Below are 47732 nucleotides of genomic sequence, written 5' to 3'. Positions count from 1 at the left end.
AGTCGTTCCTAAAAGCACACGGCCTGGAGGGGAGCATGAGCCGTCGCGGTAACTGTCACGATAATGCGGTTGCAGAAAGCTTTTTCCAGTTGCTGAAACGCGAACGGATAAAGAAAAAGATCTACGGAACGCGGGAAGAAGCCCGCAGCGATATTTTTGATTACATCGAAATGTTTTATAACAGTAAGCGTCGGCATGGTTCGAGCAATCAGATGTCACCGACAGAATATGAAAAGCAGTATTATCAACGGCTCGGAAGTGTCTAGATTATCCGTGGCGATTCATCTGGTCGAAATCTGAACAATCAAATGGGGATTCTTTCTATCTTTACTTCGACACCGCCACGGGTGAAGTTTAGCTGACCAAAATGTTGAATTACTAAGTTAACATACTACCTATCGATTAGCTTAACGCGATGAACAAGCAATGTTTTTTCGTAATATTCCATTCAGCCATGTCTCATCCCTGTCCGGGCGGTTATCTTGAGTCGCCCACAGCGAAGCTATTTCCATCCCCGGAATCGCCTTCAGCAACTCCTGCAACCCCTCTTCATCCAGATCCGTAAACCGTCTTTCACCCTGCACGCGCTCACCGCTGCCATACTTAAAGGACACGTACCAGACGCCGCCAGGCTTAAGCGCATCCGCAAGCTTCTGCATGACCGCAGGCAGCTCAGAAGAGGGGACATGCAGCAAAGAGGCACAGCACCAGATCCCATCATACTGCGCTTTATAGTCGATATCTGAAAACGTTATCAGCTGCACGGGTAACCCGGTATGTTGCCTTGCCAGTTCCACCATTGCGGAAGAGGCATCAAAAGCATCCACCTGATAACACATCTCATAAAATGCTTTTGCGTCTCGTCCTGAACCGCAGCCAGCATCCAGAACCCGGGCACCGTGAGGCAGGTGTTGGGTAAAGGCCTCGTAAAGCGGAGTCATATCGACATTGACCGTGCCATCGAAGAAATCCTGCGCGTGGTTCTGATAGTAGTGAAGAGTCATTAAAATGTTGCCTCGCCTTCCGCGTTGGGTCTCCAGGTATGGATAAGTTTGTTCAGCGCGGCCTGCCAGTTACGCTGAAGAAAGCTTTTCCGTACTTCAGGACGTTGCCCTGTCTGTTGAACAATCGTCTCATGTAACGGCAGTTTGCTCTGAATAAAATACTCATTGCGGGTGTGTAACCGCTGCAGGAGCCTGAGGTCGGGAATGCGTGCAGATTTGCCTTCGGCGCCACGGTTACAACACCGACAGGCCAGCACTAAGTTCCATACGCCGTTAATATTGCTCACTTCATGGCGGGCAGCCCAGGGAATAAAGTGGTCGACGTCTGCAAGTGCTGCGTCTCCCGGTACCAGGCTGATGGGTTTGAAGCAGTAAAAACATCGTCCTTTCTGGTATCCATTCAGACTGTCGCGGCAGCTGGTGATGTCTACGCGACGCGCGTTCACCCTCGTGAATAACAGCTGATTATCTTCGTCGAACTCCACGCCCACAAGGTTACGTGAAATCCCCATCGACCAGGCCTGTTCCACCAGGTTCCATCGGGCATTGGTTTCAAAGGCGAGGTTTTTATACTGCAGGCGTTCGCCCAGTTTAAAGAAGTTGTCCGTCAGGCGGATCCCGTTGTGGGTTTTGCGCTCATCAATGAAAAAACGTTTATCGATCTCGCCCTGGTTCACGTAATGAAAGGCATCAATCACGTTGTTAAAGCCAAGGCGCACCGTCGCTTCAATGAGCTGGGCATGGGTGATTTCACCTCTGTTGAACTTCAGACAGGTTTCCAGAAATCGGCTGCTGCGGGAGGTGATCTGTTTTGGTGCATGCTCCAGGTGCTCGCAAAGATAGTGGCTGAACGGCACGGCAAGCTGGTCTAGCGTTATCAAATCGCTACCTGACTTATCCACTTCATACAAGGCAGACGCCAGCGCAAATTTGTAAGATGCGACGTTCCTTCCAAAGAGGATCACACCACGCCAGTAGTTCTCAAGCGTCGGATCGGCCTGATAAAATTCCATCGATGAAGTCCTGTTACGGTTGGCTGGGCAGGGCGTTACTTAAGCCTGTAACAGGATCACATAACAAAATCAGGGTGATGTAAATCGTTAATCTATAGGTTTGGTGAATTTTGAGAGGTCTGAGAGGACAGGGAGAGGTGAGAGGAAGTGTTGCTCGGGCAAAGCATTGTCGCTTCTGTAATTAAAAAACAACCAACCCTCTTTCCTGAATCCCCCTCGCAAATTCCAAATTTACCCCACGCCAAACCGCTGTATTTATATTCAGCACGGTATAATAAGCACCAGAAATTACGCCGAACGGCCAAAGGAAGTATCGAAGAATATTTAACGAGGAATTCGCGATATGAAGGTGCTGCAACACCCCCATACCGCTAACCACTACCAACTACTGAGGAGTTGAAAATGGCTGCGATGAATTTTAAGCCAGAGTTTACCGTTTGCAAAACAGAATCAGACGCTTTCACCGGCATGATTGAAAACCGCGAGCGGGTACGCAAAAACAGCCCCCGCCGTCTGCACGGCAACCGCCCGGAAAGCGCACCCGTGCATCCACGGGCAGCAACGCCGGAAGAGAGCGCAGCCTGCTGCGAACTGTATGCACGCGTGGAGAATAAATTTCTTCCTCTCGGCGGCGGTTGGTTAACCCGGGCGGGCTTTATCGACGGCATGCCAGTGAAAATCAGAGTGATGAAAGACTGTATTGTGATTACGCCACAACATACAAGAGAATTATGGGGATGCCTGGAAGGCATGAGTATGACGAATATAAATAAGCAAAAAGTTGCGCAGTGGTTAATCACATTTCCCGGGGCGCTGAATGATACGGGTGATATCCCGATTGTGAAACGGGGAATTGGGCCGGCGATGTCTGAGTAACTGTGTTTCCCGCCTCATGTAATCCTTGAAGCAATAAAACGATACGGGCATGTCATCCCATGCCCGTTTTAAGCAAAATTTAACCGCGCTTTACTTGCTGTTTGACCGCGTTAACCAGCACAGCGTGAAGTTCGCCAACGGTTAAATCGCGGATAACCGGTTCGGGTATGCCGCGCACCCAGCGCATAAATCGACAGATGCCAAAAAAATCCAGGCCTTCGCCCGTAAACAGATACTCATTCTCCGCTAGAGAGAACGTTTTCATATAGCCATCTTCTTCCGTAGCAAGCTGAACGCCAAACGCTTTTTCGCAGTCTTCCAGTAGGTCTTCGCCGTCCATACCGCAAATGTGCAAATCGGCCTCAATCCAGGTGTTGCTGTCAATAGGCTTACGATGCTCGCTTGAGGAGTTCCGAACAACCTCAATGACTTGTGAGAGAGTGGGTTCCATTTAAAATATTCCGTATTCGTTAGTTTCAATTGGCTATCCGGAACTTAACAGTCACCCTCTATTCGATAAGGTGTGAAGTAGAGTACAGGTCCAGCAAGCGCGAATAACTTTGCTATGGTTTGAAACCGGGTTTACCATTTGCGCTACGCCACTCCTTATCTTCTCTAACAATGCCTTCCGGACTATAATCTTTGCCCTCTTAAGGATAAAAAATCAGGTCAGAGCCTGCGGGGTGCTCGGTAAGCCGTTTAAATTCTCTAACCAATCGATTCTCATCTTCTTCAGTTTGACCTTCTGCATGACAGATTTTTCTGACTAATTCTAAGAAATCACTCTCCGTATCATCACACAACGTTTTCATTATATTCATCTCATTAATTATTATGCCTCTTCGTTCTTCAGCCTTTACCAATTCATCTCAGAAGTAAGGATGAAAGCAACTTCTTCAACACGTCATCCATGCCATAATCGACTTGCATGCTCACGGGTACCCTAAAACCTTCCAAATTATATTTTTCGACCCAACCAAAAGCTCGGTTCATTATGGTCTTAGGCGAAACATATCCTGCCGGGTGACCAAAAGTGCTGTGGACCCATTCGCGAGGCATATGCTGGCGAAGTGGAGTTGGAAGAATGTTTGGAAAGTTCCATTTGGAATTCTCCCTTTTACGAATTTCAAGGTTTATCTCAACAAGGGTTTGTGTTTCTCTTAAAAAACTTAAATTGATGCCTTCTATTTCCATGTTCAGGTGCATGTTCACAGAGCCCGAATGCCCCTTTGGATATGATTTTTTTGAAATAAAACCTGCATCTGCTAGTTCGATATTACTTTTCCCCAAATATCCAATTATTGCATCAATATTTATAGTCATCTTTATAATTCCGTTCTATGGTTTAATAGTAAATCAGCTCATTCGTTCCGTGCACTTGAATCACGAATTACCGACCAGATGAGTCTCCTTAAACTCCGTCGAGAAAAAAGGAACTATAGATATTTAGTTTTGTTAAATCTTTCCCCCTGAAAGCTGAAAAATTAGATCTTCCGAGTAGAATGATCTTCCTATGAGTTTTTCTAAGAGATGTGCCTGTTTCTCATTTATATTATAAACACCGATGCCATACGAGAAGTCGGCTTCATCTTCATCTGAAATACCCATAATGTCATACAGCGCAGCTACATTTCGCTGAGAGATTATGATTTCATAAAGTAAAAGTTCATCTGTTTTACTGTATATATCTATAGAGTAAACGATCATTGTTTTAATCCTAAAAAATCACTCAGACTTGAAGCAAGGTTTACCACGACGCTGACGCCACTCTTTTATCTTATTGAATTTTTTTGCATACAATCCGCGCCCGAAAGCGCGGCATTGTTTTTGGTTTTTATTCCTTGAATCCGGATTTGCCATGTTCTCTGCGCCATTCCTTCACTTCTCGAACAATACCTTCCGGACTGTAATCTTTACCTTCCTCTGGATAAAAAATAACATCAGATCCATTAGGATGTTCAGAAAGACGTTCAAACTCTAAAACCAATAAACTTCCTTCTTCTTCTGTATCACTTTCGGCAGTACAAATTTTTCTTACCAAGTCTAAAAATTCTTTTTCAGTATAATCGCTGATGGTTTTCATCCTAATTTCCTCGATGTATATCAATATGATGTTTAGGTGTTGTTATGCTCATATTATCTAGATCATATACAGCACCGCCCTGACTTATAGGATTAATGTGATGTATCTCATACCGATTTCTTTTACCGACTTTATCTATTGCTGGGGTAAAAGGAGAAGCTCCGCTCTGAATATTTGATTGATTGTTAATGATAAATTGCTCCAGCAGCACTGGCTCCCTCGACACCTCCAGCCAAAACGCCTTACGAAACTGGTCAAAGTCCGTAAATGTCTGCCCACGTAACCGATCCGCTATCTGGCTCGGAATGGGAGACCCATTACCCGCATTCGCATCAGATAACCAAATGCCGCTAATTTTCTGCCCCTTGCCTGTGACCTGTCCGGGATTATGGCGGATATAGATATAAATCGGCGGCACCCCGCCTACCGGCAGAATCAGAATGTAATCCGCAAACGTCCTCTCTTCCGGTGTCGGGCTGGTCGTCGCACCAATCCTCGTATCCTCCGGCAGTGGATCAACCACAACCGGGTTCGGTATCCGCACCGGGTTGTGATTGCCCGTATCCCACGGCTTATTCTCTCCGGTACGGTCCGGGGTCCAGATGAGGGTGATGCCGGGATCTTCTTCGGTGGTAAAGGTGTACGCCTGGCGGCGGCTATCCCACTCCATTCTGCGAACACGCACGCTGTCTTTGCCCGGTGGAGTATGCCAGCCGCGCGGTGTCGGGTTACCGCTGGCGTCGTTCTCCCAGGTGAAGCGAACGCGGGTAGGGGCTTCCCGCATCTGCTCGGCGCGCATCCGGTCGATAAAATCCTGCTCGCCGTCGTTCAGCTTGCCGGGGTACATCCCTAACAGCAGCCCTGCAACAGGTGCGCCGAGGCCTCCATTGGCTATTTCGCCAAGTGCCGCGCCGCGCACGGCCCAAGTGCCGGGCGTGACGGTGCGCCCGCCAACAAGGGCAAGTTCGCTGGCATCGGCTATTGCGGTTCGTGCAATCCAGGCCCTTTCTTCTGCTGAAACGGCGGCCTGATAGTCCATCTCCTCGTGATGCCCATTCCACCAAAGATAGAGCGCACTACGTTGCTTCGGCTTTGGGATCGCCTTACGCTTTGCCGCCTGGGCGTGCTGAGCGGCGTCGTTGGGCATGGCCTGATAAAATGCCATCTCGGCGAAGTTGGTATGCGGTTCACTTCCGGTGCCTGCATCGTTACAGCCTTCACCGCGCAGGCAGGATTTCGCAAAGACCCGGTTGCGTTCGCGTTCTTTTGCTTGACGCTGCGCTTCGGCCTCTTGCTCTTTTCGGCGTGCTGTGAGCATAGCCTGATGCTTTTCCTGTGCGATCTGTTCAGGAGAGGGACCGGAGCCGAGCCACTCTCCTGATGGGGCGATCACGCGGTTGGTTCCGTGCGGGCAGCCACAAATGACAACAGAACCATCGACGGCTGAGGTTTGTCCCATCCAGTTAACGCGAGGTTCGCCGTCAGCAATAACGCCCTGCTTACCGCATTTAGGGCATGCTGTGGTTTTATCGCCAACGCGGATAACGCCGCGACCGTACTCGGTGCAGTTGGGCAGGGTGCTACAGCATATTGCGCCAGTGGTCGTTCGGTCGCCTTGCAGCGCCTGACCGCGGCCGTAGTTGGTGGAGCGGTAGCCCATGGCCTATTCTCCGGGCCATGTTAAGAAATCCTCATGAGGTGGAATACCTTCGCGGGTGACCAGATAAGTACTGCCGAGCGGCGTGCAAATTATTTCGTCATCGTTATCAAGCAGACTACCTACCAGCGCAACGCCCTGACGTCTCCAGGAAAACGCTTCGCCAGCTGAGGTCATAATCGTGGCGAGCGTTCCATCCGAATAGGCCACAAAGTCTCCTTCGACAATCACGCTGGTGTAACTGCCATCATCCATGAGCATTGTGGCTTCACGATCGACAGGAAGAACAACGCCGCCCAGTCGGGTCTGGCTGCCAGCCGTGGCAATTCGCCAGATGGCGGTGACGGGATGTTGCCGATGAAAGGCTTCTTTTTCGGCAACGATAGCGCGTGCGTCCTCAGGCATGGCAGCAAGTTCTTCATCGGAAAAAGATGAACGATCTATTTCCGTTTTTAACGCAGCCGTGAATTCATTGGTATAAAACTGCATGGCAATTCCTTGTAGGGGAAGATGAGTAAATGCAGCAATGCTAGGTTTTAGGCGGTATGGCGAATATACATAAAGTGATTAATAGGCCGGGCTAAAATCTGAATGAAATATCCGGATTGATATTGATCATATTTTAAGGAAGGATAATAACGGTTGTCGTTATTTAAAAATGTAATGCTCGTTGCGTTGCTGAAATGTAATATTATGCAGCGTATGTAATATTTAAATACGCACGCTGCAGGGCGTTATTTTAAAACACCGGCACCCCCAGCCCAACCTTCACCTCCCTCAACGTCCCTTGCGTCACTCCCTGCGCCCGTTCGGTCCCGCGCTTGAGCATCGCCATCAGTTCCCCTTTATCCTGCATGTACATCGCTCTCCGCTCCCGCATCGGCGCAATCAGCTCCTGCAGGCACGCCTCCAGCTCGTTCTTACACATACGGTCCCCAAGCCCGCCCGCCTGATAATGTGCCTTCATCGCCGCCACTTTGGCTTTATCCGGATGAAACGCGTCGAGGTAAGTAAACACCACGTTTCCTTCAATTTGCCCCGGATCGCTCACCTTGAGGTGGTTCGGGTCGGTGTACATCGCGCTGACCGCACGGTGGATAGTCTCTTCGCTGGCCGAAAGGTGCAGCGTGTTGCCGAGCGATTTCGACATTTTGGCGCTGCCGTCGATGCCGGGCAGGCGGCTGGTGTCGCTCAGCATCGCCTTGCAGTGGCGTAGCACTGGCGTCGGCAGCAGGCTGTTCATCTTTTGCACAATCTCGTTGGTCTGCTCAATCATCGGCAGCTGGTCGTCGCCGACGGGCACGCACTCGGCCTTAAATGCGGTGATGTCCGCCGCCTGGCTGATGGGGTAGGCCATAAACCCGACCGGCAGCGAGCGGGCGAAGCCCTTCTGCGCAATCTCGTTTTTCACCGTCGGATTACGCTCCACGCGGGCGACGGTGACGATGTTCATATACAGCATCGTCAACTCCGCGAGGGCGGGCAGGGCGGATTGCAGGCAGATCGTGGTCAGGTTCGGGTCGATGCCCGCCGCAAGATAGTCGGCCAGCACTTCAGGGATGTTATCGCGGATCTTCTGCGGGTTGCTGCCGTTGTCGGTCAGGCCCTGCAGGTCGGCAATCAGTACGAACTGGTTATGCGTCTGCTGGAGCGCCACGCGCTGGCGCAGCGATCCGACGAAATGGCCGAGATGCAGCGGGCCGGTTGGACGGTCGCCGGTGAGGATGGTTTGCGCGTTCATAAAGACTCCTTAATGGGCAGTTGCCGAAAGGGGTCTTAGAAATGTGAAAGCCGCCTTTCGGCGGCTATCTGAAAATGGGAAAACAACTCCGTGCCGCCTTTAAGAAGGCTGCCACCAACGTTTCACAGTGAGTAATGCGGAGTATATGTTCATCCCTTTAACCTATCACGCGGTTACGCAGGGGTAAAGCGGCTGGTTGATGCCCGCACCTTCAGTCGGCCCGCCAGCGTCACGTGCGTGGCGGCATCTTCCTGATTACACAGGTACTCCACCGCCAGCCGGCCCAGTTCGCTGTAGGGCAGTTGAATACTGGTCAGCGGCGGGGTGAGCTGCTCGGAGATCTTCTGGTCGTCGTAACCCGCCAGCAGCATATCCTGCGGGAGACGAACGCCGTTCACCGCCAGCGCCTGATAGCAGCCGATCGCCAGCCAGTCGCTGGCGCAGAAGATGGCGTCCGGGCGTTCGGCCATCTCAAGCAGGGAGGCGGTAGCGGTAAAAGATTCGCTGAACTGCCAGTTGGTCTGGCGCACCAGGCTCTCGTCACATGTTAAACCGGCCTGCTGTAAGGCGGCCTGGTAGCCTGCCAGACGCTGGCGCGAGGCCTCCATCCAGCTCTCGCCGGTGATGTGGGCGATGCGCGTCGCGCCGCAGGCGATGAGGTGTTTCGTCACCTGGAAAGCGTTGGCGAAGTCGTCCGGGACAAAGGAGGGCAGCAGCGGCGAGCCGGGGTCGCGCTGGTTGAGCAGCACCAGCGGAATGCGGGTACAGTCCTGAAACGCGGTCATGTCCACCAGCGTAGTGACGGGGGAGGCGAGGATAATCCCGATGCAGTTGCGCTTCTCCAACTGGCGGATGATGTTCAGGGCCAGCTCAATGTCATCCCCGTAATCGTACACCGTGAGCAGCGCTTCGTTGCGCCACGCGGCTTCCCGCGCCTGGCTAATGGCGTCGATAAAGGGATCGTAGCTTTGCAGCGAGCTCACCAGCAGGGCGATCTCTTCCTGGTTGCGCGGGGCGTGGACGGCGGGAAGACGGTCGTAGCCCAGGTCGGTGGCAATGCCGATCACCCGCTGGCGGGTCTCGTCGCTGAGCTTGATGTTGCGCGACTGGCTAAGCACCAGCGATACCGTCGCCTGCGACACCCCCGCCGCCCGCGCAATATCGTTCATCGTCACTTTTGTCTTTCGCTTCATTCGTCCTCTCCCTCTCGCGAATTCGCATCATACCTTAACCGTCCGCTTCCGCGCCGCCGATCACGTTTCTTCTTCAACGAAGCGTGAACTTTGTGAGAAGCATCGCTTTTCTCATCACCGTGATTTGCTCATTTATCCCACAGCTAATATTTATTAGCTAAACATTATCAGTGTGAGGATACGCAATGAAAGAGCAATGGAGCAAGGACCAGGCGCAGGCGTGGTATCAGCAGCAAGGCTGGCTGTGCGGGTTTAACTACCTGCCCTCCACGGCGGTGAACTGGACCGATATCTGGCAGCAAGAGACCTTCGATGCCGACACGATCGACCGCGAGCTGGGCTGGGCGGCCGACGCAGGGTACAACACCCTGCGCATCAATCTGCCGTTTATTGTCTGGGAGCACGATCGCGACGGCCTGATGGCACGCATCGACCGTTTTCTGACGATTGCCGATAAACGTGGGTTCAGCACCATGCTGACCCTGATGGACGACTGCGGTTTCTCCGGCGATGAGCCGTACCTCGGCCCGCAGAAGCCGCCCGTGCCGGGCAAGCATAACAGCCAGGCGGCGGCGAGCCCGGGGCGCGATAAAGTGTGCGATCGCGACTGCTGGCCGCAGATTGAGCGCTATATCCGCGACGTTGTTCGCCAGTTCCGCGACGACAAGCGCGTGCTGCTGTGGGATCTGTATAACGAGCCGGGCAACCGCGGCATTTTCGCCACGGGCACGGAAGAGGTGCTGTACGACGAGAAGCTGGAAACCTGCGCGCACGAGTTGATGAAGCTGGCGTTCAGGTGGGTACGTGAAGAAGACCCGACCCAGCCGCTCACCGTCTGCGCGTGGCGGCTGCCGGCGGAAGAGGAGGGCGAGACGTTCTACCAACATCCGCTGGACCAGACCGCGCTGGAACTGTCGGACGTGGTGAGCTACCACGCCTACACCAATACCGGGCGCATGACGGCGATTATCCAGCAGCTGCAGGCGCTGGGCCGCCCGATCTTCTGCACCGAATGGCTGGCGCGCCACGTCGGCGGCACCATTGAAGAACAACTTCCGCTGATGTACATGGCGAAGGTCGCGCCGTACCAGTGGGGCCTGGTGCGCGGAAAAACCCAGACCTGGCTGCCGTGGCCGGTGGTGATGAAAGAGTCCACGGACTACTGCCGCCTGTGGTTCCACGATGTGTTCGAGGAGAACGGCATCCCGTTCTCGCGCGCGGAAATCGCGCTGATGCAGAAGCTGCGTAAAATCGCCCCGAACGTGCAGGGCTAATAATAACGACCCGGCGGTCCACCGCCGGGCAACAGGCAGGCATATGACGATGGCAATGACAATGAAAATACCGTCTCGCGAGTTATGGTCTTACTTTGGTTATGGTTTAGGTCAGTGTTTTAGCTTTGGACTAGTGGGTTCGTTTATCAACTATTTTTACACCGACGTGCTGGGGATCTCGGCGCTGGCGGCGAGCACCATCTTCCTGATTGCCCGGGCGTGGGATGCGGTCCACGACCCGCTGTTTGCCAGCATTATGGACACCATTAACACCCGGTTCGGCAAATTTCGCCACTTTTTGCTGCTGGCACCGCTGCTGATCACCACGGTTACCCTGCTGGCGTTCTATAAAATCGAAGCGGATATGACCACCAAAATCCTCTACGCCGGGGTGACGTACATCCTGTGGGGGACGCTATATGCCATCTCCGATATCCCGTTCTGGTCCATGTCCTCGGTGATGACCAACGACTCCGGCCAGCGCACCCGTGCGGTTCGGCGGCAATGCTGGGAGTCAACGCCGGGATTGCCTGCGCCAACATCTTCTTCCCGAAGCTGGCGGCGTTCTTCGCCCAGTACAGCAACGATAAAGGCTACTTTATGGCGGCGCTGGTCATGATGCTGGTGGGCCTGCCGCTGATGCTTAACGGCTTTATGCAGATCAAAGAGCGCGTGCCGCCCAGCCCCGAAAAGGTGACGATGCGCGATACGTTCCACAACCTGCGCCAGAATAAGCCGCTGTTTATCGTCCTGCTGTCGTTCTTTTTCTGCGTGTTCCATAACGTGGCCAACGGGATTTACATCTACTTCTTTATCTACAATCTGGGCGACGGCAGCCTGCAGATGGCGATTGGCATCATGGGGATAGTGGCGGCGGTGGTGTGCCTGGTCGCCCCGATGCTGACGCGCAGGATGCAGAAGCGAAAGCTGTTTATGATCCTCTGCGGGCTGGACGTGGCGGTACGCGTGGTAATGTGGTTTGCGGGCTATCAGCACACGGCGCTGCTGTTCATCCTGCTCGGCCTGAGCACGCTGTTCGTGATGATGACCAACATCCTCACCTCGTCGATGATTGCCGATACCATCGAGTACGCCGAGTACCACACCCACAAGCGTTGCGCGGCGATCACCTTCTCCGGGCAGACCTTTACCGGCAAGATGTCCGTCGCGGTGGGCGGCGGGTTAATCGGCGTGTTCCTGACGATGATTGGCTATGTGCCGCAGGCGCAAACCCAGAGCGACGGCGTGCTCACGGGGCTGTTCTTCGGCATCTGCCTGCTACCGGCCATCGGCTCGCTGATCCGGCTGGGTTGCATGTCGCGCTTCACCTTTACCGAGGAGAAGCATGCGGAGATTTGCCGCCTGCTGGCGGAGCGGAACGCGTCTGCGAAAGCGCCGGGAGGCGGCTGCGCCTTACCCGGCCTGCAAAATCAAACCTCACAGGGCTGATAAGCGAAGCGCCAACAGGCTGCGCGTTTATGCCCCGACAAGTTCTATGCGGTTGCCGTCGGGGTCGGTAATCACCGCTTCGTAAAAACCGTCCCCGGTCAGGCGCGGCGCACCGAGCAGGGTGCCGCTTGCCCGCGCCACCGCCGCCATGCTATCGACGTTCGCTTTGCTGCCAACGTCGATAGCAATATGCGCCCAGCCGATAAACTCCGGGTACGCGGGCGCGTCGGGCAGGTCCGGCAGCGTCATCAGCTCAATCGTGGGGCCGTTATCGAGCGTAATAAAATGTGATTCAAACCCCGGACGGTTTTGACTGACATAGCGTTCGTTGCTGCGCCCGCCAAAAACCGTTTCCCAGAACTGAACCTGTGCATCGAGATGACGGGTCCAGAGTGCGACATGCGCAATATGCATAAACTCCCTCCGTGTTTGTGTCTGCGGACTTTAACAGGTAAAACAGGCTACACTCTGGTTTTGAGCGCGACATGCTGAGGAAACAACAATGCACTACACACTGAAAGAAAGCGACAAGGAAAAAGCGGAAGGGTCAAACGGCGCGGGCGCTCTGCAGCAAAAACTGCTGGAGTCCCGCTCCATTGTGATCTCCGGTGAGATCAACCAGGAGCTGGCGCAGAAAGTCATCACCCAGATGATCCTGCTGCAAAGCGTGAGCAACGATCCGATCAAGCTGTATATCAACAGCCAGGGCGGCCACGTCGAAGCGGGTGATACCATCCATGACTTCATCAAGTTCATTCGCCCGGAAGTCCACGTCATCGGTACCGGTTGGGTGGCAAGCGCGGGGATCACCATCTTCCTGGCGGCGAAAAAAGAGCACCGCTACTCGCTGCCGAATACCCGCTTTATGATCCACCAGCCGCTGGGCGGCGTGCGCGGCCAGGCAACGGATATCGAGATTGAAGCGCGCGAGATCATCCGCATGCTGGATCGCGTGAACAAGCTGATCGCCGACGCCACCGGCCAGCCGCTGGAAAAAGTGAAAAAAGATACCGACCGCAACTTCTGGATGTCTCCGGCAGAAGCGCTGGACTACGGCATTGTGGGCAAAATGATTACCCATTACGACGAACTGAAGCTCGATTAAGCACTCCCGCCGTGTATGTGTCGGGTGGCGGCTTCGCCTTACCCGACCTACATTCCCAGGCATTTTATCCTCGCTTGACCCACGACAAAGCAGCCTGTCTCGCTCTCTTCCATAATCGCGCCTGTCTACCCTCTCAATGGTGCTACCCATGGCGTATCAACTGAACCTGAACTGGCCGGAATTTCTCGAAAAATACTGGCAGAAACAACCCGTTGTGCTGAAAAATGCCTTCCCGAATTTTGTCGATCCGATTACGCCGGACGAGCTGGCCGGTCTGGCCATGGAGTCGGAGGTGGATAGCCGTCTGGTGAGCCATGCCAACGGTAAATGGCAGGCCAGCAATGGCCCGTTTGAGCATTTCGACGATCTTGGCGAAACCGGCTGGTCCCTGCTGGCGCAGGCGGTAAACCACTGGCATATGCCTGCGGCAGAGCTGGTGCGTCCGTTCCGCGTGCTGCCGGACTGGCGTCTTGATGACCTGATGATCTCCTTCTCTGTGCCGGGCGGCGGCGTGGGTCCGCACATTGACCAGTACGACGTGTTTATCATTCAGGGGATGGGCAGCCGTCGCTGGCGCGTGGGGGACAAGCTGCCGATGCGCCAGTTCTGCCCGCATCCTGCCCTGCTGCACGTCGATCCGTTTGAGCCCATCATTGATGAAGATCTGGCGCCGGGCGATATCCTCTATATTCCGCCTGGATTCCCGCATGACGGTTTCACCCACGAAACCGCGCTGAACTACTCCGTCGGTTTCCGCGGGCCAAACGGTCGCGATCTGATCAGCAGCTTTGCCGATTACGCCCTGGAAAACGATCTTGGCGGCGAGCACTACAGCGATCCGGATCTGACCTGCCGTGAGCATCCGGGCCGCGTTGAGCAGTACGAACTCGATCGCATTCGTCAGATGATGATCGACATGATCGCCAAACCCGATGATTTCACAAAGTGGTTCGGCAGCTTTGTCTCTACGCCGCGTCACGAGCTGGATATCGCTGCGGCGGAGCCACCGTACGCGCCGGAAGAGGTGCTTGATGCCCTGCAGGGCGGAGAAACGCTGTCCCGTCTGAGCGGTCTGCGCGTGCTGAACATTGGCGAACGTTTCTTTATCAACAGCGAGTTGCTGGAAACGGTGGATGCGAAAGGGGCAGATGCGCTGTGCCGCTACACCGAGCTGGGTCAGGCCGAGCTTGGCGAGGCGCTGAATAACCCGGCGTTTGTAGAAGAGCTGACCGACCTGATTAACCAGGGCTATTGGTTCTTCGACGAGTAAAGCAAAGCGGCGTTTAGCCAGGCTAAACGCCGCGTCAGTCAGACCAGCATATTACAGGCTTTCCAGTAGTTCAGGAGCCGTTCATCGTCACGCTCTCTTTCCGCTTTGATTTTCATAGCCTGTGCCAGATTTTCTCGTGAAACTTCATGGCCTTTTTGCACGATGTCTAATACCGCTTCACCAAGAGCCAGCGAAATTTCTGCGCGATTATGGTCAATCGTCATTAATACCTCCTCATGGGTTGCGAAAGAGTAATTATAAAAGATGGGTCAATGCGCAGGGATAATTCACATAATTCTTATTCCCCCGCTATTAATAGTTGCGCGCTTAAGTAGCCCTCAATTTATAGCCTGTCAATGTTGTTTCAAAATGCTAATAAACGCCTGGAAACCCAATTTATGGACTACAGTTAATTCCGTGCAACAGCCAAATAACCGAAACAGGAGAAACAACATGATTAATAAAAGCGAAATTAAGGATCATACTCAGGTTGTAGCCAGCTGCGGAACGCACGTCGGCGTAGTTGACCATCTGGACGGTGAGCGCATCAAGCTCTCGAAAAGCGACCCTGAATCAGGCGGCAAGCACCACTTTATTCCTCTCGGCTGGGTCGACAAGGTTGAGGATAATAAAGTCGTGCTGACCAAAAACCATAAAGAGGTTTTCGCTGAGTGGCAAGAAGCATAAAAACGCTTTGTCGCAGAGAAATATCTATTTTCGCTCCGGCTTCGTCCGGAGCGTAATAGTGTCTGCGGCCCGTGATTGCTGCCATTGCAAATGAATGGTACTGTTTTGCCTGTCCTTTCCCCGATGCAGGCACCGAATTATGCTCCAGAGTGAAAATAGATCAGCGAAGCGCATTTTTTTTGTTGAGGATTTTCAGCTATTCGGCGAGCGCTACGGCATCGATTATCGTTTCCCGCAGTTAAACAATGCGCATAACAGCGGCAGCCCCGTGTTGCAGGGGAATGTGGAAGAGATGACGCTTTCGTCCGGCATTTCTCTCACCCATTCCGATGTGCGTGTATTACAGCCCTATGAAACCACCTCTCGGCACAGCAGCCCGCTCTATATGCTGGTGGTGCTGGAAGGGTGCGTAACACTCACGATCAATGGCATCGACTACACCGTTCGCCCCGGCATGGCATTCAGCTCAAGGCTGAGTGAAGAGCAGGTAATGTGCGCGCGTCATGAAGCCGACAGCTCGCTGAAAACGCTCTCGTTTGGCGTATACCCGCACGATGCCGGACGTGAAGCCCTACTTGAGTCGCTGCTTGTGGAATGGCACGGCCTGAATGCACCTACCTTTGTCTGGCATGTTCCCGAGTATGTTATGTCAGGCATTCAACATGCGCAGCAGCATGGAGGAAGCGCGCTCTCACGCAAGCTGTTACTGGAAGGGCTGATGTATCAGTTGCTAGGTCATGGCCTGAGCCACCGCCAGCAGCCTGGCCCGAGCCGGCCTGAGTATGCGCGCCTGGAACGCGTGCGGAGTCTGCTGGAACAGTCTCCTGAACGCGATCATACGCTGGCGCAGCTGGCAGCCCTTGCCGCCATGAGCCCAAGCAGCCTGCGCAGCAAGTTCCGTCAGCGCTACGGCTGCACGCTCTTCGACTACCTGCGCGACTGCCGCCTTGCGCTGGCGCGTCGCTATCTGCTGGAAGGCCACAGCGTGCAGCAGGCGGCGTGGATGTGCGGGTATCAACATGCCACCAACTTCGCCACCGCCTTTCGCCGTCATTACGGGATTTCTCCGGGTGACGTGCGTAAACTCCGCTAACGTAATTTCGCTTATCGCGCGAACGTATTCCGTGCGCTTTAGCATCGCGCATACATAACCTGGCGGCGCGCATAGCCGTTTGCACTCTCAAAAAGGTAATAATTCTTATTAACAATAAGAAATATCTCTGGAGAGAGTTATGTTTGCTAAATCGCGTCTGGCACTGCTGGTGGGATGGGTTACCGGTAGCGTCGCTTTTCCGTTACTGGCGCAGGATGCGCAAAAAACAGATACCGTGGTGGTCACGTCGCAGATGCAGTCTGCGGCCACCAAGCTTGAAACGCCGGATATTGAAACCCCGCAGTCGGTCTCTATCGTCACCCGCGAGCAGTTCGAAGAGCAGGGCGCAACCAGCGTGCGTCAGGCCGTGAGCTACACGCCGGGGGTGTACAGCAACCAGATTGGTGCATCAAACCGCTTCGACTACATCGTCCTGCGCGGCTTCTCGGATGGCAGCCTGGATAACGTCTACCTCGACGGCCTGAAGATGATGGGAGACACCAACTCCCACAGCTCGCTGGTGGTTGACCCGTGGTTCCTGGACAATATCGAAGTCGTTCGCGGCCCGGCCTCCGTGCTGTATGGCCGTTCATCGCCGGGCGGAATTGTTGCGCTCACCTCCCGTAAGCCGTCGTTCGATCCGGGCGGGGAGATCAAGCTCTTCGCCGGGAACAATAATCAGCGTGGGGCGATGTTCGACGTCACCGGCCCGGTTGATGATAACGATCGCGTGGCGGTGCGACTCAGCGGGATGACCCGCTACGCCGATTCCCAGTTCGATCCCCTGAAGGAAGAGCGTTATGCGCTGATGCCGAGCCTGACCTGGCGCATCACCGACAACACCCGTCTGGAGCTGATGGCCTACCTGCACCGGGATCCTGAAGGCGGCAGCCACTCCGGCCTGCCGTATGACGGCACCGTTGTACCGCACAGCGGTAAGAAAATATCTAATACCTTCTATGAAGGTGAAGACGATTACGATAAGTACGATCGTCGGGAAAATATGGTCGGCTATAACGTTGAGCACATGTTTGAGAGCGGCTGGTCCGTGCGCCAGAAGCTGCGCTACCTGCACACCAACGTGGAGCTGAACCAGGTGTATGCCGCAGGCTGGCTGAACGACACCGAGTTGAACCGCGGCTATTCCGGCTCCGACGAGAAGATGAACGCCATCACCCTGGATAACCAGGTCGACGGCAGCTTCGATACCTGGGCTGTGAACCACCGCGTGCTGATCGGTATGGACTATCAGGACCGCACCAACAACGTGACCGGATATTACGGCGGCTTCCCGCCGATTGACGCTTTCCACCCGGTCTACGGCGCGAAGCCGGACTACATCACCCAGTACAGCAGGGAAAAGCACAAGCTGCGCCAGACCGGCTATTACCTGCAGGATCAGATGTCCGTTGACCGCTGGCGCCTGACGCTGGGCGGGCGTTATGACCAGGTGAGCGTGTCGAACGTCGACAACTTCAACCACACCCGCAGCGACCTGGATAAGAACAACTTCAGCAGCCGCGCGGCGCTGCTGTATCTGTTTGATAACGGCGTCGCGCCGTACGTGAGCTACTCCACCGCCTTTACGCCGACCAGCTTTGCCGACGAGCAGGGCAACATTCTTGATCCCATGAAGGGTAAGCAGTGGGAAGCGGGGGTGAAGTATGAGCCGGAGGGGATGAACAGCCAGTTCAGCGCCTCGGTGTTCCGTATTAACCAGAAGAACATTGCCACCAAAGAGGAGCCGACCGATCCGTACCGTTCCATCGGTGAAATCGAGTCCGAAGGCGTTGAGCTGGAGGCGATCGGTCAGCTGACCGACAGCCTGCGCATGCAGGCGGCCTATACCTATACCGATATCCGCTACAAGAAAAGTAGCCCGGAAGAGGAGGGCAAACGCGCCGTCTATGCCCCGCGTAACATGGCCAGCGCCTGGCTGAGCTACGACGTGAAAACCGGTCCGCTCGATGGCCTGACCGTGGGTTCCGGCGTGCGCTATGTCAACGGGATCACCAGCGATCGCCAGAATACCCATACGCTGCCGTCGTACACGCTGGTGGATATGGTGGTGGGGTATGATCTGTCGAAAGTCGGGCTCACGGGCGTAAGTGCGCAGCTCAACGTCAATAACCTGACGGACAAGAACTACGTGGCGGCGTGTAATTCTCTCTCTTACTGCTACTTCGGGGCAGAACGCAGCATTGTGGGTAGCGTTTCATGGACGTTCTGAGCCGCTGATTTTGCCCGGTGGCGGCTTCGCCTTACCGGGCCTGCTCGAACATGTAGGCCGGGTCAGGCGTAGCCGCCACCCGGCGATTTCAGCTCAACAGCGCAAGCGTCTGCCGTTTCGGTCTTTCCAGTAAATCCAGCGCCTCCTGATACGTCCGCACGTTGTTATAGCCCATCACCAGCCCGTAACGTTTGCCCGACCCGCGATACCACTCGGAGAGCGCATTGACCTGCAGCCGCTGTTCCTGCCAGCAGCGCGCGATCTCCCGGTCGCAGCTTCCCTTCGTCAGAAACGCCACGATATGCATCCCGCCGTCGTTTTGCTCGGTGAAAAACCGGTCGCCATACACTTCACGCAGGGCGGCAATCATCCACTCCCGGCGGGTCTGGTACAGCGTACGCATTTTCTTGAGATGCCGGAAAAAATGCCCCTCGTTCAGAAACGCGGTGAGGATCTTTTGTGTCAGCACGGGCTGGCCGCTGGTGACGATGTCTGCGCAGTCGGTAAAGGCGTCGACGGTGCTGGCGGGCATCACCAGGTAGCCCAGGCGCAGGGAGGGCATAATGGTCTTGCTGAAGGTTCCCATAAAGATCACCCGGTCGTGATGGTCGAGGCTTTTCAGCGAGGGCAGTACCTTGCGGGTGTAGTGAAATTCGCCGTCGTAATCGTCCTCAATAATCCAGGCTTCGTTCTGGCTCGCCCAGTCCAGCAGCTGCTGTTTGCGCGGCAAAGAGAGAGTTACCGCCAGCGGGCTTTGATGCGAGGGCGTAACGAGGGCAAAGCGCGCATCGCGATGGTTACGCAGCAGGTAATCGATATCCATGCCCGCGCGGTCGACCGGCACGGTGTGCAGGCGCGGCACGATGCGCTTGAGCAGCTGCTGTCCCATAAAATAGCCGGGATCTTCAAACACCACTTTGTCGCTGCGGCTGGCGAGGGTATCGAGGATCAAGCGCAGGCTGCCGCTGTAGCCGCTGGTGATCAGCACCTGTTCCGGCGTGCAGGCCAGCCCGCGTGAGATATTCAGATAGCGGGCAATGGCCTCACGCAGCGGATACCAGCCCAGCACGGGCGGGCTGAGCATCTCCTCCTGACGCATCGAGCGCGTCGCCTGGCCCGACAGCAGCAGCCATTTTTTATAGGGAAAACTGTCCAGAGAGGGGATGCCGGGGCGCAGAAAACCGGCGCGCTCGCGCTGGCTAATCAGTGATTCCGGCAGCGTGCCGGTGGTCTGTTCGGCAGGCGCATTTTTTGCGGGCAGCAGAAGATCCGGATTCACTTTCGTGCCGCGCGCGCCCTGGCTCACCAGATAGCCTTCGCCGATGAGAATGGCGTAGGCCGTTTCGACGGTTTTGCGCGCCACCTTCATCTCTTCGGCCAGCACGCGAATGGCGGGGACCTTATCGCCGGGTTTAAGTACGCCGCGCGTGATGTTGTCGCGATAGCGGGAATAGATATCGTGATAGCCCGGCTTCATGTCCTACCTCGTTTTACAGGTTTTGTATCTTTTTACTATGTCATGTTGCGGATACATTTACCTCACCGCATGACCTGTCCCGCACAAAATGAGGAAAGACAATGAGCACCCGCGTAAACCACCACAAAGCAACACCTGCCCTCGCCAACGCCCTGTCCGCCCTGAGCATGGAAGTGGCGAAAACCTCCATCGACCCGGCGCTCAAGCACCTGATCGACATTCGCGTGTCGCAGCTTAACGGCTGTACTTTCTGCCTGGATATGCACTCGAAAGAGGCCAAAATCGCCGGCGAGCGCGAGCTGCGCCTGTACCATCTGGCCGCGTGGCGTGAGTCTCCGTTGTTCAGCGCCCGTGAGAAAGCGGCGCTGGCCTTCACCGAAGCGTTAACGCAGCCTGGCGTGCATGGCGTGAGCGACGCGCTGTACCGCAGCGTGGCCGAGCATTTCTCAGACGTGGAGATTTCAGAGCTGAACTTCGCCATCGTGGCGATCAACGCCTGGAACCGTCTGGGTATCACCTCCCGCATGGAGCCAGGCTCGCTGGATGTGGCCTACGGGCTGAATAAAGCTAACCTAGAATAACCCCGCGCTCGCGGACCATCGCCACCAGCGCCCGTAACCCTGGCGGGACGTGGCGATGACCAGGATAGTAAAGGCGCAGCCCGGCAAACGGCTGCGTCCAGTCGTTTAAAACGCTCACCAGTTCCCCGCTTTTTAGCTCATCCTGAATATAAAGTTCCGGTAAAAAGCCGACGCCAAGCCCGGCTTTTACCGCCGCGATCGACGCAAAAAGATCCGACGTCGCAAAGCGCGGCGGCACCGCCAGAGTGCAGGTCTCACCGCGACGTGCCAGCTCCCAGCGGTAGATCCCCCCGTGGGACATACGCATGCCAATCCCCTGATGTTGCAGAAGATCGTCCGGCGTTTGGGGGATCCCGTGCTGCGCGAAATAGCCCGGCGTGGCGGTAACGAGCTGGCGGATATCGGCCGTCAGCGGCACGGCGATCATGTCCTGCGGCACGGACTCCTGGAGGCGGATCCCGGCGTCATAGCCTTCGGCGACGATGTCGATCATTCGCGCTTCGCTCACCGTCTCCACGCGCATCTTCGGGTAGCGGATCATAAAGTCGATCAGCAACCGATCCAGAAACAGCGTGCCGATATGGTTCGGTACGTTCAGGCGCAGCGTGCCGGCAGGTTCTCCGGTATCGCTGTGGATCTCCTCGCTGGCCTGGCGAATTTCCTGCAGTGCCGGGCCAATGCGCGCCACATAGCGCTGCCCGGCGTCGGTAAGCGCCACGCTGCGGGTGGTGCGGTTAAAGAGGCGGGTATCAAGACGGCTCTCCAGCCCGGCGACGGCGTTACTCACCGCCGTGGCGGACATCCCTAACTCCTGCGCCGCGCCGCGAAAGCTGCCGCGGCGCACGACGGCCATAACCACTTCCAGCTCGGTCAAACCTGAACGATGCATAGATTATCCTGAAAATCGAAACAACCCTTGCAGCATAGCGTGGATTATCGCAACGGCGTAGTCGTGCCAGACTGTGTTCATCCAGCCTGAGGAGGTTTATATGCACAACATCGAACAGATTTTTATCAACGGTGAGTTTGTTACCCCGCACGGTACCGAGCGTTTTGATTTGTACAATCCCGCCACGGCGCGGGTTATCGGCCAGGTGCGTCTGGCGGATGAGGTCGATGGCGAACGCGCCATTGCAGCTGCCAAAGCTGCTTTTCCGGCGTGGTCGCAAACGTCCAAAGCGGAACGCATCGCGGCGCTAAAACGGATGCATGCCGCCGTAGTGGCCCGTCATGACGAACTGCTTGAGGCCGTTATTGAGGAGTATGGCGCACCCGCGTCGCGCTCGGCGTGGATGGCCAGCTATCCGGCGGAGGTCATCGCTCAGGCCATTGCGGCGCTGGAGGCGTTCGAATTTACCTCTGCCGCGGGCGCCGCGACGGTACAGATGGTGCCGCTTGGCGTGGCGGGGCTTATCACGCCGTGGAACAGCGATGCTGGCTTTATCTGCGGCAAGCTGGCCGTTGCGCTGGCGGCAGGTTGTACGGCGGTGATCAAGCCGAGCGAAATGAGCGCGCTGCAAACCCGGGTCATCACCGAGGCGCTGGCTGATGCCGCCCTGCCGCCGGGGGTGTTTAACATCGTCACCGGGCGCGGCGACAGGGTCGGTGAAACCCTCAGCCGCCATCCCGATGTGGCAAAAATCTCGTTTACCGGTTCGACGGCGACAGGTAAGGCGATCCTGCGTAACGCCGCAGAAAGCTTTAAGCGCGTCACCCTGGAGTTAGGCGGCAAATCCCCGACGATCCTGCTGGAGGATGTCGATCTTACCAACGCGATCCCGCTGGTGGTGCAGGCCGGGTTTATGAACAGCGGACAGGCCTGCGTGGCGGGCACGCGCATTCTGGTGCCCCAGTCGCGCAAAGCGGAAATCGAAACCGCGCTGGCCGACGCGGTGGCGGCGATGAAATCCGGCGATCCGCGCGATAACGCCACGGAAATCGGCCCGATGGTCAGCGAAAAGCAGTGGCAGCGGGTGCAGAGCTATATTCGTAAAGGCATCGACGAGGGGGCACGCCTGCTGGCGGGCGGTGAAGGTCGCCCGGAAGATACGCAGGACGGCTGGTTTGTGCGCCCGACGCTGTTCGCGGACGTGAATAATCAGATGGCGATTGCCCGTGACGAGATTTTCGGCCCGGTGCTGTGCGTCATCCCTTATCGCGATGAGGCAGAGGCCGTCGCCATTGCTAACGATACCGACTATGGCCTGAGCGCGATGGTGCTGGGCGGCGATGTGGCGCGTGCGCACCGCGTGGCACAGCAGATCGTTTCCGGTCGGGTGCTGGTAAACACCCTTGCCCATGAACCGAAAGCACCGTTCGGCGGGTTCAAACACTCAGGTGTTGGGCGCGAGATGGGCGAGTGGGGAATTCGCGCGTTTATGGAACCCAGGTCGGTTGTGGGCTAAACCCTGCCCGGTGGCGCAGCCGCCCCGCTTGCCGGGGCGTTACGTGCCGGGTTCACTCTTCAAACATGCTTTCAAAGGTTTTCGTCGGTAAGAAGAGCGTGAATTCATTCTCGGCCAGAAGCGGTATGAACCCCAGTTTGAGGTAAAAATTTCTGGCTGTATCGTTCAGCGCTTCAACAAACAGACCATGAATGCCGACGGCAAAGGAGGCCAAATAGACAGTCTTCATAGCATGGGTGACAAGTAACTCACCAAAACCTTGCCCCTGAATGCGTTTATCAATAGCCAGACGCCCTAAGGTTACGCTCGGCACATTTTTATAAGGAATGCGCTTCTGCTGAGTTTTAGAGGGCAGGTAAGCTTTTTCAAAGCAACTCCCGGAGAGCGTGTAATAACCCAGAACTCGCGGGTTTTCCTCGCGGGTCGTGAGAACGTAGGCACGCAAAAACTTCCCGCGATGCTGGCGTTTAAGGTGTTCCGCAAGGAAGGTGTTAAGGCTTACTTCTCCGCAATCGAACTGGCTCAGGTCGTACTCAACGTCTTCTGAAAAAATCCCTATCTTCACATCGTTCACCTATTACTCCATATCCTGGAGACGCTTCGCCGCGCGTTTCAGGCGGTCATTTGGTGCCGGCGGGTTGCTGATGGCCTCCATTACCGTATTCCAGGAGGCTTCATTAAGGATCATGCGACGGTGTCGATCGATAACTTCCGCAGCGCGTTCAGAAGCCGTGCTGACCATGAACTGCGAAATTGACTGGTTGGTCATTGCTGCAGCTTCTTCGATCAGGCTTTTATCGTCTTCGCTTAACCTCAGATCGATGCGCTGTTTCTTCAGTGCTGTCATGATGTGCTTCTCAATTGTTTTTCAGCTTTATTTGAATTGTACGGTGTTAATCCGTACATTTATGATAGGTGTGCCTTCAACATAATTCAATGAGAAATTCAGCGTAGCGCCCTCCGGCACAACACTTCGCTCTTTACCGAGTGGTGGTAACGGCTTCGGGAAACGTTGCCATTAAGAGACTGTTTAGCCGTTAATAAAAGCCCGGTGGCGCTGCGCTTACCGGGCCTGTGGGTATGTCACCTCTGGCAGTGCCTTTCGCAATTCCTGCTCTTTTGTCCATCGTTTCTTGATACTTACCCTGATAACTATTATCCTGAATGCGTACTACGAGAGGACTCCCCATGAGTGAAGACGAACTGTTTAGCCGCCGGCCAATGGGCATGCGGATGGCGATGGTCGTGCGCCAGTGGCGTGCGGTGATCGACGATGCCATTCTCGATACCGGGTTAACCCAGTCGAGCTGGACGGTAATGATGCAGCTGCAACAGCTTGGGGATAACGTCTCGGTAAGCGAACTGGCGGAGGTGCAGGGTATCGAACTGCCGCCGCTGATGCGCACCCTGACACAACTGGAAAAGCAGGGCTACCTGTTGCGCACCGTATCGCCTTACGACAAGCGTATCCGGCTGCTAACGCTGACGCCCGAAGGGAAGAGCGTTCTTGAAACGCTGACTCAGGTTATTGAGAACTTTCAGGCTCGCGTCTCGCACAATATCGCGCCGGAACATATCGCCATTTTCAGCGCCACGTTGAATCAAATCGCCTGCAATTTGCGGACAATCCGCGAAGAAGATAACAAGACCGAAAAATAATGACTCCTGAACAAAAGTTTGCCCGCTGGGTAAGGGTAAGTATTGCCTCTTTCCTGCTGATGTTTGTCTACTTTATCGTCGCGGATATCTGGATCCCGCTGACGCCGGACTCCACCGTGATGCGCGTGGTGACGCCGGTCTCTGCGCGCGTCTCCGGCTACGTCGCGGCGGTACACGTGCACAACAACAGCCAGGTTAAAAAAGGCGACCTGCTGTTTGAGCTGGACGACACGCCGTTTCGTAACAAAGTGGAAGCGGCGCAAATCGCGCTGGAGCAGGCCCGCCTGTCCAACGAACAGCTCGATGCGCAGATCGCTGCCGCCCAGGCCAGCCTGAAAACTGCGGTGCTGACCGCGCGTAACGACAAAGTGACGTTTGACCGTTATCAGAAGCTGAGCGCGCTGCAGAACGTCTCGCAGTCTGACCTCGACAAGGTGCGCACTGCCTGGCAGAGCAGCGAGCAGTCCGTCAGTTCGCTTCAGGCCAACATCCGTAACCTGCGCATTCAGCGCGGCGAGCGCGATGAACACCGTAACGTGACGCTGCAAAAATACCGCAATGCGCTGGATGACGCCGAGCTGAACCTCGGCTGGACGAAGGTCTATGCCGAAGCGGACGGCACGGTGAGTAACCTGCAGCTCAGCCCCGGATTTTATACCTCCTCCGGCTCTGCCGCGCTGGCGCTGGTGAACAACCAGACCGATATCGTGGCCGATTTCCGCGAGAAGAGCCTGCGTCATACCCATCAGGGAACCGACGCCGCCGTGGTGTTCGATGCCTTTCCGGGGCAGGTTTTCCGCGCCCACGTGACCAGCAGCGATGCCGGGATCCTCGCCGGGCAGGAAGCGGTAAACGGCGAGCTGTCCCAGCCGGAGACCTCTAACCGCTGGGTACGTGACGCGCAGCGTATGCGCATCCACGTGGCGCTGGATGAAGCGCTGCCGAAGCACCTGCCGACCGGCGCCCGTGCCACGGTGCAACTGTACAACAGCGAAGGGCCGTTCGCGCGCTTCTTCTCCGGGATGCAGATCCACCTGGTGAGCCTGCTGCACTATGTCTATTAACACCCTGGCGAGGGTCTTTACCCCGCACGGCAACATCGTCTACACGGCCAACGACTTTCGCCAGACCCTGCGCATCGTCTTTGCCGGGATGATTGCCCTCAGCGTGTCGAGCTTCTACAACACCAGCTACGGCGTGTTCTTCGTGGTCTACCCGATCATGTTGCTGTCGCTGGTACCGGTGTTCAACCGCCACGTGGCGAAGCAGTTTGTCTTTAGCGCCGCGCTGAACTGCGTTGAAATGGTGATTATCATCGGCTTTTTGTCGCAGTGGCCGGTGATCATGACGCTGGTGGTCTTTGCCCTGTACGTGATGCGCTTTCGCTTTATGAGTAAGGGGCCGCTGTTTCTGTTCGGCTCCATGGGCGTGGTGTGCCAGAGCGTGATGCTCAACTTTATGAGCTACCCGACGACCAACTGGCACACGCTGTTATTTTCCAACATCGAAGCGAGCGTGATGGCGGTGTGCCTGAGTGCGCTGATGAACTATCTGCTGCCGGACGTCGAACCTCGCAAGCCGCCGCCCCTGATTGAGAAAGACGATGCCCGGGTGCGGCACGAGTCGTTGCTTTCCGGGACGGTCGCCACGCTGATCTTTGTGGTGTTCCAGATAAGCGACCTGAGCGATTCGCTCTCGGCGCTGATGGCGGGTGTGCTGATCCTGTTCCCGATGCACTATCGCGGCGCGGTGATGAGCTCGGTCTGGCGCGTGGTCGGCGTGGTGCTGGGCTGCCTGTATATCCTGGTGGTGCAGCTTATCCTCTACGATCACAGCAGCCACATGCTGCTGATGATGCCGTTGATTGGCCTCGGGCTGGCGTTTGGCGCGCGGCTGCACGTCATGGAGAAGGTGGGGGCGGGCGTCGGCTTTGCCAGCATCACCACCATCGGCATTATGTTCGGGCAGAACATGCACCCGGACAGCGACCTGGTGTTCAGCGATTTATACCGCATCACGTCGGTCACCTTCGCGCTGGTGACCACGCTGACGCTGGTCTTTCTGGTGCACCGGGTCCTGAACTGTTTTGCTCCGACGCGCTACGTTATCGCGCCGCCGAAAGCAGAGTAGTGCGCAAGCAGGCTGGGCAACTGCGAGAGTAAAAACAGGATCAGCCCAATCGTCCCACCGACCAGCGTGCCGTTGACGCGGATAAACTGCAGGTCTTTGCCGATATTCAGTTCAATCTGGCGCGACATATCTTTGGCGTCCCAGCTTTTTACCGTGTCGCTGATATGGCGCGTGAGGAACGCGGCGAAGTCCGGCGCGACGCGGTGCGCGGCCTGCTCCAGATGCTCGTTCAGCGACGCGCGCAGGCTGGCATCGGCGTTCAGCGTTTCGCCAAACCACAGCCCGGCGTTGGCGATGCGCTGCTTCACGCGGGAGTCTTCACTGTGCATATCCGCTTTCAGCCATTCGCGCAGGTCGGCCCACATCTCGCCCAGATAGCGGTTAAACGCCTCGTCATTCTTCAGATAATGCTTGATGTTGTCGGCTTTCGCCGCCATGTCCGGATCGTTTTTCAGGTTGTCGATAAACTTGAGCGTGGCGCGGTCAAACGCCTGACGTATCTGGTGCGTGCGGTCGTGGCTGATGTCATCCAGCAGGGTATTCACCGCGTTCGATACCATCTCCGCGCTCTGGTCGCCCAGCCACTCCGTCGGCAGCACCATCGCTTTGCGCGGATGTTCTGTTTTGAGCCAGTGGACAATCTGACTGGCGATGAAGTCCCGCGTGCTTTCCCGCTGAATCAAGGTAATCAGACGGTTGATGATCGTATCCAACAGCACCTGATGGCGGTTGTTTTTGGTCATGCTTTCCAGCATGACGGCGCTGGTTTCGGTGAAATCGACCTTGTCGAGCGCCTTATGTACGGCGCGTTTAAGCAGTCGCTGAATACGCCCGTCATCGGTAAGTTCCAGAAAACCGCTCATAACCTGGATCAGGTGCTGCCCGACGCGCTGGGCGTTGTCCGGTTGACTGAACCAGGTGCCAATCATCTGAGCCGGTTCATAGCGGCGGATTAAGTCCACCAGGGATTGCGTATCGAGGAATTTTTCCTGAACAAACTGGCCCAGATTTTCGCCGATCCGATCTTTATTGCGCGGAATGATCGCCGTATGGCGCGCGATAAACGGAATGGGCACCCGGCGGAACAGGGCAACCACGGCAAACCAGTCTGCCAGCGCGCCCACCATTGCGGCCTCGGCGATGGCCTTGACGCCGCGCACCCAGAAGGTCTGCGGTAGAAATAGCGTGGTAATAAACGCCGCGGCAGCAATCAGCAGCAGCGACAGCGCCAGCAGCTTGGCGCGTTTGAGTTCGGCTAATTTTTCCATGGCTTAAGGATAGAGGGAAGCGGGGGGAAAGTGCAAAAAACGGCAACCGTAAGGTTACCGTCGGTCAGACATGGCTTAAAGCACGATGTCTTTATTGCGCCATTTGATGCTGCTTAAAATGTTCAGCCTGCGCCAGTACGCCCATATAGACATCATCATTCGCTACCGGCGGGAACTTATGCTTGTGCAGCAGCAGAATCAGTTCAACCTTCAGCTTCGCTTTAATATCATCACGCTTGCTCCAGTCCGGGTACTTCGACGTATTATCCACCACCGCCTTCATCTCTTTCGCCAGCGCCAGCATTTTATCGTCTTCATAAGTGAACTGATATTTATCACGCATATGCGCCAGAATGTCGTAGAAGGCTTTCTCTTCCATATCGATCCCGAGATCGGCATAGGTGCCCATCTCGGTCTTTATGTCGTAGATGATATCCGTCATTTCCTGGCTGAACTCATCAAACTCTTCGCCATTAAGAATGTCATCTTCCCGGCGCTCATTATATTTATCCATAATGGACTGGAACCGACGGGTGAAGTTGATCCCCTGCAACTGGTTAATCTTTTTAAAGTCGCCGATCGCTTTTTCCAGCAGCTTTTGCAGCAGCTGGATTTTAGTGGCCGGCAATTTGATCTTATTGATGCGATCCAGATAATCATTGTCAAAGATATCGATTGATTCAGCTTTCTTATCGCCGAGGAAAAACAATTCTTCCACGCCGTCGGCCTTGAGCGCTTCGGCGATCATCTCGCGCACGCGGGCGTTCATCTGCGTGACGTCCGGCGCATCGCCTTTGGTCAGCTTGAAGACAATGGAACGCACGGCAAGATAAAAGTGGATATGATCGCGTTCGGCCTGTGAAAGTGCTTCGCTACCGCAGCAAACGTCATAGGCGGCTTTCAGGCGTTTTACCAGGCCCATAAAGCGTCGTTCTACCTTTTGCGTTCGCATCACAAATTCTGCCGCGTTGTTCAGGCAGGCCAGTTGCGCCTGCGGCTCGCCGCTGAAGTAAGCTTCGCTGTCAAAATCATGGAAGGCCTGCGCCAGCAAATCGAGGTGGTTTTTTACCTCAATCACCGACTGCTGAATATCTTCAAAGTTATTGGCATCAATGCGCGAATACATTGCCAGCGCCTGGTTCATCTGACGCTTAATGCCGATATAGTCGACGACAAGTCCTTTGCTTTTGCCTTCCAGCTTGCGGTTAACGCGGGAAATGGTCTGGATCAGGTTGTGCTTTTGCAGCGGTTTATCGATATAGATGGTGTCCAGTTCCGGCACGTCGAACCCGGTCAGCCACATATCCACCACGATGGCGATCTTGAAATTTGACTTCGCGTTTTTGAACTGTTTATCAAGCTCCTTGCGGTACTCCTTGCTGCCGAGTAGTTCATACAGCGTGGCGTTATCATCTTTACCGCGCGTCATCACCATCTTCACCATTTCAGATGGCGGTAACTCTTTTTGCTCCTGCTCCGTCAGCGCGATACCGTCTGGCACCTGTTTGACCTCAAACCACGCCGGACGGAAAGTTTTAAGCTGGCGATAGAAATCCCAGGCAATCTCGCGGCTGGCGCAGACGAACATCGCCTTGCCTTTTACCGTCGATCCTTCTGCAACCCGTTTTTCATAGTGTTTGGCAAAGTCCTCGGCAAGCGCCTTTAGTCGGTCTTCATCGCCCAGAATGGCGTTCATGGTAGCGCTGGCCTTTTTGCTCTCGTCGATTTGCCATTCGTTGGTTCCGGCGCTGGCGCACTCGTCGTAATATTTTTCGACCTCTTCCAGCTTGCTGCTGTCGAGGATCACTTTCGCCGCGCGGCCTTCGTAGACGATACGCACCGTGATCTCATCCAGGACGGATTCGGTCATGGTATAGCTGTCGACCACCTCCCCGAAGACGTCGAGCGTGGCGTCGATCGGTGTCCCCGTAAAGCCGACGTAGGTGGCGCAGGGCAGCGAGTCGTGGAGATACTTGGCGAACCCAAAGGTTTTGCGTACCTTGCCGCTCTCTTTATCGACCAGCACTTTCTGATCCAGATTGACCTGGCTGCGGTGCGCCTCGTCAGAGATACAGATGACGTTGCTGCGTTCGGTAAGCAGTTCGGTATCTTCGGTAAACTTATGGATGGTGGTCAGGAAGACGCCGCCGCTGTTGCGACCGGCCAGCTTTTCCCGCAGATCGTCACGGCTGGTGACGGGGGCCACGGTCTCGTCGCCAATATAGTTTTTGGCATTGCACATCTGTGTTGAGAGCTGATCGTCCAGATCGGTGCGGTCGGTGATCAGCACGATCGTCGGGCTGGCGAATTCGACGCTTTTCATCAGCAGGCGGGTTAAGAACTGCATGGTGTAGCTCTTGCCGCAGCCCGTGGCGCCAAAGTAGGTGCCGCCTTTACCGTTACCGTAAGGTTTACGCGCCCGTTCGATGCTATAGTAGAGCTTGCGCGCCGCATAGTACTGCGGGTAGCGGCAGCAGATTTTCACTTCATGTTTGGCTTTATCCGGGAAGCAGATAAAGTTTTTGATCACGTCCAGCAGGCGTACCGGGTGGAATAAACCCTGAATCATCGAGTGCAGAGAGGGGATGCCGTCCTGCTCGCGGTTCTCATTGCCGCTGACCTTGCGCCATGAGTAGAAATACTCGTGTGGCGCAAACAGGTTGCCCATGCGGTTATTGACGCCGTCGCTGATAATGCACAGCGCGTTAAAGACAAACAGCTGCGGAATATCGCGACGATAGCGGGTGCAGAGCTGTTTATAGGCGTCGCCAATATTGGCTTCCTGCTCGCGCACCGCGCTTTTAAATTCGAATACTACTAGCGGCAGGCCGTTGATATACAGGATTGCATCCGGAATGCGCGGCTGGTTTTCTTTGCCGGTGATGGTCAACTGATTGACGATTTTCACGCGGTTTAGCGGCTGGATAAGATAGCTTGCCGGCGTTTCCGCGGCCTGTTGCAGCGGCACGTCAGCTTCAAACAGTTTACGCAGCGCAGCGGGCAGGTGCCGGGTGTCGAGCAGTTCGATATAAAGATCTTTCTGCTGGCGATCGTCGCGTTTAAACAAGAAACCGTTGGCCAGCCAGGTGCAGAAGGTTTTATTGCTTTCGTAGAGATCGGAAGCGGGCAGGGTGGTGAATTGCTTGATCAGCCGCTGGATTTCGTCTTCCGTAATACCGTCGGCCTGATAGCGTGCCGCGAGGTAGTGGCGAAGATCGTCTTCAATAATCACCTGATCGAGGCTTGAACGCGGCACATTATCGCCTGTCAGGTGCTGGTAGCCCTGCTCCTGTAACAGTTCAATTATTGCCTGTTCTAACTTCGCTTCACTGAATGAGAGATGCATATCCCGCTCCGGCCCTGGCTGGTTTTCTGGTAAGGGTTCCTGTAAGAGAAGAAAACCTTACCAGAAAGCCCCTGATATTTCAGGGGCAAAAAACGTTATGCGGGTTCGGTTTGTTTGACTAAATCTGGTAGATCTTCCAGGGACAGCTCGCCGGAGATGAGTTTGGGGAGTAGGGTGTCGCGGAGGGCGGTTAGCTGATTGTTTAATAATCGTTGATTTTTAATTTTGGCAAAATACTTCCCAACGATATTATCATATTTATTGACTAACAATGATGGAGGAACTAAACATAAAGAGTTACTTAAATCACCTTTTTTTATGTGGCCCATTGTTACAGCTTTTGCTTCTGCAATATGTTGAAATCTTGAAAGATGCTGCTTTGTCCACATCAGATAAAAAGATTGAGGATATTTTTGTGATGTTACTTTGTATAAATGCTGATTCAATGCTGCATTACCGCCAGTCCAAATATCGATCATCAAAGTCCCTGACCATGAGAAAATCATATCGCCGTCATAGACCTTGCAGCTATCAACAATATCAAACGTCGCGCGTTCGTCATTGTTTATATAACCAGCACGTAAATCTGCTATTTTTAAAACAGGAAGATAGTTTTCTTCATTATTTTCTGGCCTAAATTTTTGTAATGCTAGACCATTTTGAAAATTAGCAATATTATCTAATGCTTCAATATTCCAGGTTTTTGGTGCCCAGCCTAACTCTGTTTCTTCAAATTCCGCCGGGAATAGAGCACGAATATCCGCCGGAAGTGGTTTGAAATCTACACTATTGCGTATTTTTTGACGCAATTCGGCGCGAGATTGCAGCGTTTCCGGGATTGGACTTCCCGCATCCAGCGCGTTATCAATCACCGGGTCGAAGTCCACAAACCAGGATTTGAACAGGGTTTGGGACATTTTTTCCAGGGTTTGGTTGATTTCTAAATTCAGATTAATTTTATTCTCTAAATCAAAATAGATTTTTTCAAGGTTTATTCTCTCTTCAATAGGAGGTATCGGTAATGGGATTTCCTTTACATCTTTTAAATTAAGGGTTTTTTGAACAGTTGTATTAGCTCTTGAATCTAAGAAATATTTTGTATAAGGAGATTGAAGACAAATATGTATCCACTCGGCGCTTATTTCATCGGATGGTCTAATCACTGCGATAGCACGAGCAACATTCCACCCATGTAAGTCTTTAGACGTAATAGCACTTAAGCCTGTCGAACCAACTAATGTTAAAAGTACTTCCCCACCTTCTAATCGCGTCTTCGAAAATTTACTTTCAATATCGTGAGAAACTTTTAATACATCGACAACGGAAATTTTCCCATTTTCTATGTTATTTACACGAATTATTCCAATGCCATCGTCCTGATGTTGGCCAGGCTGAACAATACCATAAGAAATATTTCCACCTTTTGTGCAATCAACAAGGCTTTTACAATACCATCCTGGTGGTAGTTTGAAGTTTTCATTCAACATAACCCAGCGCCTCCAGGTTCTGACGAATCGCCTTATCCAGTTCTTCCGCCTGTTTCATCTGCTCAAACAACGTCTTCGACAATTCACGCATTTTGTTCTCAAACGCCACGCCGTCGTCTTCCTGCTCGGCTGCGCCGACATAGCGGCCCGGCGTTAGCACGTAGTCGTTAGCCTTCATCTCTGCAATAGTCGCGACCTTGCAGAACCCAGCCTGGTCTTCATATTGCGCCAGCTTGCTGTCACCGCGCTTAACGCGCTCGGCCAGCTCTTCCGGCGTGCTGCGCCATGCATGGTAGGTGTCGGCGATGGTGGCGATATCGTCCGACGTCAGTTCTTTGGTGGTGCGGTTCATCATGGTGCCGAGGTTACGCGCATCGATAAACAGCGTTTCGCCCTGACGGTTGCGGTAGCCTTTGGCCGGATCGGCCGCCTTCGACTTGGTCATAAACCACAGGCACACCGGGATCTGGGTGGTATAGAACAACTGGCCGGGCAGGGCAATCATGCAGTCGATCAGATCGTTTTCGATCATTCGCGCGCGGATCTCGCCTTCGCCGCTGGTGTTGGAACTCATCGAGCCGTTTGCCAATACAAAACCGGCGGTGCCGTTGGCCGACAGCTTGGAGAGCATATGCAAAATCCAGCCGTAGTTGGCGTTGCCGGTCGGCGGTGTGCGGTAGCCGGCAAAGCGCGGGTCTTTGGTCAGCTCGGCGTCGTTACGCCAGTCTTTCAGGTTAAACGGCGGGTTCGCCAGAATGTAGTCGGCCTTCAGGTCCGGGTGCTGGTCGCTGAAGAAGGTGTCCGCCGGGCGCTCGCCCAGGTTGGCGGAAAGACCGCGAATGGCGAGGTTCATCTTCGCCAGCTTGTAGGTGGTGGCCGTCAGCTCCTGGCCGTACAGGGCGATATCGCGGCTTTTCCCCTGATGGCTTTCAACAAACTTCACCGACTGGACGAACATCCCCGCCGAGCCGCAGCAGGGGTCATAAATTTTGCCCTGAAACGGTTCGAGCATTTCGGTCAGCAGCGTCACCACGCATTTTGGCGTATAGAACTCACCGCCGCCTTTGCCCTCGGTGGCGGCAAACTTGCCGAGGAAGTATTCGTACACGCGGCCGACCAGGTCCTCTTTCGACAGCGCTTCCACGTCGGTTTCATGCGCCAGCGTTTCGATGTTATCGATGGTATCGATCAGGGACGCCAGCTTCTTGGTTTCCAGGTTCTGGCGGCTAAAGTAGTTGTCCGGCAGCGCGCCTTTCAGCGTCGGGTTACGCTTCTCAATGGTGGAGAGGGCGGTATCGATTAGCACGGCAAGGTTATCCTGCTTGGCGTTCTGCTTAATGAACGACCAGCGCGCCGCTTCCGGCAGGTAGAAGATGTTGTCCTGTTGATAGAAGACTTCCATTTCGAGGAAATCGCCCTGGCCTTCGTCCTTCATTTTTTGACGGCGGGCCTCGAACTTATCGCTGATAAATTTCAGGAACACGAGGCTCAGCACCACGTGTTTGTACTCGGAGGATTCAACGCTACCGCGAAGCTGATTCGCGGTATCCCATAACGTCTCTTCAAAGCCTTTCTTTGCTTTGGTTTTTTTTGCTGGTGCTTTGGCCATGATGAACTCAATCAGGAAAAATTTGGCGCCTATTGTAGCGATTTAGGCGTTACATTTCGCCTTTTAATCCTTCTTCCAGCTCATCAAAAAGCTGCAAATCCACGTCCAAAAGTTCTACCGCACTGCTGCGGCGAATCCCCACGTTATTCTCAATTAACAGTTCCAGCAGGCGATCGCCATCTATCAGGGTAATAGGGGCCGCGCCAGGGTGCAGAGCCGCTTTTTCGCAGTTACCGGCAAAACGACCTGTCGTGATCAGCGTACCTCGTATCGCGCTGTGGTAAGGGAGTGCACCGCGAAGCTGGTCGATGATAGGGCGAGTGATGTTGCTTTGCATACGCTTAACCTGAACCACTTCGGTAATCGTGGTGATACCGACCTGCACTCTGCCCACGACATCCACGCCTTTATCGCCCGAGGCTTTGGTCACCTCAACCTGCTCATAGCCCATTGCTTCCAGTAGCTGACCAATCAGGTGCTCAAACTTGTAGGGATTCATGGTGCTGATTTGCTCACGCAGCAGCTCTTTTTGCTGGTGGTTGTAGCGCTTGACAGCGTCCAGAAGCTCTTTACGCGGATCGCTTTTGCGGGCGGGAAGCGCTTTCCCAAGCCAGGCGCGGCCAGTATCGGTGATGTGATAGCTCATGCCTTCGCGAGCGACCATCTCGCGCTCAACCAGGTTATACAGCCGAGAATAGAGCGTGCTTTTTATCGAACTCGTTGAGGCAAACTTCGAGTGCTGATGCAAAAAAGCCTGCCATTCGGGCAGCAAATCGGCCCGGCGAGACATTTCACGTCCGGCAAGGAGCTCTAAAAGATGTAGCAGTCCCTCCCTGTCATCCAGCATTCGCAGGACCGTTTCATCATTAGCAAGAAATTGTTCGCCACGTGTGGTCGGAATCCAGCTCTCGTTTGGATCCGTAGTCATCAGATCAAAAAGTGGATAGTTCAGGAACAGGTAACAGCCGTAGCTGTGGCGAGGATTTAATATGTGATCGTCCTGATTCCAGATGCAGCGCGCAATTTCAGCATCTTCACCTTTCAAACGTTCACTTATCCACATATCGGGTTCGGACCAGTCGACCGGGTTTTGCGGCGTGCCGGTATGCTCATGAATGGCATTAATCATATTGCGCACGGACTTAACGGAATAGCCTGATACAGCTTTCATCATTGCTTTCACTTGCGCATAGGTGGGAAACAGCGGGGTGATGACTTTGTAATTTTTCACGTTGGTCCTTTAACGATTTGTAGCAGCGTAGCTGGTGACTTCAGATTGGAAATTCTAACGAGTATGTCGGTAATCTTATAACGCAAACGTGTCATTACAGGATTGATATCTCATTGGTTCTTCATTGGCGCTGTTGCCTCTATCCTTCTGATGCAATGCAATTGAGGCATTAAAGCTTGGCTAAGAACCTTCCGTATATACCCAACTTTACGTCCACCGCCAGTCATATTGACTACCCTTAATACCCTAAGCGGTAATTAAAGGAGATTCGATATGGCTTACCAGACAGTAAATCCTGCCACCAACCAGCTGGTGAAAGAATACCCCTCCCACACCGATGCGGACGTCGAAGCGGCGCTGAAGGCGGCGGACGCGCTCTATCACTCCGACTGGGCGAAAGGCGATATTGAACAGCGCCTGCCGGTGCTGCACAAGCTGGCCGATCTGATTGATGCGCGCGTGGAGGAACTGGCTAAAATCGCCAGTCAGGAGATGGGTAAGCTCATCGAACAGAGCCGCGGAGAAGTGAAGCTCTGCGCGCAGATTGCCCGCTATTACGCCGATAACGCGAAGCAGTTTTTAGCGCCTGTAAAATACAAATCGGAACTGGGTGAAGCCTGGGTAGAGCATCACCCCATCGGCGTGCTGATGGCGGTTGAACCCTGGAACTTCCCTTACTACCAGCTGATGCGCGTGCTGGCTCCTAACCTGGCGGCGGGTAACCCGGTGATTGCCAAACACGCGAGTATAGTCCCGCACTGCGCCGAGACCTTTGCGCATCTGGTGCGCGAAGCGGGCGCGCCGGAAGGGGCATGGACAAATCTGTTTATCTCCTCTGATCAGGTGGCGAAGATTATCGCCGATGAACGCGTGCAGGGCGCAGCGCTGACCGGCTCTGAAAAAGCGGGTAGCGTGGTAGCGGCCCAGGCGGCGAAGCACATCAAAAAATCGACCCTGGAACTGGGCGGTAACGACGTGTTCGTGGTACTCGACGACGCGGATATCGACAAGGCCGTGAAGATTGGCGTCAACGCCCGTCTGAATAACGCGGGCCAGGTCTGTACTGCGGCGAAGCGCTTTATCCTGCATGAAAAAATCGCCGACGCGTTCCTGAGCAAGTTCACCGAGGCGTTTAAGCAGGTGAAGATTGGCGATCCGCTGGATGAAAGCACCACGCTGGGGCCGCTGTCATCCAGGGACGCGCTGGAGACGCTGACCAAACAGGTCGACGAGGCGGTGAAGCATGGCGCGAAGCTGCACTACGGCGGCAAGCCGGTCCAGCGTGAGGGCAGCTTCTTTGAGCCGACCATCCTGACGCATATCTCACGCGAGAACCCGGCATACTTCGAAGAGTTCTTCGGCCCGGTCGCGCAGGTTTATGTGGTGAAAAGCGATGATGAAGCCGTCGCGCTGGCCAACGACTCGCACTACGGACTCGGTGGCGCGGTGTTCAGTCAGGATATCGAGCGTGCGAAGAAAATGGCGTCGCGCATCGAAACCGGAATGGTGTATATCAACTGGCTCACCGACACGGCGGCAGAGTTGCCGTTTGGCGGCGTGAAGCGTTCCGGTTACGGGCGTGAACTGTCGGATCTGGGGATCAAAGAGTTTGTAAACCAGAAGCTGGTGGTGGTACATCAGTAATCGCACCCATAAAAAACCTGCCATGCGGCAGGTTTTTTTTGTTCGCGCTTATTGCACTTCGATCTTATCCCAGCCGCTTTTATACATGCAGCTGTCTACCAGGGTATCTCTGCGATACTCATTGGCGTCTTCAACCGTATAGCTGGTGGAAACATCCTTTTTCTTGTGTTTCTTGTCCTGCTTTTCCGAGTTTGAACCCGTCACAACGTTATCCGGGGGCAGGTCGATAAGTGCCTGAGCTTCGCATTCCGTTAGCTTTTTATTCATTTCCCTGTCACTGACGCCAGGCTTGACCCATTTATACTGGACGCAGCCTGACAGCAGTAACGTAATACTCAGAACACTAAGCGCGGCGATGCGGGTTTTCATCAGAAGCTTACTCCGCCGCCTACGTATGCGCCGTCAATCAGGGTGTGGTTTGGACGACCGTCTTTGCCATCAACGCTCACGTGGCGGTAACCCACTTTCAGCGTCACAGGTTTAATTGGGGTCCAGCTTACGCCGCCGTTTGCTTCAACGTAGTTTTTTACGCTGTTGTTCAGGCCGTCTGGCGCAACATAACCTTCACCGAACACGTGGATGCTGTCGGTCAGCGCAACGTTTACACCACCGCCGATTGGGAAGGCCACGCCGTTATCGCCTTTTTTCGGGCCGATGTAGATCGCTTTAGCGCCCGCATTCAGCATCACCGGGCCAACTTCCAGGTTGTAACCTGCGCCAACGCCGCCGGTCTGCGTACCGTCATCGGTGTTCTTCAGCCAGTTGCTCTCCGCATACAGGCCAGATGAGGATTTACCCATTTCCAGATTAAGGTTGGTAAAGTTTTTACCCTGCTCAATGCTGCCGCCCATAGCCAGTGCGGAACCTGATACAGCGGTCAGAGCAGAAAGGAGAAGAACATTCAGCTTTTTCATGTTTTATGCCTCGTCATTAAATTAATCTGGGCACACCTTAACAAGCGAGGTTTATGACTGCAAATGTGAGGCGGCTCGCAGTTTTATGCTGATTTTGTTAATGATTTTCCGCATATTTGTTGCGTGAATGCTGGTATTTGCCTTCGTCAACGCGAATGTTTTTTACGTTTAGAAACGGTTTAGAATTTTGTCTAAATATCATCTGAACGAGGCGGGGATATTGATTGGAAATGCATTAATTGGGTTTCTAATAATTTCCTGAAATGTTTCCGCTGTAACGGATAAAAACGTAAATTTACATTTTTATGGTTAAGTTATACTCAGCCCTCTATCAACTATACCTGTTTATGGCATGAATGCTTGTCATAAAAATCATTAGTGCAAAAAATACGTGTAAGAAGTATGTCATTGTCATGTATTAGGATGACGATATGCCGATATCATCACAAGGATGATTAAATAATCATGATGAACAGAGTAAAAGGATTTTTTCCAGAATATTGCGATCCCTCATCCCACCGGGAGAGGGAACAAACAGGCGTTATTTACGTAGTCCCGCAAAGGCCGACCGAATCTCATCTTCCGGCAGCTCAAGCCCGATAAAGACCATCACGCTGTGCGGCGGTTCGTCGCCCCAGGGGCGATCCCAGTCGGCGCTGTACAGGCGCTGCACGCCCTGGAACAGCAGGCGGTTAGGTTCACCGTCAATCCACAGCATTCCTTTGTAGCGCAGCAGCTTGTCGGCAAACGACAGCAGCAGGTTCTCCATTACGCGGGAAACGTCGCTGATATCTACCGGGTAATCCAGCTCAACCACAATGGACGAGACGTCATTTTGCTTATCGGCCATAAAGTGGAAGCGCGGTCTGGAGGTGACGTTCTCTTCGAGCATAAAGCCGTTGGTGTTGAACAGCTGAGACAGGTCAATATCGCCGTGCGTCACGGTATAAATCGGGGCGCGTGAGTTAATGCGCGTCAGCCGCTCGCGCAGTTTCTCGCTGTCGCCTGCCACGTCGGTTTTGGTCAGCAGGATGCGATCCGCGTAGCCGACCTGAGACTGGGCAATGGTGAACTGGTTCATCTGCTCGTCGGCGTGAACCGCATCGACCAGCGCAACAACGCCGTCCAGCAGGTAGCGCTGGCAGAGAATGTCATGGGAGAAAAAGGTCTGGATAATCGGGCCGGGGTCAGCCATGCCGGTGCATTCAATCACCAGGCGGTCAAAGCTGATGTCTCCGCGGTCGCGGCTGTCGAGCAGATCCAGCAGGGCGTCTTCTAATTCGTTTGAGCGGGTGCAGCAGATGCAGCCGTTGGTCAGGGTTTTGATCTGCGTGGCGCGATCGCCAATCAGCTGGTCGTCGACGGAGACTTCGCCGAACTCGTTTTCAATCACGGCGATGTTGAAGCCGTGCTGTTCATTGAGGATGTGGCGCAGCAGGGTGGTTTTACCTGCGCCGAGGAAACCGGTCAGCAGGGTGACGGCAATCGGGGTCATGGTCTCTCCTTTAGCAGCAGCGTACGCCGCCTTCTCCACTTCCGCCGTAGCGCGCTTCCTGACGCTCGCGGAAGAACTCGGTGTAGGTCATGTACGGCTTATCCGGATGGTTGGTCTTCATATGCTCAACGTAGTTGTCATAGTCCGGAATGCCAATCAGCATTTTCGCCGCCTGACCGAGGTATTTTTTTGCTTCGCCTAAGTTACCAAACATAATGCATCCTGATAAGACAAAGCCCGGCAGGGGGCGCCGGGCATTGTTACCCCTCACCCCAACCCTCTCCCAAAGGGAGAGGGGGAGGCGTGTGGATTAATGGTGTGAAGAGGTCTTCACGCCGCCTTCCGGTACGGGTACGTACGGGGTTTCTTTGTCCGTACGACCGTCGGCGTTACGCACGTTCATCCAGGTTTTGATGCCGTAGAAGATGATGCTGTACACCACTACCAGGAACAGAATGCTCAGACCCGCGTTGGTGTAGTTGTTCACCACGATATGGTTCATGTTGGCAATCTGCTGCGCGGTGAGGTCTGCGCCGCCTGCGGCAATCTTCTCTTTGTACTGGTTAGCCATGAAGAAGAAGCCTTCCAGCTGCGGGTTGGCGCTGAACAGTTTCAGGCCAAGCGCCCAGGTGGTGCAAAGCAGCAGCCACAGCGCAGGCACCACGGTCACCCAGATGTATTTGGTGCGTTTCATTTTCACCAGCACGACGGTGCCGAGCACCAGCGCCACGGCGGCCAGCATCTGGTTAGAGATACCGAACAGCGGCCACAGGCTCTTCACGCCGCCCAGTGGGTCGACAACGCCCTGATACAGCAGGTAACCCCACAGGCCTACGCAGCCCGCCGTACCCAGAATGCCCGCGACCAGAGAGTCGGTTTTCTTCAGGAACGGCACGAAGTTGCCCAGCAGATCCTGCAGCATGAAGCGGCCCGCACGGGTACCGGCATCCAGCGCGGTCAGGATGAACAGCGCTTCAAACAGAATACCGAAGTGGTACCAGAAGCCCATGTCCGCCCACGGCAGCACCTTGTGGAACACGTGTGCGATACCGACAGCCAGCGTAGGCGCGCCACCTGCGCGGTTCAGTACGGACGGTTCGCCGATGTCTTTCGCGGTCTGCATGATCTGCTCAGGCGAAATCACAAAGCCCCAGGAGCTGACGGTAGCAGCTGCGTGTGCGCTCGCGTCTTTCAGCTGCGCCATGATCAGCGCCGCGTTGTCACCGCCCATCTCATGCAGGTTTGGCATGGTAATGCCCAGGCCCGCCGGTGGGGTGTTCATCGCGAAATAGAGACCCGGTTCGATAATGGACGCAGCAACCAGCGCCATGATCGCCACGAAGGACTCCATCAGCATGGCACCGTAACCGATCAGACGGGCGTCTTTTTCGTTCGCCAGCAGCTTCGGTGTCGTACCGGAAGCAATCAACGCGTGGAAGCCAGACACGGCACCACAGGCGATGGTGATGAACAGGAACGGGAACAGCGCACCTTTCCACAGCGGACCGGTACCGTCGATGTACTGGGTCACTGCCGGCATTTTCAGATCCGGGTTAATCACCAGGATGCCGATCGCCAGACCGACGATAACGCCGATTTTCAGGAAGGTTGCCAGATAGTCACGCGGAGCCAGAATCAGCCAGACCGGCAGCAGGGCAGAGACAAACGCATAGCCGATCAGCGCGAAGGTGATGGTGGTGTCTTTAAAGGTCAGCGCCGGGCCCCAGTACGGGTCGTGCGCAATCACGCCGCCAAAGTAGATGGAAGCCACCAGCAGAACGATACCAATGACCGACACTTCGCCCACGCGACCCGGGCGAATAAAGCGCATGTAGATACCCATAAACAGCGCAATCGGCACGGTGGAGCAGACGGTGAAGACCCCCCACGGGCTTTCGGCCAGCGCTTTCACCACGATTAACGCCAGCACCGCGAGGATGATGATCATAATCAGGAAGCAGCCGAACAGGGCGATCGTTCCCGGCACGCGGCCCATCTCTTCTTTGACCATCTCACCGAGAGACGCGCCGTTACGGCGAGAAGAGATAAACAGCACCATGAAGTCCTGTACCGCACCGGCCAGCACGACGCCCGCCAGCAGCCACAGGGTTCCCGGCAGGTAGCCCATCTGCGCCGCAAGAACCGGACCAACCAGCGGACCCGCGCCTGCGATAGCGGCAAAGTGGTGGCCAAACAGCACGTAGCGGTTGGTTGGCACATAGTTCAGGCCGTCATTGTTAATGACCGCCGGGGTGGCACGCGTGGGGTCGAGCTTCATGACCTTCTGCGCGATGTACAAGCTGTAGTAGCGATAAGCCACAAGGTAGACGGAAACCGACGCGACCACGATCCACAGGGCGCTGACGTGTTCGCCCCGGCGTAATGCGACAACCGCCAGACAGAAAGCGCCGAGGATCCCGAGTAATGCCCAGGGCACGTGCTTAAGTAGTTTTTTCGTATCCATAGTAAGACCTGGTTTTTTATGTAAAGAAAAAAGGGTCAGGGTTCGTTGTGAGGAGGTATTGATTAATGCTGGAGGGATCGTGCCAGATCGTCGCGCGTGTAAAGGAAGGTAAATGGGTGAGTGGTTGAAAGCGGTGGGTGAGCGGTCAAAGGCGGGGGCGAGTGGTTCAGGCTCGCCGCGAGGGGTAAAAATTATGTGATTGCGATCACTCAGAATCGTCTAAAGCAGCCTTCTGATACGCGGGGATCAGCCGGTATCGCCCGTCGCCCACGTGCTCAATAATTGGAGAGAGCGCCTGCAGATCGCGGTACACGGTGCGCTCGGTAATACCAAACTTGTTCATCAGATCGCTGCGATGCACCACCCCGTGAAGATGCAGCGCAATAAAAATATCCACAAGACGTTCAGCCGAGCGGCTCCGCGTCGAATTAGCCATAAAGGATGTCCTGGAGAGCAAAGAGGTATGTCCGTCGACAGACACAAAATTTATCTTATGGATAGTTAACGGCGTGACTTAGGGGAAACATTAGGGGAATTTGCGCAAAAACGCGCTGGCCGGGGAAGGCCAGCGCGAGGGGGAGGTTATACGGCGGCGGCAAGCTCCATCATCACCGGATGGAAACGGCGTTTGAAGTAGATCAGCCCGTGGCCTGCGTCGCTGAGCAGGATAGTCTTAATTTCAACCAGATAGACCAGATGCGTGCCGATGGTCTGCACCTGAGTTATCTCCCCTTCGAGGCTTGCCAGCGCGCCTTTCAGCACCGGCTGCGCCAGCGGCCCTTTTTGCCAGCAGGAGAGGTTAAAGCGCTCCTCCATCGCCATGCCGGTCATCCCGGCGAAGTGGCGGGCCATAATCTCCTGCTCGTGGTTCAGCACGTTCACGCACAGCCGGCCATTGCCCTGGAAGACCGGGTTCATGGCGCTGTTGGCGTTGATGCAAACCATCAGCGAGGGCGGCGTGTCCGTGACCGAACAAACGGCGGTGGCCGTGATGCCGCAGCGTCCCGCATCGCCTTCGGTGGTCACAACGTTCACCGCCGCCGACAGGCTGGCCATGGCATCGCGAAAGCGCAGGCGTTGTTCATCTAATTGCATTGAAGCCTCCCGCTGCGTTATTTCAGCAGCTTATCCAGCATGTTGATATCGGTGTTGTTGTGCAGGTGCGGCACGGTCCAGCCGTGCTGGTCGTACTCGGACATGCAGCGGTCGACCATCGCCATCATTTTGTCCATGTTGCCGGAGCTTTGCGCCTGGCGCAGGCACTGCAGGCGGATCTCGTCCTGGCTGCCGGAGTAGTTGATCTCATACAGCTCGTGACGGCCACCGAACTCGCTGCCGATGGCATCCCACATCAGTTTCAGGATCTTAATGCGCTCGACGTGATCCATGTCGTTCGAGCCGCGTACGTACTTCGCCAGATACTGGTCGATCTGCGGGTTGTTCAGATCCCGGGCGCTGGACGGCAGGTAGATCAGGCCGCTGGTCACGTTGCGCTCAATGATGTTTTTGATTTTGGCGTAGGCCATCGGGGCCATCACGCGGTAGGTCTGCAGCGCCGCGTGGTCCGGCAGGTACGCACCGTTGACCCACGGGGTTGCCTCTGAGCACATGGAGTCGCTCAATGCCCAGAACATGTTGCGCCAGGCCACCACTTCGCCAAGATCTGCCTGCACGCCGCGAAACTCCAGGGTACCGGTACACTCCAGCGATTTTTTCAGCAGGGCGGTGATGAAGTCGAGCTTCACCGCCAGACGTACGCAGGCCTGCAACGGGTACATGCGGGCGAAGCCGCCCTCCATTGTCCAGCGACGACAGCGGTCAAAATCGCGGTAGATCAGCACGTTTTCCCACGGGATCAGCACATGATCCATCACCAGGATCGCATCGTTCTCGTCGAAGCGGCTGGAGAGTGGATAGTCATACGGCGAGCCGGTGGCACCGGCCACCATCTCGTAGGAGGCGCGGGAGATCAGCTTCACGCCCTCGGCATCCATCGGCGCGACGAACATCAGCGCGAAGTCCGGGTTTTCGCCCATCACCTGCGCGGAGCCAAAGCCGATCATGTTGTAGTGGGTCAGCGCCGAGTTGGTTGCCACCACTTTCGCGCCGCTGACGATGATCCCCGCGTCGGTCTCTTTCTCCAGCTTGATGTAGACGTCTTTAACCTCGTCCGCCGGTTTGTGGCGGTCGATCGGTGGGTTGACGATGGCATGGTTGAAGTACAGACCGGTCTCCTGAATGCGGGTGTACCAGTTACGGGCGTTCTGCTCGAACTGGCCGTAGAACGCCGGGTTAGCCCCCAGCGCGCAGCCGAAAGCTGCTTTGTAGTCAGGCGTGCGGCCCATCCAGCCGTAGCTCAGGCGGGACCACTCGGCGATGGCATCACGCTGCTGGCGCAGGTCATCGGCGCTTTTCGCCACCCGGAAGAACTTATGGGTGTAACCGCCGCTGCCGGTGTCGGTGCCCCAGCAGAGGGTGTCCTGCATGTCCGGTTTGTGCAGCGCGTCGTACATCTGCGCGATGGACGCCGCCGCGTTACGAAATGCCGGATGGGTAGTGACGTCTTTAACGCGTTCGCCGTAGATATAAATCTCGCGGCCATCCTGCAGGCTTTTTAAATACTCTTCGCCGGTGAGCGGGCGTTTAGCATCGGCGCGGAAATCTTCAGGCTTCATAGGGACCTCGTATCGGAAGATGTTTGTTAAATTTATGTTTTGTTTTTGTTGTTTAATTGAAGCGTGAGAGAGGCGGAACGTGAAGGGACGTTTGGGACAACGGCGGGTACTTTTCGGGTGAGATCGGAGAGTGTGATGTCCCTCACCCTAACCCTCTCCCAAAGGGAGAGGGGACGTTTACTCCCTCTCCCTTTGGGAGAGGGCGGGGGTGAGGGGAACAGGCGACACCGGTACTTTCTGCGCCCGATACGCGCTCGGCGAACACCCCACTAACCGGTTAAAAAAGCGGGCGAAATAGGCCGGGTCTTTAAACCCAAGCTGCCAGGCGATGTCGCTGACGGCGCTGTCGGAAAAAAGCAGCAGCCGTCTGGCCTCGCGTAGCTGACGGTCGAAGATCAGCCGTTTTGGCGGGCGGTTGGCGAAGCGGCGGCAGATATCCGTCAGGCGCGATTCGGTGAGGTGCAGCTCGCTGGCATATTCTGGCACCGTCCAGTGCTGGTGGTAATGCGCATCAATCAGCAGGGTAAAGCGCTGGAACAGCTTTAGCTCGCCGCGCATGCCGCAGGCTTCGTGGTCGTCGAGCTTTGCGTTGCGCAGCAGCAGCGTAAAGACCGCTTGGGCTAAAAGTACCAGCGTATGCTCGCGGCCAGGCAGCTGCGCGGTGGATTCGCGCTTTATCAGCTGCCAGTAGTGTTTTAGCGCCGAAAGCTCGTCCGGTTTATCGGCCAGCGAGAGGCAGATCCCCGGCAGGCCGAATGCCTCCCGGGTGCCGGGATAGAGCACCTCCAGCAGCGGCCAGATCAGATCCTCTCGCACCGTCAGCACGTGGCCGTCGCTGTCCGATTCGGTGATAAACGCATGCGGCACCGACGGCGGCGTGAGGACAAACAGCGGGGCCTGCACCGAGTAGCGGTGATCGTCGAGCTGCAGCTCAATCTGTCCGGTATCGAGAAAGTGCATCTGAAAATACTGGTCGTGCCGGTGCGCCTGCATGTCGCGGCCAAAGAAGGCCGCCATGCGGGAAAAGGACTGATAGTGCACATCGTCGGTGCCCAGGCTTTCGTCATACTCTTTGCTGATATCAATGTTGGCGATAGGGCTCTGGCACATGGTCGTTCCTCTGTTGATCCTGCTTCGCCATCGGGATGCGGGTCAGCACCAGCGCGCCAACCACCAGCAGCCCGGCGACAAACCACAATCCCGAGCTGAAGCTGCCGGTCGCGTCGCGCAGAATACCAATCAGCAAAGGGCTGACGGCCGAGCCGACGTTGCCGATGGCGTTGATCACCGCCAGCGCCACCGCGCGGGACTGCAGGCTAATGACCCGATCCGGCGTGGTCCAGAAGATCGCCATGGCGGTAAACGATCCGGTTGAGGCCATGATGATGCCAAGCAGCTGGATCAGGCTGCTCCCCGTCGCGGAGGCCAGCATCCATCCCGCCGCGGCGAACAGGTACGGCAGGATGGTGTGCTTTTTTCGCTCTTTCAGCCTGTCGGAGCGGCGGCTCCACCAGATCATCCCGAGGATGGTACAGAACTGCGGGATCGCCGCCAGCAGGCCGATGGTGATGTTGCTGCTGCCGGCGTTGAAGCTCTGGAGGATCTGCGGCGTCCAGATGTTGATAGCGCTCAGGGTGTTGGTCAGGCAGAAGTAGGCCAGCGTGTAGAGCAGCACCGCCGGGGTCATGACCTCGCGCAGCGTCGAGCGGGGCGTGGATGCCTGCGCAATGGCCACCTCCTGCTCGCGGGCGATCATCGTTTTCAGCGCCTGCTTTTCCTCGTCGTCCAGCCAGGTCGCCTGGTCCGGCGTGTCGTTAAGATAAAACCAGGTCACCACGCCGAGCACCACGGAGGGCAGTCCTTCCAGCAGGAACAGCCACTGCCAGCCCTTCAGGTTCCACAAGCCGTCCATCGCCAGAATATAGCCGGAGAGGATCGAGCCGAGCATCATGGTGACCGGCATGGCGATCATAAACAGCGCGTTGGCGCGGGCGCGATGGTATGCCGGGAACCACCAGGTGAGATACACCAGGATCCCCGGCAGGAATCCGGCTTCGGCAATCCCCACCAGCATGCGCAGGACGTAGAGCGTTTCCGGGCTGGTGGCGAACATCGTACAGGTGGAGGCGATACCCCATACCACCATGATCCCGGCAATCCAGCGGCGTGCGCCCACCTTCGCCAGCATGATATTGCTGGGGATCCCGCATATAACATAGGTGACGTAAAACAGCGTGGCGGCCAGGCCGAACATGGTGGAGGTCAGGCCCAGATCCTTGCCCATCGTCAGCCCGGCAAAGCCGATGTTGATGCGGTCAAGGAACGAAAAGACAAACAGAATAAAGAGAAACACGATCAAACGACGAAACAGCTTGTTAATAACGCGATGTTCAACAGCTTGCTTATCTTGCAGGGATGAGGTCGTCATGGTGCGCTCCAGATCTTACCTTTAGTAGACGGATTTATTGTTATTCACTGACGTAACCGGGTGATGGATAAAGCGGGCAGCCAGCGCCTCGGCGCTGCGGGCGAGCAGGGTGGTGTCTACCCCGACGGCGACGAACAGTGCCCCGAGCTCGAGATAGCGTTTCGCCAGCGCCTCGTTCGCCATCAGGATGCCGGGGGCTTTCCCCGCCTCGCGGATCTGCGCGATGGCCCGTTCGATGACGGCC

45 protein-coding genes and 3 pseudogenes (1 of these 48 only partly in view) are annotated in these 47732 nt (G+C 55.3%); 15 read left to right on the top strand and 33 right to left on the bottom strand.

The features are described 5' to 3' along the window. On the top strand, nucleotides 1-266 hold a 266-nt coding region (locus ACWKX3_RS13565), incomplete at its 5' end, for an IS3 family transposase (RefSeq protein ID WP_454541948.1). A 141-nt stretch (nucleotides 267-407) separates the two neighbouring features. On the opposite strand, the gene ACWKX3_RS13560 is transcribed toward ACWKX3_RS13565, so the two are convergent. Next, nucleotides 408-1004: a class I SAM-dependent methyltransferase gene (locus ACWKX3_RS13560; RefSeq protein ID WP_454541947.1), complete on the bottom strand. Its 597-nt coding sequence runs from the start codon at nucleotides 1002-1004 to the stop codon at nucleotides 408-410. Beyond that, nucleotides 1004-2017: an HNH endonuclease gene (locus ACWKX3_RS13555; RefSeq protein ID WP_454541946.1), complete on the bottom strand. Its 1014-nt coding sequence runs from the start codon at nucleotides 2015-2017 to the stop codon at nucleotides 1004-1006. Before ACWKX3_RS13555 ends, ACWKX3_RS13560 begins: the two co-directional genes overlap by 1 nt. Before the next feature lie 402 nt (nucleotides 2018-2419). On the opposite strand from ACWKX3_RS13555, the gene ACWKX3_RS13550 reads away from it, so the two are divergent. After that, a complete protein-coding gene (locus tag ACWKX3_RS13550) occupies nucleotides 2420-2893 on the top strand; it encodes a SymE family type I addiction module toxin (protein ID WP_454541953.1) in 474 nt (157 codons plus the stop codon). Between the two features lie 79 nt (nucleotides 2894-2972). On the opposite strand, the gene ACWKX3_RS13545 is transcribed toward ACWKX3_RS13550, so the two are convergent. The 9 genes and pseudogenes from ACWKX3_RS13545 to ACWKX3_RS13505 form a co-directional block, all read right to left on the bottom strand. After that, nucleotides 2973-3344, bottom strand: a complete 372-nt coding sequence (locus ACWKX3_RS13545; RefSeq protein ID WP_454541945.1) for a hypothetical protein — start codon at nucleotides 3342-3344, stop codon at nucleotides 2973-2975. 112 nt (nucleotides 3345-3456) lie between these two features. Next, a pseudogene (locus ACWKX3_RS13540) lies at nucleotides 3457-3705 on the bottom strand (bacteriocin immunity protein). A gap of 52 nt (nucleotides 3706-3757) precedes the next feature. Continuing rightward, complete coding sequence (locus tag ACWKX3_RS13535) at nucleotides 3758-4216, bottom strand: DUF6392 family protein (protein ID WP_454541944.1); 459 nt, start codon at nucleotides 4214-4216, stop codon at nucleotides 3758-3760. A 132-nt stretch (nucleotides 4217-4348) separates the two neighbouring features. Further along, complete coding sequence (locus tag ACWKX3_RS13530) at nucleotides 4349-4600, bottom strand: DUF7683 domain-containing protein (RefSeq protein WP_454541943.1); 252 nt, start codon at nucleotides 4598-4600, stop codon at nucleotides 4349-4351. Between the two features lie 127 nt (nucleotides 4601-4727). Then, the gene (locus ACWKX3_RS13525) at nucleotides 4728-4976 is read right to left on the bottom strand and encodes a bacteriocin immunity protein (RefSeq protein WP_153681959.1); all 249 of its coding nucleotides are present in this window, start codon (nucleotides 4974-4976) and stop codon (nucleotides 4728-4730) included. 1 nt (nucleotide 4977) lies between these two features. Further along, complete coding sequence (locus ACWKX3_RS13520) at nucleotides 4978-6636, bottom strand: S-type pyocin domain-containing protein (RefSeq protein WP_454541942.1); 1659 nt, start codon at nucleotides 6634-6636, stop codon at nucleotides 4978-4980. A gap of 3 nt (nucleotides 6637-6639) precedes the next feature. Further along, on the bottom strand, nucleotides 6640-7122 hold the full coding sequence (locus ACWKX3_RS13515) for a hypothetical protein (protein ID WP_454541941.1): 483 nt from the start codon (nucleotides 7120-7122) through the stop codon (nucleotides 6640-6642). Between the two features lie 250 nt (nucleotides 7123-7372). Next, on the bottom strand, nucleotides 7373-8374 hold the full coding sequence (trpS, locus tag ACWKX3_RS13510; protein ID WP_454541940.1) for a tryptophan--tRNA ligase: 1002 nt from the start codon (nucleotides 8372-8374) through the stop codon (nucleotides 7373-7375). A gap of 173 nt (nucleotides 8375-8547) precedes the next feature. Beyond that, nucleotides 8548-9567, bottom strand: coding sequence for a LacI family DNA-binding transcriptional regulator (locus tag ACWKX3_RS13505; RefSeq protein ID WP_454541939.1), 1020 nt, complete (start codon nucleotides 9565-9567; stop codon nucleotides 8548-8550). 185 nt (nucleotides 9568-9752) lie between these two features. On the opposite strand from ACWKX3_RS13505, the gene ACWKX3_RS13500 reads away from it, so the two are divergent. Then, entirely contained in the window at nucleotides 9753-10841 is a 1089-nt protein-coding gene (locus ACWKX3_RS13500; RefSeq protein WP_006174175.1) for a cellulase family glycosylhydrolase, read from the top strand. 43 nt (nucleotides 10842-10884) lie between these two features. Further along, nucleotides 10885-12290: pseudogene (locus ACWKX3_RS13495) on the top strand (MFS transporter). Nucleotides 12291-12317: 27 nt separating this feature from the next. Here ACWKX3_RS13495 and ACWKX3_RS13490 read toward each other — a convergent pair. Further along, the gene (locus ACWKX3_RS13490) at nucleotides 12318-12704 is read right to left on the bottom strand and encodes a VOC family protein (protein WP_058609591.1); all 387 of its coding nucleotides are present in this window, start codon (nucleotides 12702-12704) and stop codon (nucleotides 12318-12320) included. Nucleotides 12705-12789: 85 nt separating this feature from the next. Between ACWKX3_RS13490 and ACWKX3_RS13485 the strand changes: the two are divergent. Together ACWKX3_RS13485 and ACWKX3_RS13480 are read left to right on the top strand one after the other, a co-directional pair. Then, nucleotides 12790-13395 (top strand): annotated as a pseudogene (locus ACWKX3_RS13485) (ATP-dependent Clp protease proteolytic subunit); the annotation flags it as partial. Between the two features lie 148 nt (nucleotides 13396-13543). After that, the gene (locus tag ACWKX3_RS13480) at nucleotides 13544-14665 is read left to right on the top strand and encodes a ribosomal protein uL16 3-hydroxylase (RefSeq protein WP_454541938.1); all 1122 of its coding nucleotides are present in this window, start codon (nucleotides 13544-13546) and stop codon (nucleotides 14663-14665) included. Nucleotides 14666-14703: 38 nt separating this feature from the next. Here the strand turns inward: ACWKX3_RS13480 and ACWKX3_RS13475 are convergent, their stop codons facing one another. Beyond that, nucleotides 14704-14889, bottom strand: a complete 186-nt coding sequence (locus ACWKX3_RS13475; RefSeq protein ID WP_153689003.1) for a DUF2767 domain-containing protein — start codon at nucleotides 14887-14889, stop codon at nucleotides 14704-14706. A 229-nt stretch (nucleotides 14890-15118) separates the two neighbouring features. Between ACWKX3_RS13475 and ACWKX3_RS13470 the strand changes: the two genes are divergently transcribed. From ACWKX3_RS13470 to foxA, 3 genes are all read left to right on the top strand, one after another. Next, entirely contained in the window at nucleotides 15119-15352 is a 234-nt protein-coding gene (locus ACWKX3_RS13470; RefSeq protein ID WP_006174163.1) for a DUF2171 domain-containing protein, read from the top strand. 139 nt (nucleotides 15353-15491) lie between these two features. Further along, a complete protein-coding gene (locus ACWKX3_RS13465; RefSeq protein WP_454541937.1) occupies nucleotides 15492-16445 on the top strand; it encodes a helix-turn-helix domain-containing protein in 954 nt (317 codons plus the stop codon). 121 nt (nucleotides 16446-16566) lie between these two features. Continuing rightward, complete coding sequence (gene foxA / locus ACWKX3_RS13460) at nucleotides 16567-18675, top strand: ferrioxamine B receptor FoxA (RefSeq protein ID WP_454541952.1); 2109 nt, start codon at nucleotides 16567-16569, stop codon at nucleotides 18673-18675. Nucleotides 18676-18763: 88 nt separating this feature from the next. Here the strand turns inward: foxA and pdxR are convergent, their stop codons facing one another. After that, the gene (gene pdxR / locus ACWKX3_RS13455; RefSeq protein WP_454541936.1) at nucleotides 18764-20152 is read right to left on the bottom strand and encodes a MocR-like pyridoxine biosynthesis transcription factor PdxR; all 1389 of its coding nucleotides are present in this window, start codon (nucleotides 20150-20152) and stop codon (nucleotides 18764-18766) included. A gap of 101 nt (nucleotides 20153-20253) precedes the next feature. Here pdxR and ACWKX3_RS13450 point away from each other — a divergent pair, with 101 nt between their 5' ends. Beyond that, a complete protein-coding gene (locus tag ACWKX3_RS13450) occupies nucleotides 20254-20733 on the top strand; it encodes a carboxymuconolactone decarboxylase family protein (protein WP_006174154.1) in 480 nt (159 codons plus the stop codon). Here ACWKX3_RS13450 and ACWKX3_RS13445 read toward each other — a convergent pair. Continuing rightward, a complete protein-coding gene (locus ACWKX3_RS13445) occupies nucleotides 20720-21622 on the bottom strand; it encodes a LysR family transcriptional regulator (RefSeq protein ID WP_454541935.1) in 903 nt (300 codons plus the stop codon). The genes ACWKX3_RS13450 and ACWKX3_RS13445 overlap by 14 nt on opposite strands. A gap of 100 nt (nucleotides 21623-21722) precedes the next feature. Here ACWKX3_RS13445 and ACWKX3_RS13440 point away from each other — a divergent pair, with 100 nt between their 5' ends. Beyond that, on the top strand, nucleotides 21723-23138 hold the full coding sequence (locus ACWKX3_RS13440) for an aldehyde dehydrogenase family protein (RefSeq protein WP_454541934.1): 1416 nt from the start codon (nucleotides 21723-21725) through the stop codon (nucleotides 23136-23138). A gap of 52 nt (nucleotides 23139-23190) precedes the next feature. Here the strand turns inward: ACWKX3_RS13440 and ACWKX3_RS13435 are convergent, their stop codons facing one another. Together ACWKX3_RS13435 and ACWKX3_RS13430 are read right to left on the bottom strand one after the other, a co-directional pair. Continuing rightward, on the bottom strand, nucleotides 23191-23712 hold the full coding sequence (locus tag ACWKX3_RS13435; protein WP_006174149.1) for a GNAT family N-acetyltransferase: 522 nt from the start codon (nucleotides 23710-23712) through the stop codon (nucleotides 23191-23193). Between the two features lie 3 nt (nucleotides 23713-23715). After that, nucleotides 23716-23985, bottom strand: coding sequence for a type II toxin-antitoxin system TacA family antitoxin (locus ACWKX3_RS13430; protein ID WP_006174147.1), 270 nt, complete (start codon nucleotides 23983-23985; stop codon nucleotides 23716-23718). A gap of 341 nt (nucleotides 23986-24326) precedes the next feature. On the opposite strand from ACWKX3_RS13430, the gene ACWKX3_RS13425 reads away from it, so the two are divergent. From ACWKX3_RS13425 to ACWKX3_RS13415, 3 genes are read left to right on the top strand one after another with little or no spacing between them, the layout of a single operon-like run. After that, the gene (locus ACWKX3_RS13425; RefSeq protein WP_058609602.1) at nucleotides 24327-24797 is read left to right on the top strand and encodes a MarR family winged helix-turn-helix transcriptional regulator; all 471 of its coding nucleotides are present in this window, start codon (nucleotides 24327-24329) and stop codon (nucleotides 24795-24797) included. Next, nucleotides 24794-25861, top strand: coding sequence for an HlyD family secretion protein (locus ACWKX3_RS13420; protein WP_454541951.1), 1068 nt, complete (start codon nucleotides 24794-24796; stop codon nucleotides 25859-25861). Before ACWKX3_RS13425 ends, ACWKX3_RS13420 begins: the two co-directional genes overlap by 4 nt. Then, nucleotides 25851-26927 carry a DUF2955 domain-containing protein gene (locus ACWKX3_RS13415; RefSeq protein WP_006174141.1) on the top strand — a complete coding sequence of 359 codons (1077 nt, stop codon included), beginning with the start codon at nucleotides 25851-25853 and terminating at the stop codon, nucleotides 26925-26927. Before ACWKX3_RS13420 ends, ACWKX3_RS13415 begins: the two co-directional genes overlap by 11 nt. Here the strand turns inward: ACWKX3_RS13415 and ACWKX3_RS13410 are convergent. The 5 genes from ACWKX3_RS13410 to ACWKX3_RS13390 all read right to left on the bottom strand — a co-directional run bounded on the left by ACWKX3_RS13410 (nucleotide 26897) and on the right by ACWKX3_RS13390 (nucleotide 35868). Continuing rightward, on the bottom strand, nucleotides 26897-28195 hold the full coding sequence (locus tag ACWKX3_RS13410) for a DUF445 domain-containing protein (protein ID WP_446187547.1): 1299 nt from the start codon (nucleotides 28193-28195) through the stop codon (nucleotides 26897-26899). The two genes, ACWKX3_RS13415 and ACWKX3_RS13410, sit on opposite strands and share 31 nt — an antisense overlap. Nucleotides 28196-28286: 91 nt before the next feature. Further along, the gene (locus ACWKX3_RS13405; RefSeq protein ID WP_454541933.1) at nucleotides 28287-31541 is read right to left on the bottom strand and encodes a type I restriction endonuclease subunit R; all 3255 of its coding nucleotides are present in this window, start codon (nucleotides 31539-31541) and stop codon (nucleotides 28287-28289) included. Between the two features lie 95 nt (nucleotides 31542-31636). Then, nucleotides 31637-33028: a restriction endonuclease subunit S gene (locus ACWKX3_RS13400; RefSeq protein WP_454541932.1), complete on the bottom strand. Its 1392-nt coding sequence runs from the start codon at nucleotides 33026-33028 to the stop codon at nucleotides 31637-31639. After that, nucleotides 33018-34637, bottom strand: a complete 1620-nt coding sequence (locus tag ACWKX3_RS13395) for a type I restriction-modification system subunit M (protein ID WP_088208801.1) — start codon at nucleotides 34635-34637, stop codon at nucleotides 33018-33020. The genes ACWKX3_RS13400 and ACWKX3_RS13395 overlap by 11 nt, the downstream gene beginning before the upstream one ends. 49 nt (nucleotides 34638-34686) lie before the next feature. Further along, nucleotides 34687-35868: a restriction endonuclease gene (locus ACWKX3_RS13390; RefSeq protein WP_454541931.1), complete on the bottom strand. Its 1182-nt coding sequence runs from the start codon at nucleotides 35866-35868 to the stop codon at nucleotides 34687-34689. 273 nt (nucleotides 35869-36141) lie between these two features. Here ACWKX3_RS13390 and ACWKX3_RS13385 point away from each other — a divergent pair, with 273 nt between their 5' ends. Then, entirely contained in the window at nucleotides 36142-37512 is a 1371-nt protein-coding gene (locus ACWKX3_RS13385; RefSeq protein ID WP_454541930.1) for an NAD-dependent succinate-semialdehyde dehydrogenase, read from the top strand. 48 nt (nucleotides 37513-37560) lie between these two features. Here ACWKX3_RS13385 and ACWKX3_RS13380 read toward each other — a convergent pair whose 3' ends face one another. The 11 genes from ACWKX3_RS13380 to hpaI form a co-directional block, all read right to left on the bottom strand. After that, a complete protein-coding gene (locus tag ACWKX3_RS13380) occupies nucleotides 37561-37881 on the bottom strand; it encodes a hypothetical protein (protein WP_006174128.1) in 321 nt (106 codons plus the stop codon). After that, nucleotides 37881-38426, bottom strand: coding sequence for a YfaZ family outer membrane protein (locus tag ACWKX3_RS13375; protein WP_058609606.1), 546 nt, complete (start codon nucleotides 38424-38426; stop codon nucleotides 37881-37883). The genes ACWKX3_RS13380 and ACWKX3_RS13375 overlap by 1 nt, the downstream gene beginning before the upstream one ends. A 541-nt stretch (nucleotides 38427-38967) precedes the next feature. Further along, nucleotides 38968-39921, bottom strand: a complete 954-nt coding sequence (yjiA, locus tag ACWKX3_RS13370) for a GTPase (protein ID WP_042319336.1) — start codon at nucleotides 39919-39921, stop codon at nucleotides 38968-38970. A 10-nt stretch (nucleotides 39922-39931) separates the two neighbouring features. Further along, nucleotides 39932-40135, bottom strand: coding sequence for a YbdD/YjiX family protein (locus ACWKX3_RS13365; RefSeq protein ID WP_003856610.1), 204 nt, complete (start codon nucleotides 40133-40135; stop codon nucleotides 39932-39934). 96 nt (nucleotides 40136-40231) lie between these two features. Beyond that, entirely contained in the window at nucleotides 40232-42385 is a 2154-nt protein-coding gene (locus tag ACWKX3_RS13360; protein WP_006174125.1) for a carbon starvation CstA family protein, read from the bottom strand. 205 nt (nucleotides 42386-42590) lie between these two features. Further along, the gene (locus ACWKX3_RS13355; protein WP_058609607.1) at nucleotides 42591-42821 is read right to left on the bottom strand and encodes an HTH domain-containing protein; all 231 of its coding nucleotides are present in this window, start codon (nucleotides 42819-42821) and stop codon (nucleotides 42591-42593) included. 146 nt (nucleotides 42822-42967) lie between these two features. Continuing rightward, on the bottom strand, nucleotides 42968-43480 hold the full coding sequence (locus ACWKX3_RS13350; RefSeq protein WP_101738293.1) for a 4-hydroxyphenylacetate 3-monooxygenase reductase subunit: 513 nt from the start codon (nucleotides 43478-43480) through the stop codon (nucleotides 42968-42970). Between the two features lie 17 nt (nucleotides 43481-43497). After that, complete coding sequence (hpaB, locus tag ACWKX3_RS13345) at nucleotides 43498-45060, bottom strand: 4-hydroxyphenylacetate 3-monooxygenase, oxygenase component (protein WP_153688992.1); 1563 nt, start codon at nucleotides 45058-45060, stop codon at nucleotides 43498-43500. Between the two features lie 177 nt (nucleotides 45061-45237). After that, nucleotides 45238-46170: a 4-hydroxyphenylacetate catabolism regulatory protein HpaA gene (gene hpaA, locus ACWKX3_RS13340; protein ID WP_101738292.1), complete on the bottom strand. Its 933-nt coding sequence runs from the start codon at nucleotides 46168-46170 to the stop codon at nucleotides 45238-45240. After that, nucleotides 46142-47488 carry a 4-hydroxyphenylacetate permease gene (gene hpaX, locus ACWKX3_RS13335; protein WP_454541929.1) on the bottom strand — a complete coding sequence of 449 codons (1347 nt, stop codon included), beginning with the start codon at nucleotides 47486-47488 and terminating at the stop codon, nucleotides 46142-46144. The genes hpaA and hpaX overlap by 29 nt, the downstream gene beginning before the upstream one ends. Nucleotides 47489-47509: 21 nt before the next feature. Next, nucleotides 47510-47732 carry the end of a 4-hydroxy-2-oxoheptanedioate aldolase gene (hpaI, locus tag ACWKX3_RS13330; RefSeq protein ID WP_454541928.1) on the bottom strand. It continues 575 nt past the right edge of the window, so 223 of the gene's 798 nt are visible here — the last part of the coding sequence; its start codon lies beyond the right edge, outside the window; the stop codon is at nucleotides 47510-47512.

The sequence above is a fragment of the Enterobacter sp. UPMP2052 genome, assembly GCF_053709675.1.
Note: the sequence above shows the minus strand (reverse complement) of the source record. Positions and strands in the feature narration are given on the sequence as shown.

Coding starts and splice junctions, on each gene's coding strand:
- ACWKX3_RS13560 (WP_454541947.1), bottom strand. CDS start 1,004: ATGACTCTTCACTACTATCAGAACCACGCGCAGGATTTCTTCGATGGC.
- ACWKX3_RS13555 (WP_454541946.1), bottom strand. CDS start 2,017: ATGGAATTTTATCAGGCCGATCCGACGCTTGAGAACTACTGGCGTGGT.
- ACWKX3_RS13550 (WP_454541953.1), top strand. CDS start 2,420: ATGGCTGCGATGAATTTTAAGCCAGAGTTTACCGTTTGCAAAACAGAA.
- ACWKX3_RS13545 (WP_454541945.1), bottom strand. CDS start 3,344: ATGGAACCCACTCTCTCACAAGTCATTGAGGTTGTTCGGAACTCCTCA.
- ACWKX3_RS13535 (WP_454541944.1), bottom strand. CDS start 4,216: ATGACTATAAATATTGATGCAATAATTGGATATTTGGGGAAAAGTAAT.
- ACWKX3_RS13530 (WP_454541943.1), bottom strand. CDS start 4,600: ATGATCGTTTACTCTATAGATATATACAGTAAAACAGATGAACTTTTA.
- ACWKX3_RS13525 (WP_153681959.1), bottom strand. CDS start 4,976: ATGAAAACCATCAGCGATTATACTGAAAAAGAATTTTTAGACTTGGTA.
- ACWKX3_RS13520 (WP_454541942.1), bottom strand. CDS start 6,636: ATGGGCTACCGCTCCACCAACTACGGCCGCGGTCAGGCGCTGCAAGGC.
- ACWKX3_RS13515 (WP_454541941.1), bottom strand. CDS start 7,122: ATGCAGTTTTATACCAATGAATTCACGGCTGCGTTAAAAACGGAAATA.
- trpS (WP_454541940.1), bottom strand. CDS start 8,374: ATGAACGCGCAAACCATCCTCACCGGCGACCGTCCAACCGGCCCGCTG.
- ACWKX3_RS13505 (WP_454541939.1), bottom strand. CDS start 9,567: ATGAAGCGAAAGACAAAAGTGACGATGAACGATATTGCGCGGGCGGCG.
- ACWKX3_RS13500 (WP_006174175.1), top strand. CDS start 9,753: ATGAAAGAGCAATGGAGCAAGGACCAGGCGCAGGCGTGGTATCAGCAG.
- ACWKX3_RS13490 (WP_058609591.1), bottom strand. CDS start 12,704: ATGCATATTGCGCATGTCGCACTCTGGACCCGTCATCTCGATGCACAG.
- ACWKX3_RS13480 (WP_454541938.1), top strand. CDS start 13,544: ATGGCGTATCAACTGAACCTGAACTGGCCGGAATTTCTCGAAAAATAC.
- ACWKX3_RS13475 (WP_153689003.1), bottom strand. CDS start 14,889: ATGACGATTGACCATAATCGCGCAGAAATTTCGCTGGCTCTTGGTGAA.
- ACWKX3_RS13470 (WP_006174163.1), top strand. CDS start 15,119: ATGATTAATAAAAGCGAAATTAAGGATCATACTCAGGTTGTAGCCAGC.
- ACWKX3_RS13465 (WP_454541937.1), top strand. CDS start 15,492: ATGCTCCAGAGTGAAAATAGATCAGCGAAGCGCATTTTTTTTGTTGAG.
- pdxR (WP_454541936.1), bottom strand. CDS start 20,152: ATGAAGCCGGGCTATCACGATATCTATTCCCGCTATCGCGACAACATC.
- ACWKX3_RS13450 (WP_006174154.1), top strand. CDS start 20,254: ATGAGCACCCGCGTAAACCACCACAAAGCAACACCTGCCCTCGCCAAC.
- ACWKX3_RS13445 (WP_454541935.1), bottom strand. CDS start 21,622: ATGCATCGTTCAGGTTTGACCGAGCTGGAAGTGGTTATGGCCGTCGTG.
- ACWKX3_RS13440 (WP_454541934.1), top strand. CDS start 21,723: ATGCACAACATCGAACAGATTTTTATCAACGGTGAGTTTGTTACCCCG.
- ACWKX3_RS13430 (WP_006174147.1), bottom strand. CDS start 23,985: ATGACAGCACTGAAGAAACAGCGCATCGATCTGAGGTTAAGCGAAGAC.
- ACWKX3_RS13425 (WP_058609602.1), top strand. CDS start 24,327: ATGAGTGAAGACGAACTGTTTAGCCGCCGGCCAATGGGCATGCGGATG.
- ACWKX3_RS13415 (WP_006174141.1), top strand. CDS start 25,851: ATGTCTATTAACACCCTGGCGAGGGTCTTTACCCCGCACGGCAACATC.
- ACWKX3_RS13410 (WP_446187547.1), bottom strand. CDS start 28,195: ATGGAAAAATTAGCCGAACTCAAACGCGCCAAGCTGCTGGCGCTGTCG.
- ACWKX3_RS13405 (WP_454541933.1), bottom strand. CDS start 31,541: ATGCATCTCTCATTCAGTGAAGCGAAGTTAGAACAGGCAATAATTGAA.
- ACWKX3_RS13400 (WP_454541932.1), bottom strand. CDS start 33,028: ATGTTGAATGAAAACTTCAAACTACCACCAGGATGGTATTGTAAAAGC.
- ACWKX3_RS13395 (WP_088208801.1), bottom strand. CDS start 34,637: ATGGCCAAAGCACCAGCAAAAAAAACCAAAGCAAAGAAAGGCTTTGAA.
- ACWKX3_RS13385 (WP_454541930.1), top strand. CDS start 36,142: ATGGCTTACCAGACAGTAAATCCTGCCACCAACCAGCTGGTGAAAGAA.
- ACWKX3_RS13380 (WP_006174128.1), bottom strand. CDS start 37,881: ATGAAAACCCGCATCGCCGCGCTTAGTGTTCTGAGTATTACGTTACTG.
- ACWKX3_RS13375 (WP_058609606.1), bottom strand. CDS start 38,426: ATGAAAAAGCTGAATGTTCTTCTCCTTTCTGCTCTGACCGCTGTATCA.
- yjiA (WP_042319336.1), bottom strand. CDS start 39,921: ATGACCCCGATTGCCGTCACCCTGCTGACCGGTTTCCTCGGCGCAGGT.
- ACWKX3_RS13365 (WP_003856610.1), bottom strand. CDS start 40,135: ATGTTTGGTAACTTAGGCGAAGCAAAAAAATACCTCGGTCAGGCGGCG.
- ACWKX3_RS13360 (WP_006174125.1), bottom strand. CDS start 42,385: ATGGATACGAAAAAACTACTTAAGCACGTGCCCTGGGCATTACTCGGG.
- ACWKX3_RS13355 (WP_058609607.1), bottom strand. CDS start 42,821: ATGGCTAATTCGACGCGGAGCCGCTCGGCTGAACGTCTTGTGGATATT.
- ACWKX3_RS13350 (WP_101738293.1), bottom strand. CDS start 43,480: ATGCAATTAGATGAACAACGCCTGCGCTTTCGCGATGCCATGGCCAGC.
- hpaB (WP_153688992.1), bottom strand. CDS start 45,060: ATGAAGCCTGAAGATTTCCGCGCCGATGCTAAACGCCCGCTCACCGGC.
- hpaA (WP_101738292.1), bottom strand. CDS start 46,170: ATGTGCCAGAGCCCTATCGCCAACATTGATATCAGCAAAGAGTATGAC.
- hpaX (WP_454541929.1), bottom strand. CDS start 47,488: ATGACGACCTCATCCCTGCAAGATAAGCAAGCTGTTGAACATCGCGTT.